Annotated in this window: 52 protein-coding genes and 2 pseudogenes (1 of these 54 running past the window's edge); 43 read left to right on the top strand and 11 right to left on the bottom strand. The window is 57.0% G+C overall.

The annotated features are described in order from the left end of the window. The 20 genes and pseudogenes from rsmG to BHD08_RS00185 form a co-directional block, all read left to right on the top strand. On the top strand, positions 1-152 hold the 3' end of the coding sequence (gene rsmG / locus BHD08_RS00280) for a 16S rRNA (guanine(527)-N(7))-methyltransferase RsmG (RefSeq protein ID WP_015278982.1). 496 nt of this gene lie to the left of the window's left edge; the window shows 152 of its 648 coding nt (coding positions 497-648); its start codon lies off the left edge, out of view; its stop codon occupies positions 150-152. Positions 153-171: 19 nt separating this feature from the next. Further along, entirely contained in the window at positions 172-960 is a 789-nt protein-coding gene (locus BHD08_RS00275) for a ParA family protein (RefSeq protein WP_015278981.1), read from the top strand. 9 nt (positions 961-969) lie between these two features. Further along, positions 970-1,842 carry a ParB/RepB/Spo0J family partition protein gene (locus BHD08_RS00270; RefSeq protein WP_015278980.1) on the top strand — a complete coding sequence of 291 codons (873 nt, stop codon included), beginning with the start codon at positions 970-972 and terminating at the stop codon, positions 1,840-1,842. A 133-nt stretch (positions 1,843-1,975) separates the two neighbouring features. Beyond that, entirely contained in the window at positions 1,976-2,374 is a 399-nt protein-coding gene (locus BHD08_RS00265) for a F0F1 ATP synthase subunit I (RefSeq protein ID WP_080602191.1), read from the top strand. Between the two features lie 14 nt (positions 2,375-2,388). Then, positions 2,389-3,243 carry a F0F1 ATP synthase subunit A gene (gene atpB / locus BHD08_RS00260; RefSeq protein ID WP_015278978.1) on the top strand — a complete coding sequence of 285 codons (855 nt, stop codon included), beginning with the start codon at positions 2,389-2,391 and terminating at the stop codon, positions 3,241-3,243. Between the two features lie 57 nt (positions 3,244-3,300). Further along, positions 3,301-3,528, top strand: a complete 228-nt coding sequence (gene atpE / locus BHD08_RS00255; protein WP_003290909.1) for a F0F1 ATP synthase subunit C — start codon at positions 3,301-3,303, stop codon at positions 3,526-3,528. A 92-nt stretch (positions 3,529-3,620) separates the two neighbouring features. Next, positions 3,621-4,091: a F0F1 ATP synthase subunit B gene (locus BHD08_RS00250; RefSeq protein WP_015278977.1), complete on the top strand. Its 471-nt coding sequence runs from the start codon at positions 3,621-3,623 to the stop codon at positions 4,089-4,091. A 12-nt stretch (positions 4,092-4,103) separates the two neighbouring features. After that, positions 4,104-4,640 (top strand): F0F1 ATP synthase subunit delta, encoded by a 537-nt coding sequence (locus BHD08_RS00245; protein ID WP_015278976.1) that lies wholly within the window; start codon positions 4,104-4,106, stop codon positions 4,638-4,640. A 15-nt stretch (positions 4,641-4,655) separates the two neighbouring features. Continuing rightward, a complete protein-coding gene (gene atpA, locus BHD08_RS00240; RefSeq protein WP_125020414.1) occupies positions 4,656-6,200 on the top strand; it encodes a F0F1 ATP synthase subunit alpha in 1,545 nt (514 codons plus the stop codon). 50 nt (positions 6,201-6,250) lie between these two features. Next, on the top strand, positions 6,251-7,117 hold the full coding sequence (gene atpG / locus BHD08_RS00235) for a F0F1 ATP synthase subunit gamma (RefSeq protein ID WP_015278974.1): 867 nt from the start codon (positions 6,251-6,253) through the stop codon (positions 7,115-7,117). A gap of 30 nt (positions 7,118-7,147) precedes the next feature. Then, entirely contained in the window at positions 7,148-8,524 is a 1,377-nt protein-coding gene (atpD, locus tag BHD08_RS00230) for a F0F1 ATP synthase subunit beta (RefSeq protein ID WP_015278973.1), read from the top strand. Positions 8,525-8,598: 74 nt separating this feature from the next. Beyond that, positions 8,599-9,027: a F0F1 ATP synthase subunit epsilon gene (locus tag BHD08_RS00225; protein WP_003303687.1), complete on the top strand. Its 429-nt coding sequence runs from the start codon at positions 8,599-8,601 to the stop codon at positions 9,025-9,027. Between the two features lie 147 nt (positions 9,028-9,174). Then, complete coding sequence (gene glmU, locus BHD08_RS00220; protein ID WP_125020413.1) at positions 9,175-10,533, top strand: bifunctional UDP-N-acetylglucosamine diphosphorylase/glucosamine-1-phosphate N-acetyltransferase GlmU; 1,359 nt, start codon at positions 9,175-9,177, stop codon at positions 10,531-10,533. 86 nt (positions 10,534-10,619) lie between these two features. Beyond that, positions 10,620-10,725, top strand: a pseudogene (locus BHD08_RS23350) (lysine transporter LysE); the annotation flags it as partial. A gap of 99 nt (positions 10,726-10,824) precedes the next feature. Beyond that, positions 10,825-11,607 (top strand): DeoR/GlpR family DNA-binding transcription regulator, encoded by a 783-nt coding sequence (locus BHD08_RS00210; protein WP_125020412.1) that lies wholly within the window; start codon positions 10,825-10,827, stop codon positions 11,605-11,607. Positions 11,608-11,609: 2 nt separating this feature from the next. Next, the gene (gene glmS / locus BHD08_RS00205; protein WP_125020411.1) at positions 11,610-13,460 is read left to right on the top strand and encodes a glutamine--fructose-6-phosphate transaminase (isomerizing); all 1,851 of its coding nucleotides are present in this window, start codon (positions 11,610-11,612) and stop codon (positions 13,458-13,460) included. Between the two features lie 287 nt (positions 13,461-13,747). Further along, on the top strand, positions 13,748-14,605 hold the full coding sequence (locus tag BHD08_RS00200; RefSeq protein WP_125020410.1) for a TnsA endonuclease N-terminal domain-containing protein: 858 nt from the start codon (positions 13,748-13,750) through the stop codon (positions 14,603-14,605). Then, positions 14,605-16,785, top strand: coding sequence for a Mu transposase C-terminal domain-containing protein (locus BHD08_RS00195; protein ID WP_125020409.1), 2,181 nt, complete (start codon positions 14,605-14,607; stop codon positions 16,783-16,785). The genes BHD08_RS00200 and BHD08_RS00195 overlap by 1 nt, the downstream gene beginning before the upstream one ends. Further along, on the top strand, positions 16,782-18,242 hold the full coding sequence (locus BHD08_RS00190; protein WP_125020408.1) for an ATP-binding protein: 1,461 nt from the start codon (positions 16,782-16,784) through the stop codon (positions 18,240-18,242). Before BHD08_RS00195 ends, BHD08_RS00190 begins: the two co-directional genes overlap by 4 nt. Positions 18,243-18,256: 14 nt before the next feature. Next, complete coding sequence (locus BHD08_RS00185) at positions 18,257-20,083, top strand: TnsD family Tn7-like transposition protein (protein ID WP_125020407.1); 1,827 nt, start codon at positions 18,257-18,259, stop codon at positions 20,081-20,083. A gap of 10 nt (positions 20,084-20,093) precedes the next feature. On the opposite strand, the gene BHD08_RS00180 is transcribed toward BHD08_RS00185, so the two are convergent. After that, positions 20,094-21,752, bottom strand: a complete 1,659-nt coding sequence (locus BHD08_RS00180) for a TniQ family protein (RefSeq protein ID WP_160128623.1) — start codon at positions 21,750-21,752, stop codon at positions 20,094-20,096. 425 nt (positions 21,753-22,177) lie between these two features. On the opposite strand from BHD08_RS00180, the gene istA reads away from it, so the two are divergent. The 6 genes from istA to BHD08_RS00150 all read left to right on the top strand — a co-directional run bounded on the left by istA (position 22,178) and on the right by BHD08_RS00150 (position 27,612). Beyond that, the gene (gene istA, locus BHD08_RS00175; protein ID WP_125020941.1) at positions 22,178-23,677 is read left to right on the top strand and encodes an IS21-like element ISPst3 family transposase; all 1,500 of its coding nucleotides are present in this window, start codon (positions 22,178-22,180) and stop codon (positions 23,675-23,677) included. Beyond that, the gene (istB, locus tag BHD08_RS00170; RefSeq protein ID WP_011911830.1) at positions 23,670-24,473 is read left to right on the top strand and encodes an IS21-like element ISPst3 family helper ATPase IstB; all 804 of its coding nucleotides are present in this window, start codon (positions 23,670-23,672) and stop codon (positions 24,471-24,473) included. The genes istA and istB overlap by 8 nt, the downstream gene beginning before the upstream one ends. A gap of 211 nt (positions 24,474-24,684) precedes the next feature. Beyond that, positions 24,685-25,509 carry an inositol monophosphatase family protein gene (locus tag BHD08_RS00165; protein WP_125020406.1) on the top strand — a complete coding sequence of 275 codons (825 nt, stop codon included), beginning with the start codon at positions 24,685-24,687 and terminating at the stop codon, positions 25,507-25,509. A 64-nt stretch (positions 25,510-25,573) separates the two neighbouring features. Then, positions 25,574-25,870, top strand: coding sequence for an MbcA/ParS/Xre antitoxin family protein (locus BHD08_RS00160; RefSeq protein ID WP_003298447.1), 297 nt, complete (start codon positions 25,574-25,576; stop codon positions 25,868-25,870). A gap of 31 nt (positions 25,871-25,901) precedes the next feature. Then, positions 25,902-26,882, top strand: coding sequence for an IS5 family transposase (locus tag BHD08_RS00155; protein ID WP_125020404.1), 981 nt, complete (start codon positions 25,902-25,904; stop codon positions 26,880-26,882). A 430-nt stretch (positions 26,883-27,312) separates the two neighbouring features. After that, positions 27,313-27,612, top strand: a complete 300-nt coding sequence (locus BHD08_RS00150) for a hypothetical protein (protein ID WP_085987739.1) — start codon at positions 27,313-27,315, stop codon at positions 27,610-27,612. 220 nt (positions 27,613-27,832) lie between these two features. Here the strand turns inward: BHD08_RS00150 and BHD08_RS00145 are convergent, their stop codons facing one another. The 3 genes from BHD08_RS00145 to BHD08_RS00135 form a co-directional block, all read right to left on the bottom strand. Continuing rightward, positions 27,833-28,162, bottom strand: a complete 330-nt coding sequence (locus BHD08_RS00145; protein ID WP_125020403.1) for a four-helix bundle copper-binding protein — start codon at positions 28,160-28,162, stop codon at positions 27,833-27,835. Between the two features lie 163 nt (positions 28,163-28,325). Further along, positions 28,326-29,711, bottom strand: a complete 1,386-nt coding sequence (locus tag BHD08_RS00140) for a heavy metal sensor histidine kinase (protein ID WP_038659348.1) — start codon at positions 29,709-29,711, stop codon at positions 28,326-28,328. After that, entirely contained in the window at positions 29,708-30,385 is a 678-nt protein-coding gene (locus BHD08_RS00135) for a heavy metal response regulator transcription factor (protein ID WP_125020402.1), read from the bottom strand. The genes BHD08_RS00140 and BHD08_RS00135 overlap by 4 nt, the downstream gene beginning before the upstream one ends. Before the next feature lie 584 nt (positions 30,386-30,969). Between BHD08_RS00135 and BHD08_RS00130 the strand changes: the two genes are divergently transcribed. From BHD08_RS00130 to BHD08_RS00090, 9 genes are all read left to right on the top strand, one after another. Continuing rightward, a complete protein-coding gene (locus BHD08_RS00130) occupies positions 30,970-31,140 on the top strand; it encodes a DUF2933 domain-containing protein (RefSeq protein WP_080505060.1) in 171 nt (56 codons plus the stop codon). Positions 31,141-31,145: 5 nt separating this feature from the next. Further along, positions 31,146-33,500, top strand: coding sequence for a heavy metal translocating P-type ATPase (locus BHD08_RS00125; RefSeq protein WP_011914430.1), 2,355 nt, complete (start codon positions 31,146-31,148; stop codon positions 33,498-33,500). A gap of 73 nt (positions 33,501-33,573) precedes the next feature. Next, the gene (locus tag BHD08_RS00120) at positions 33,574-33,846 is read left to right on the top strand and encodes a heavy-metal-associated domain-containing protein (RefSeq protein WP_003292143.1); all 273 of its coding nucleotides are present in this window, start codon (positions 33,574-33,576) and stop codon (positions 33,844-33,846) included. A gap of 26 nt (positions 33,847-33,872) precedes the next feature. Next, complete coding sequence (locus BHD08_RS00115; RefSeq protein WP_177412613.1) at positions 33,873-34,313, top strand: DUF411 domain-containing protein; 441 nt, start codon at positions 33,873-33,875, stop codon at positions 34,311-34,313. 182 nt (positions 34,314-34,495) lie between these two features. Further along, a complete protein-coding gene (locus tag BHD08_RS00110; protein ID WP_003292141.1) occupies positions 34,496-36,259 on the top strand; it encodes a protein-disulfide reductase DsbD in 1,764 nt (587 codons plus the stop codon). Positions 36,260-36,903: 644 nt separating this feature from the next. Continuing rightward, complete coding sequence (locus tag BHD08_RS00105; RefSeq protein ID WP_014597614.1) at positions 36,904-38,685, top strand: copper resistance system multicopper oxidase; 1,782 nt, start codon at positions 36,904-36,906, stop codon at positions 38,683-38,685. Positions 38,686-38,697: 12 nt separating this feature from the next. Next, positions 38,698-39,009, top strand: coding sequence for a hypothetical protein (locus BHD08_RS00100; protein WP_003298487.1), 312 nt, complete (start codon positions 38,698-38,700; stop codon positions 39,007-39,009). Then, positions 38,999-40,159, top strand: coding sequence for a copper resistance protein B (locus BHD08_RS00095; protein WP_125020401.1), 1,161 nt, complete (start codon positions 38,999-39,001; stop codon positions 40,157-40,159). The genes BHD08_RS00100 and BHD08_RS00095 overlap by 11 nt, the downstream gene beginning before the upstream one ends. 8 nt (positions 40,160-40,167) lie before the next feature. Then, positions 40,168-40,980 carry a cytochrome c gene (locus BHD08_RS00090; RefSeq protein WP_125020400.1) on the top strand — a complete coding sequence of 271 codons (813 nt, stop codon included), beginning with the start codon at positions 40,168-40,170 and terminating at the stop codon, positions 40,978-40,980. A 202-nt stretch (positions 40,981-41,182) separates the two neighbouring features. Here the strand turns inward: BHD08_RS00090 and BHD08_RS00085 are convergent, their stop codons facing one another. After that, positions 41,183-41,638 (bottom strand): DUF305 domain-containing protein, encoded by a 456-nt coding sequence (locus BHD08_RS00085; protein WP_003292136.1) that lies wholly within the window; start codon positions 41,636-41,638, stop codon positions 41,183-41,185. A gap of 604 nt (positions 41,639-42,242) precedes the next feature. Between BHD08_RS00085 and BHD08_RS00080 the strand changes: the two genes are divergently transcribed. The 3 genes from BHD08_RS00080 to BHD08_RS00070 all read left to right on the top strand — a co-directional run bounded on the left by BHD08_RS00080 (position 42,243) and on the right by BHD08_RS00070 (position 44,407). Then, positions 42,243-42,536: a hypothetical protein gene (locus BHD08_RS00080; RefSeq protein ID WP_011914423.1), complete on the top strand. Its 294-nt coding sequence runs from the start codon at positions 42,243-42,245 to the stop codon at positions 42,534-42,536. A gap of 195 nt (positions 42,537-42,731) precedes the next feature. Further along, a complete protein-coding gene (locus tag BHD08_RS00075) occupies positions 42,732-43,067 on the top strand; it encodes a hypothetical protein (RefSeq protein WP_011914422.1) in 336 nt (111 codons plus the stop codon). 1,010 nt (positions 43,068-44,077) lie between these two features. Then, positions 44,078-44,407, top strand: coding sequence for a DUF2790 domain-containing protein (locus tag BHD08_RS00070; RefSeq protein ID WP_003292133.1), 330 nt, complete (start codon positions 44,078-44,080; stop codon positions 44,405-44,407). A gap of 233 nt (positions 44,408-44,640) precedes the next feature. On the opposite strand, the gene BHD08_RS23365 is transcribed toward BHD08_RS00070, so the two are convergent. From BHD08_RS23365 to BHD08_RS00045, 5 genes are read right to left on the bottom strand one after another with little or no spacing between them, the layout of a single operon-like run. Then, a complete protein-coding gene (locus BHD08_RS23365) occupies positions 44,641-44,976 on the bottom strand; it encodes a DUF1622 domain-containing protein (protein WP_125020399.1) in 336 nt (111 codons plus the stop codon). Positions 44,977-44,987: 11 nt separating this feature from the next. After that, the gene (locus BHD08_RS00060) at positions 44,988-45,791 is read right to left on the bottom strand and encodes a cytochrome c3 family protein (protein ID WP_125020398.1); all 804 of its coding nucleotides are present in this window, start codon (positions 45,789-45,791) and stop codon (positions 44,988-44,990) included. Then, positions 45,788-46,477, bottom strand: coding sequence for a hypothetical protein (locus BHD08_RS00055; protein ID WP_003292130.1), 690 nt, complete (start codon positions 46,475-46,477; stop codon positions 45,788-45,790). The genes BHD08_RS00060 and BHD08_RS00055 overlap by 4 nt, the downstream gene beginning before the upstream one ends. Then, a complete protein-coding gene (locus BHD08_RS00050; protein ID WP_125020397.1) occupies positions 46,478-48,670 on the bottom strand; it encodes a 2Fe-2S iron-sulfur cluster-binding protein in 2,193 nt (730 codons plus the stop codon). 14 nt (positions 48,671-48,684) lie between these two features. Next, on the bottom strand, positions 48,685-49,125 hold the full coding sequence (locus tag BHD08_RS00045; protein ID WP_177412612.1) for a hypothetical protein: 441 nt from the start codon (positions 49,123-49,125) through the stop codon (positions 48,685-48,687). 636 nt (positions 49,126-49,761) lie between these two features. Here BHD08_RS00045 and BHD08_RS00040 point away from each other — a divergent pair. The 5 genes from BHD08_RS00040 (at position 49,762) to BHD08_RS23150 (ending at position 57,063) form a co-directional block, all read left to right on the top strand. Then, on the top strand, positions 49,762-51,048 hold the full coding sequence (locus BHD08_RS00040) for a TolC family protein (RefSeq protein ID WP_003296208.1): 1,287 nt from the start codon (positions 49,762-49,764) through the stop codon (positions 51,046-51,048). Next, positions 51,045-52,682, top strand: coding sequence for an efflux RND transporter periplasmic adaptor subunit (locus tag BHD08_RS00035; RefSeq protein WP_003298499.1), 1,638 nt, complete (start codon positions 51,045-51,047; stop codon positions 52,680-52,682). The genes BHD08_RS00040 and BHD08_RS00035 overlap by 4 nt, the downstream gene beginning before the upstream one ends. Positions 52,683-52,684: 2 nt before the next feature. Next, a complete protein-coding gene (locus BHD08_RS00030) occupies positions 52,685-55,807 on the top strand; it encodes an efflux RND transporter permease subunit (RefSeq protein ID WP_011914418.1) in 3,123 nt (1,040 codons plus the stop codon). Positions 55,808-55,830: 23 nt separating this feature from the next. Continuing rightward, positions 55,831-56,148, top strand: coding sequence for a hypothetical protein (locus BHD08_RS00025; protein WP_020307713.1), 318 nt, complete (start codon positions 55,831-55,833; stop codon positions 56,146-56,148). A 723-nt stretch (positions 56,149-56,871) separates the two neighbouring features. Further along, on the top strand, positions 56,872-57,063 hold the full coding sequence (locus BHD08_RS23150) for a hypothetical protein (protein WP_020307714.1): 192 nt from the start codon (positions 56,872-56,874) through the stop codon (positions 57,061-57,063). A 14-nt stretch (positions 57,064-57,077) separates the two neighbouring features. Here BHD08_RS23150 and BHD08_RS23145 read toward each other — a convergent pair. Continuing rightward, positions 57,078-57,260 (bottom strand): annotated as a pseudogene (locus BHD08_RS23145) (IS5/IS1182 family transposase); the annotation flags it as partial. Positions 57,261-57,671 lie beyond the last annotated feature (411 nt).

Below are 57,671 nucleotides of genomic sequence, written 5' to 3'. Positions count from 1 at the left end.
CCGAAACCCGCTGGCTGGCCATGAAGGGCGTGCAGCCGGACGACGAGCTGCAGCGCCTGCCCGACGACTTCCGTCTCGATGCCTGTCACGTACTCAAGGTTCCCGGTTGCCAAGGCCAGCGCCATCTGCTGATACTGCGCCGCACTTCATGACCCCGGACAGACACTGACCATGGCTAAAGTTTTCGCCATCGCCAACCAGAAGGGCGGTGTCGCCAAGACCACCACCTGCATCAACCTGGCGGCATCGCTGGTTGCCACACGCCGGCGGGTGCTGCTGATCGACCTCGATCCTCAGGGCAACGCCACCACCGGTAGCGGTGTGGATAAACTCGGCCTGGAGTACTCGATCTACGACGTGCTGATCGGTGAATGCAGCCTGGTGGACGCCATGCAGTTCTCCGAGCACGGCGGCTACCAGCTGTTGCCGGCCAACCGCGATCTGACCGCGGCCGAAGTGGCGTTGCTGAATCTGCCGGCCAAGGAGAAACGCCTGCGCGAGGCGCTGGCGCCGGTCCGCGAGAACTACGATTACATTCTCATCGACTGTCCGCCGTCGCTGTCGATGCTGACCATCAATGCATTATCTGCCGCCGATGGCGTGATCATTCCCATGCAGTGCGAATACTACGCACTCGAAGGGCTGACCGATCTGGTCAACTCGATCCAGCGCATCGGCCAGGCACTGAATCCGAGTCTGAAGATCGAAGGCCTGTTGCGCACCATGTACGACCCGCGCAGCAGCCTGACCAACGACGTATCCGAACAGCTCAAGGCGCATTTCGGCGACAAGCTCTATGACACCGTAATTCCGCGCAACGTCCGGCTTGCCGAGGCCCCCAGCCACGGTATGCCGGCGCTGGTCTACGACAAGCAATCCAAGGGCGCTCTGGCCTATCTGGCCCTGGCCGGCGAACTGTCGCGACGCCAGCGCCAGTCTGCCCGCGGTGCCCTCGCATAAGGACTATTCATGGCGACCAAGAAAAGAGGTCTAGGACGGGGACTCGACGCCCTGCTCGGCGGCGCCAGTGTCTCGGCGATGCAGGAAGAGGCCGCCAAGGTCGATACCCGTGAACTCCAGCATCTGCCGTTGGACCTGGTTCAGCGCGGCAAGTACCAGCCACGCCGCGACATGGATCCGCAGGCGCTCGAAGAGCTGGCGCAGTCGATCAAGAACCACGGCGTGATGCAGCCCATCGTCGTGCGCCCGATCAGTGGCGGCCGTTTCGAGATCATCGCCGGTGAGCGTCGCTGGCGGGCCAGCCAGCAGGCCGGACTGGAAAGCGTACCGGCGCTGGTTCGCGAAGTGCCGGACGAAGCCGCCATCGCCATGGCACTGATCGAGAACATCCAGCGCGAAGATCTCAATCCGATCGAAGAGGCTGTCGCGCTGCAGCGCCTGCAGCAGGAATTCCAGCTGACTCAACAGCAGGTGGCCGACGCGGTCGGCAAGTCCCGCGTCTCGGTCAGCAATCTGCTGCGCCTGATTGCGCTGCCGGAAGAGATCAAGACCCTGCTGTCCCATGGTGATCTGGAAATGGGCCATGCACGCGCCTTGCTCGGCTTGCCGGCCGAACAACAGGTCGAAGGCGCGCGGCATGTTGTCGCACGTGGCCTGACCGTACGCCAGACCGAAGCGATGGTGCGCCAGTGGCTGAGCAGCAAGGAAGCGCCCAAAGTCGAAGTGAAGGTTGATCCCGACATCAGCCGTCTGGAACAGCGCCTGGCGGAACGCCTGGGCTCGCCGGTGCAGATCAAGCATGGCCAGAAGGGCAAGGGGCAGCTGGTTATCCGCTACAGTTCGCTCGACGAATTGCAGGGCGTATTGGCACACATCCGCTGATACAAATTGTTTGTAGTGCCGGTCGGAAAATACTACCGGAGTGTTGAACCCCGGCTGGCCTGCTCCTATACTCGCCGCGCTTTTTTGACTGCGGACAATTATTTACGCGGCCTGCTGCAATGATGGAAATCAGGTGAACATACGCAACAGAACACCCTTCCATCGTCTACCGGCTTTTCGCGTATTGCTGATGCAGGCGATGGTCGTAGTAGTGACCGCTGTCTCATGTGGCCTGGTTTTTGGTATTGTCGCCGGCTACTCCGCGCTGTGCGGTGGTCTGATTGCGCTGTCGGCGAACGTGTATTTCGCGTACAAGGCCTTTCGTTACTTTGGCGCACGTTCGACCCGGGCGATCATCCAGTCCTTCTGGTCTGGCGAGATGGGTAAACAGATTCTGGCAGCAGCGCTGTTTGCGTTGGTGTTCGTGGGAGTGAAACCGCTGGAACCGATCGCCTTGTTTGCCGGCTATCTGCTGGTGCTGGGAGTCGGAGCAAGCGCGCTCCTGCTGATGAAAAACAATCCGAAGCATTGAGCATTGAGGCGTTTATGGCGAGTACCCCCGCTGAATATATCCAGCACCACCTGCAAAACCTGACCTACGGCAAATTGCCGGCAGGTTACGAGCGTGCTGATGGCTCCGTTCTCGATCAGGCCACCTGGACCATCGCTCAGACTGGTCTCGAAGCGCGCGACATGGGCTTCATGGCATTCCACCTGGATACCCTCGGCTGGTCTCTGCTGATGGGCGCCATCTTCATTCTGCTGTTCCGCAGCGCCGCCAAGTCTGCCACTGCCGGGGTACCGGGCAAGCTGCAGAACTTCGTCGAGATGTGCGTAGAGTTCGTCGAAGGCGTGGTCAAGGACACCTTCCACGGCCGTAACACGTTGATCGCCCCGCTGGCTCTGACCATCTTCGTCTGGGTGTTCCTGATGAACAGCCTGAAGTGGATTCCGGTCGACTACATCCCGGGTCTGGCCAGTCTGCTCGGCCTGCCGGCGTTCAAGATCGTTCCGACTGCCGACCCGAACGGTACCTTTGGCCTGTCGCTCGGCGTGTTCATCCTGATCCTGTTCTACAGCGTCAAGGTCAAGGGCTTCGGTGGCTTCAGCAAGGAGCTGGCGTTCACCCCGTTCAATCACTGGTCGCTGGTGCCGTTCAACCTGTTCCTCGAGATTCTCGGCCTGCTGACCAAGCCGCTCAGCCTCGCACTGCGTCTGTTCGGCAACATGTACGCCGGTGAGGTGGTGTTCATCCTCATCGCTCTGCTGCCGTTCTACGTGCAGTGGACCCTGAATGTGCCTTGGGCGATCTTCCATATTCTGGTGATTCCGCTTCAGGCCTTCATCTTCATGGTACTGACGGTGGTGTACCTGAGCTCTGCCCATGAAGAACATCACTGAAACGCGCTAACGCTTTAACCGAAAAACCTTAACCCCCCTTAGCTTCAGGAGCTTTACATGGAACTCGTCTACATCGCCGCCTCCATCATGATCGGTCTGGGTGCCCTGGGCACCGGTATTGGCTTCGCCCTGCTGGGCGGCAAGCTGCTGGAATCCACTGCTCGTCAGCCTGAGCTGGCTCCTCAGCTGCAAACCAAGACCTTCCTGATGGCCGGCCTGCTCGACGCCGTACCGATGATCGGCGTTGGTATCGCGATGTACCTCATCTTCGTTGTCGCCGGCTAATCACTTTCCGGTTTGAGATGGGGTTCGCCGGGCGAGCCCCGTCGCCGTGGAATGACTCCCGCGTTGAACGAGATAGCACGAGGTAAATCGCTGTGAACATTAACTTGACGCTGTTCGGTCAAACGCTCGCCTTCGCTATCTTCGTCTGGTTCTGCATGAAGCTCGTGTGGCCGCCAATTACGGCAGCCATGGCAGCGCGCCAGAAGAAGATCGCTGAAGGACTGGATGCGGCAGGCCGTGCGCAGCAAGACCTGAAACTGGCTCAGGACAAGGTGTCCAACACCCTCCGCGAGACCAAGGAGCAGGCAGCCCAGATCATCGAGCAGGCGAACAAGCACGCTAACGCGATCATCGAGGAAGCCAAGCAGCAGGCACGTACCGAAGGCGAGCGACTGGTCGCCGGCGCCCGCGCCGAGATCGAACAGGAAGTGAACCGTGCCAGGGACCAACTGCGCAGTCAGGTAGCGGCTCTTGCCGTCGCCGGTGCAGAGAAGATCCTGGAGTCCCAGGTGGACGCCAAGGTGCACAACGAGCTGGTCGAAAAACTGGCCTCCCAACTCTAAGCGAGGCAAGCGATGATCAATACCCAGACGCTTGCTCGGCCTTACGCGAAAGCCGCTTTCGAGTTCGCCAGCGCCGCAGGACAGACCGATTCCTGGTCGAAAATGCTGAACCTGGCCGCCATCGCTGTTGAAGTCCCAGAAGTCGCAGCGTTGCTGAACGACCCCCGCCTGACCAGCGAAAGCAAGGTCCAGGGGCTGGTGCGTCTACTCGGTGACGATGCCGACGAAGCTTTCCGCAACTACGTCCAGACCCTTGGCGAAAATGATCGCCTGTCGGTTCTGCCGACCGTATGGGAGCTGTACGAGGACATCAAGGCGCAAGCCGAGAAAACGCTCGAGGCAGAAGTTGAAACCGCCTTCGAGCTCAGCAACGAGCAACTCCAAACTTTGGCTGCCGCCCTGTCGAAGCGGCTAGATCGCACCGTCAACCTCCAGCAGGCCGTGAATCCTGCTCTGATCGGCGGCGTGTTGATTCGCGCCGGTGATGTGGTTGTCGACGGTTCGGTCCGCGGCAAACTGAGCCAGTTGGCCGAATCGTTGAAATCCTGATTTGAGGGTCATGGCATGCAGCAACTGAATCCTTCCGAGATTAGTGAAATCATCAAGCAGCGCATCGAGAAATCGAATGTCGCTGCTCAAGCCCGTAATGAGGGCACCGTCGTCAGCGTTTCTGACGGTATCGTACGTATCTACGGTCTCGCCGACGTCATGTACGGCGAAATGATCGAGTTCCCTGGCGGCGTCTTTGGTATGGCACTGAACCTGGAGCAGGACTCCGTAGGTGCCGTGGTTCTGGGTAACTACCTGGGCCTGACCGAAGGCATGAGCGCCAAGTGCACCGGCCGCATCCTCGAAGTTCCGGTTGGTCCGGAACTGCTGGGTCGCGTAGTCGACGCACTGGGTAACCCGATCGACGGCAAAGGCCCGATCAATGCCCAGGCAACTGACGCGGTCGAGAAGGTCGCGCCTGGCGTGATCTGGCGTAAGTCAGTCGACCAGCCGGTGCAGACCGGTTACAAGTCGGTCGACGCCATGATCCCGGTAGGCCGTGGCCAGCGCGAGCTGATCATCGGTGACCGTCAGATCGGCAAGACCGCCCTGGCCATCGACGCCATCATCAACCAGAAGAACAGCGGCATCCGCTGCGTCTACGTAGCCATCGGTCAGAAGCAGTCGACCATCGCCAACGTGGTTCGCAAGCTGGAAGAGCACGGCGCCCTGCACAACACCATCGTTGTCGCTGCGTCCGCTTCCGAATCCGCTGCGCTGCAGTACCTTGCGCCGTACTCCGGTTGCACCATGGGCGAGTACTTCCGCGACCGCGGTGAAGACGCGCTGATCGTCTATGACGATCTGTCCAAGCAGGCTGTGGCTTACCGCCAGATCTCCCTGCTGCTGCGTCGTCCGCCGGGACGTGAAGCCTACCCGGGCGACGTGTTCTATCTCCACAGCCGTCTGCTGGAGCGCGCTTCGCGTGTTTCCGAAGAGTACGTCGAGAAGTTCACCAACGGTGCCGTGACTGGCAAGACTGGCTCGCTGACCGCTCTGCCGATCATCGAAACCCAGGCCGGCGACGTTTCCGCGTTCGTTCCGACCAACGTGATTTCCATCACCGACGGTCAGATCTTCCTGGAATCGGCCATGTTCAACGCAGGCATCCGTCCGGCCGTCAACGCCGGTATCTCGGTATCCCGCGTGGGTGGTGCTGCGCAGACCAAGATCGTCAAGAAGCTGTCCGGTGGTATCCGTACCGCTCTGGCTCAGTACCGTGAACTGGCTGCGTTCGCGCAGTTCGCTTCCGACCTCGACGAAGCTACCCGCAAGCAGCTCGAGCACGGTCAGCGTGTTACCGAGCTGATGAAGCAGAAGCAGTACGCGCCGATGTCCATAGCCGACATGTCCCTGTCCCTGTACGCCGCCGAGCGTGGCTTCCTGACGGACGTGGACGTGGCCAAGGTTGGCGCCTTCGAGCAGGCCCTGATCGCCTTCTTCAACCGCGAGTTCGCCGATCTGATGGCGAAGATCAACGTGAAGGGTGACTTCAATGACGAAATCGACGCTGGCCTCAAGGCTGGTATCGAGAAGTTCAAGGCCACTCAAAGCTGGTAAGCCGCAGCGGGAGCCGAGAGGCTCCCGCCTGCTAACCCGATAGGTGTCAAATGGCAGGCGCAAAAGAGATTCGCAGCAAGATTGCGAGCATCAAAAGCACGCAGAAGATCACCAGCGCCATGGAAAAGGTGGCCGTCAGCAAGATGCGCAAGGCACAGATGCGCATGGCTGCCAGCCGCCCTTATGCGGAGCGGATCCGGCAGGTTATCGGCCATCTGGCCTTTGCCAACCCGGAATACCGTCACCCGTTCATGGTGGAGCGTCCGGTCAAGCGTGTCGGCTATATCGTCGTGTCTACTGATCGTGGTCTGTGCGGTGGCCTGAACATCAACCTGTTCAAGGTCCTGATCAAGAACATGAAGGAGTGGCACGATCAGAAGGTCGAAGTCGACCTCTGCGTGATCGGCAACAAGGGCGCGAGCTTTTTCCGCAGCTTCGGCGGCAACGTCGTCGCAGCGATCGGCAACCTCGGCGAAGAGCCGTCGATCAATGATCTGATCGGCAGCGTCAAGGTCATGCTGGACGGCTTCCATAACGGCCGTATCGATCGCTTGTACCTGGTATCCAACAAGTTCATCAACACCATGACCCAAAAGCCGACGCTCGATCAGCTGCTGCCCCTGGCTGCAGACGAGAGTGCCGAGCCGGTGAAGAAAGGTCAGTGGGACTACCTCTACGAGCCGGACGCCCAGCAGCTGCTGGATGCTCTGCTGGTTCGTTTCATCGAGTCCCAGGTCTATCAGGCCGTGGTTGAGAACGGCGCAGCCGAACAGGCCGCGCGGATGATTGCCATGAAGAACGCAACCGACAACGCCGGTGAGCTGATCAGCGACCTGCAACTGGTCTACAACAAGGCCCGTCAGGCTGCGATCACTCAGGAAATTTCGGAAATCGTCGGCGGCGCTGCCGCGGTTTAAGAACGGTTCAAATATTCAGAGGAACCAAACATGAGTAGCGGACGTATCGTTCAAATCATCGGCGCCGTTATCGACGTGGAATTTCCGCGCGATCTGGTACCGAACGTCTATGACGCGCTGAAAGTTCAAGGCGCCGAGACCACCCTGGAAGTCCAGCAGCAGCTGGGCGACGGCATTGTCCGTACCATCGCCATGGGTTCGACCGAAGGCCTCAAGCGTGGCCTGGACGTCGTCAACACCGGCACCGGTATCTCCGTGCCGGTCGGCAAGCAGACCCTGGGTCGCATCATGGACGTCCTAGGTAACCCCATCGACGAAGCCGGCCCGATCGGCGAAGAAGAGCGCTGGACCATCCACCGCGCTGCTCCGTCCTACGCAGAGCAGGCTGGCGGCAACGAGCTGCTGGAAACCGGCATCAAGGTTATCGACCTGGTTTGCCCGTTCGCCAAGGGCGGTAAGGTCGGTCTGTTCGGTGGTGCCGGTGTCGGCAAGACCGTAAACATGATGGAGCTGATCCGTAACATCGCGATGGAGCACAGCGGTTACTCCGTGTTCGCCGGTGTGGGTGAGCGTACTCGTGAAGGTAACGACTTCTATCACGAGATGAAGGACTCCAACGTTCTGGACAAGGTTGCCCTGGTTTACGGTCAGATGAACGAGCCGCCAGGAAACCGTCTGCGCGTGGCACTGACCGGCCTTACCATGGCCGAGAAGTTCCGTGACGAAGGCCGTGACGTACTGTTGTTCGTCGACAACATCTACCGTTACACCCTCGCCGGTACCGAAGTATCCGCACTGCTGGGCCGTATGCCTTCCGCGGTGGGTTACCAGCCGACTCTGGCCGAAGAGATGGGCGTTCTGCAGGAGCGCATCACCTCCACCAAGAACGGCTCGATCACCTCGGTACAGGCCGTATACGTACCTGCGGACGACCTGACCGACCCGAGCCCGGCGACCACCTTCGCCCACCTCGACGCCACCGTCGTACTGTCGCGTGACATCGCCTCCCTGGGTATCTACCCGGCGGTCGATCCGCTCGACTCGACTTCGCGTCAGCTGGATCCGCTGGTCATCGGCCAGGAGCACTACGACACCGCTCGCGGCGTTCAGTACGTGCTGCAGCGCTACAAGGAGCTGAAGGACATCATCGCGATCCTCGGTATGGACGAACTTTCCGAGACCGACAAGCAGCTGGTATCCCGTGCTCGTAAGATCCAGCGCTTCCTGTCCCAGCCGTTCTTCGTGGCCGAAGTCTTCACTGGCTCGCCAGGCAAGTACGTTCCGCTGAAGGAAACCATCCGTGGTTTCTCCGGCATCCTCAGTGGCGAGTACGACCACCTGCCGGAGCAGGCGTTCTACATGGTCGGCAGCATCGACGAAGCCATCGAGAAAGCCAAGAAACTGTAACTGGCGCGCCCGTTCGCGGGCGCCAACCAGCCTGACCGGCAGCTGTTGGTCAGGCTGATTACCGAGGCATGAACATGGCTATGACAGTGCATTGCGACATCGTCAGTGCGGAAGAAGAGCTGTTCTCGGGGCTGGTGGAAATGGTCGTCGCCCACGGCAACCTGGGTGACATCGGCGTTCTGCCGGGTCACGCGCCGCTGCTGACCGATCTCAAGCCGGGTCCGGTTCGAGTGATCAAGCAGGGTGGTGACGAGGAGATCTTCTACATCTCCGGCGGCTTCATCGAAGTGCAGCCGAACATGGTGAAGGTTCTCGCCGATACCGCTACGCGCGCCAAGGACATCGACGAAGCCGCCGCTCAGGCTGCCGTCAAAGCTGCCGAGAAGGCCCTGCACGAGAAGGGCGCGGAGTTCGATTACGGCTCCGCCGCCGCTCGCCTGGCCGAGGCCGCAGCCCAGCTGCGAACCATCGAGGCAATGCGCAAGAAGTACGGTCGGCACTGATCGACTCGCGACTTCATCGCGCACGAGTAAAAGGGTAGCCTTGGCTACCCTTTTTCTTTTTCTGCCATTTGACGGCACCGACGCCAGTTGCACCCGGGAAAGACGCACGGGTGAGCTGCCGGGCCGATACCGTTCAGGAATCGCTGCATGTCTCTCGATATCGTCATTCTCGCCGCTGGCCAGGGCACCCGTATGCGCTCGGCCCTGCCCAAGGTGCTGCACCCGGTTGCCGGAAAATCCATGCTCGGGCACGTCATCGATACGGCCCGCGCGCTGCAGCCGCAGAGCATTCAGGTGGTCATCGGCCACGGTGCCGAGCAGGTGCGCCAGCGGCTGTCCGGTGATGACCTTGACTACGTGGTTCAAGCCGAGCAGCTGGGTACCGGGCATGCAGTGGCCCAGGCGTTGCCGAATCTCTCGGCCGAGCGTGTGCTGATCCTCTATGGTGATGTGCCGCTGATCGAAGCCGAAACGCTACAGCGCCTGCTGCAGAAGGTCGGGCCGGAGCAGCTGGCGCTGCTGACGGTTACGCTGGATGACCCGACCGGCTATGGCCGGATCGTGCGTGACGCGCGCGGCGAAGTGCAGGCCATCGTCGAGCATAAGGATGCCAGCGACGAGCAGAAGGCGATCCGCGAAGGCAATACGGGGATTCTCGCGGTTCCGGGCAGTCGTATTGGCGAATGGCTTGGCCGCCTGTCCAACAGTAACGCCCAGGGCGAGTATTACCTGACGGATGTGATCGCCATGGCCGTCGCCGATGGCCTGCGCGTGGCCACCGAGCAGCCGCTGGATGCAATGGAAGTGCAGGGCGCCAACGACCGCATCCAGCTGGCCGAACTGGAGCGCCACTACCAGCAGCGCGCAGCCCGGCGCCTGATGGCGCAAGGCGTCACGCTGCGCGATCCGGCGCGCTTCGACGTGCGTGGGGAGCTCAGTGTCGGTCGTGATGTGCTGATCGATGTGAACGTGGTGCTGGAAGGCACAGTGGTCATCGAAGACGATGTGCAGATCGGGCCGAACTGCGTGATCAAGGACAGCACCCTGCGCCGCGGCGCGATCATCAAGGCCAACTCCCATCTGGAGGGTGCGGTAGTCGGCGAGGGCGCGGATTGCGGGCCATTCGCGCGTCTGCGTCCGGGCGCGGTACTGGGCAAGAAGGCCCATGTCGGTAACTTCGTCGAGCTGAAGAACGCGACGCTGGGTGACGGTGCCAAGGCCGGTCACCTCAGCTATCTCGGTGATGCCGAGATCGGCGCGCGGACCAACATCGGCGCCGGCACCATCACCTGCAACTACGATGGTGCCAACAAGTTCAAGACAGTAATGGGCGAGGACGTCTTTATCGGCTCCAACAGCTCGCTGGTGGCGCCGCTGCATCTGGGCGACGGCGCCACGACTGGTGCTGGCTCGACCATCACCGAAGACGTGCCGGCACACACTCTCGGGCTCGGTCGTGGGCGTCAGCGCAATATCGACGGCTGGCAACGGCCGACCAAGAAGTGAAGCAAGCCCGGCTCGGCCACGCTGATAGCCGGGCTCGCCGCGGCATAGCGGGGTTTCGAAGCCCGGCCAGGGTTCGGCAAAGCGTCCATCGTCTCGCCGAGCGCATGTGGGCCAATCCACATTGCGCGCGGGCTGGAGAAGCTTGCCGGGCTGTTTCTGCTCGGCTGCGGCGTCAAGCTGACACTCAACTGAATGGGCTTGCCGCTCTTCGCTTCGGCGAATACCGCGCTTGCAGCTGACGAATGCTTATGTTTTGATTCGCGCCATTAACTTTCGAATCGAAACATATCAATGTCGAAGCGCAACACACCGCAACGTCGCCACGCCGTTCTCGCTCTGCTCAATGAGCGTGGCGAAGTCAGCGTCGACGAGCTGTCCCGGCGCTTCGAGACCTCGGAAGTCACCATTCGCAAGGACCTCGCGGCGCTGGAGAAGAACGGCTTGCTGCTGCGTCGTTACGGCGGTGCGGTGCCGCTGCCTCAGGAACTGATCGGCGACAACGTACAGCCCGTCTCGCCTTACAAGCAGGCGATTGCCGGCGCCGCGGTAGGCTGCATCCGTGAGCATGCGCGCATCATCATTGACAGCGGCACCACGACCGCGGCGATGATTCCGCAGCTGGGTCACAAGCACGGGCTGGTGGTCATGACCAACTCGCTGAACGTGGTCAATGCGTTGCGCGAGCTGGAGCACGAGCCGGTGCTGCTGATGACTGGCGGCACCTGGGATCCGCATTCGGAGTCTTTTCAAGGGCAGGTCGCCGAGCAGGTACTGCGTTCGTATGATTTCGACCAGCTGTTCATCGGCGCCGATGGCATCGACCTGGAGCGCGGCACTACGACGTTCAACGAGCTATTGGGGTTGTCGCGCGTGATGGCCGATGTCGCGCGTGAAGTCATCGTGCTCGCCGAGGCCGACAAGATCGGCCGGCGCATTCCCAATCTTGAGCTGCCGTGGAGCAGCGTGCACACCCTGATTACCGATGAGCGTCTCAGCGACGAGGCGCGCACCAGCATCCTGGCCCGTGGCGTGAAACTGATCTGCGTGGCCGTTGAACCCAATCTGGAGACCTGATTATGTGTGGCATCGTTGGCGCCGTCGCCGAACGCAACATCACCGCGATTCTTCTCGAAGGCCTCAAGCGCCTCGAATACCGTGGCTACGATAGCGCCGGTGTCGCCGTGCTGGATGACAGCGGCACGCTGGAGCGTCTGCGCCGCAACGGCAAGGTCGCTGAGCTGGAGCAGGCTCAGCAGCAGACGCCGCTGGTTGGCCGCCTGGGCATTGCCCACACTCGCTGGGCGACGCACGGCGCGCCCTGTGAGCGCAATGCCCATCCGCATTTCTCCGGCGACGATCTGGCTGTGGTGCACAACGGCATCATCGAGAATCACGAGGCGTTGCGCGCCCAGCTCAAGGACATGGGCTACGTGTTCGTTTCCGACACCGATACCGAAGTCATCGTGCACCTGCTGCACCACAAGCTGGAATCGCTGGGCGATCTCACTGCAGCGCTCAAAGCAGCGGTCAAGGAGCTGCATGGCGCCTATGGCTTGGCGGTAATCAGTGCCAAGCAGCCGGATCGTCTGCTCGCCGCGCGCAGCGGCAGCCCGCTGGTGATCGGCCTCGGGCTGGGCGAAAACTTTCTCGCTTCCGACCAGCTGGCCCTGCGTCAGGTCACCGACCGCTTCATGTATCTGGAAGAAGGCGATATCGCTGAGATCCGCCGCGATTCCGTGCAGATCTGGGATGTCGATGGCCAGCCGGTGCAACGCGAGGCGGTGCAGTATCACGAAGGCGCCGAGGCGGCCGACAAGGGCGCGTATCGCCACTTCATGCTCAAGGAAATTCATGAGCAGCCCAAGGTGGTGCAGCGCACCCTGGAAGGCCGCCTCGGCGACCGTCAGGTGCTGGTGGAGGCGTTCGGCCCGCAGGCCGGCGAGCTGTTCGCCAAGGTGCGCAACGTGCAGATCGTTGCCTGCGGCACCAGCTATCACGCCGGCATGGTGGCGCGGTACTGGCTGGAAGAGCTGGCCGGCATCCCCTGCCAGGTCGAAGTGGCCAGTGAGTTCCGCTACCGCAAGGTGGTGGTGCAGCCGGACACCCTGTTCGTCACCATTTCCCAGTCCGGCGAGACGGCCGATACGCTCGCAGCGCTGCGTAACGCCAAACAGCGTTCCACGGAAGAGGGCGGCTATCTCGCCAGCCTGGCGATCTGCAATGTCGGCATCAGCTCGCTGGTGCGCGAGTCGGACCTGACCCTGCTGACCCAGGCCGGTCCGGAAATCGGCGTTGCCTCGACCAAAGCCTTCACCACCCAGCTGGTCGGTCTGATGCTGCTGACCCTGTCGCTGGGGCATGTTCGCGGCACGCTGAGCGCGGCCAGCGAAGCCGAGCTGGTCGAGGAACTGCGCCGACTGCCGACGCGTCTGGGCGAGGCGCTGGCGATGGACACTACGGTGGAGAAGATTTCCGAGCACTTCGCCGAGAAGCACCACACGCTGTTCCTCGGCCGCGGCGCGCAGTATCCGGTGGCGATGGAAGGCGCGCTCAAGCTCAAGGAAATCTCCTACATCCATGCCGAAGCCTACCCGGCCGGGGAGCTCAAGCACGGCCCGCTGGCGCTGGTGGACGCCGACATGCCGGTGGTCACCGTGGCGCCAAACAACGAGCTGCTGGAGAAGCTCAAGTCGAACCTGCAGGAAGTTCGCGCTCGTGGCGGCGAACTGATCGTCTTTGCCGATCGCGAGGCCGGGTTCGACAACGCTGAAGGCATCTTCGTGGTGAACATGCCGCACATCCATGACGCCCTGGCGCCAATCCTCTACACCCTGCCGCTGCAGTTGCTGTCGTACTACGTCGCCGTGCTGCGCGGCACCGACGTCGACCAGCCGCGCAACCTGGCCAAGTCCGTAACCGTCGAGTGACGGCCGTTGTTGGTCAGCTGAGCTGGTTTTTGCCAAAAAATATTGTCAAAAGACAAAATATTTTGACAGCAGACAAAATTATATGACAAAAGGTAAGCCTCTGATTTACAACACTTTATCAGAGGCTGCTCGCCCGCCTATCTGGAATCACGTATACGCTGACCAAACGAAGCTAATCTGTCTTCGCGTTTTAAAACTTATCCACAGCCAGTGAAGTGTCCTAGGACTTTTGAGCGAATTTTCAAACTTTGGATGATGGGTGTGGCTGAAGGCACCGGGAGGCTTGTTTGCGAGGTCGTAGCTTTAGAACCCAGTCCGACATTGATCGGCATATCGAAAAAGGTTTTGGGCAAGGGAGTCTAGAGCACTACGTACCATGGCTACGGGTGCAGGATGTTCCATCTCACGGGCGGTCTCGCAAGATACATGGAACCAAGGTCAATCGTCTTCATCACCTTCTTTCTGATTTGGAATATGGCTACCTACTTCTGCTTGAGTTTTCTGACCGGGTAATAGATATCAGAGAGCAATATCCCCTTTTGCCTCAATCGTCAGCGCAATCGATTGCTAACGCGTTGAATATCTCTTACCCGGTTTATCCGGGAACAAAAGTTCCTTTGGTGATGACCACCGATTTCGTAATCACGCTGCGTCAGCCTGACGGAAGCAGCAGGTTAGTTGCGCGTACAATCAAATACTCTGATTCATTTGACTCGGGCCGAGGACTTAAGCGCACTTTAGAAAAGTTGAAGATAGAACGAGAATTTTGGAAAAGTCGCGACATTGACTGGACCGTCGTTACGGAAAAAAACATACCTGCAATCCTGAGCAGTAACTTAGATTGGTTTCGAAAAGGGGCTGCGCTAAAAAGGGAGCTACAGCAACGTACATTGATCGTTAGTTTCCTCGATGAGGTTAATAGCATGCGAGAGTTTCAATGGCCTCTTGAGCGTATGCTCAGGAGTATTGCTAATTCGCTATTTATCCCTTATAGCGACGCCAAAAACATATTTATGCACCTAGTCTGGAATAAGTATATAACTCTTAATCTAGTAGCCGAGCGGCTAACGATGAAGAGTGTTTTGATAATCGCAAATGTCTTGTACCCCGCCGAAGATTATAGATATGAGAGCAGGGCTAGCTGATGTCATATCTAAATATCAACGACGTAATTGAACCAGTTACCGAAACCACAGAGTTGCAACGATTGGCCAGGGTGCTTTGGCTGGATGCTATAAGCGATCAGGTCGTACTTTTTGACATGACAGAGACACCCAAAAGACCTTGGGTGATGCGTTTGTCAGAGCTAAGAAGTATTTTGGATAATGGTGATATAAAGACGGCAACTATCGTACCTAGCCCCTTTATGTTGCGGATTGAAGAAGATCTTTCTGAAAAAGAGAAATATTTTCGTGATAAAAACTGGCGGCGTATCCAGAATTTGATTGAGACGGAAATTCCGGGAGAGATATTTCAGCCTGGAGCTATGGGGCGCTTAATAGCTGACCAAGCGCTAAAGTTAGAAATACACAAAAAAACTATATATCGACTACTGTACCGATACTGGATGAACGGCCAGGTACGTAACGCGTTACTACCTGATCGTTTTAACTCTGGAGGTCCAGGTAAGAACAAACAGTATAGGGATGGAAAAAAACCCGGCCGCAAAGTTTATTTTCAAGGGGTGGAAGCTGATACTCAGTCAAAGGTACTGACGGAGGCCGACAAGAACTGCATAAAGGTAGGCTTTTCTTTATTTGCAACCGGAAAAGTAGGCACTATCACTGATGCTTACATAAAAATGCTCAGGCGTTTTTATACATCAAAAACGCAGCCAGGATATTGTATAGAGCCACCACTGCTCCCCGCAAATGAACTACCAACGGCTAGGCAGTTCGCATATTGGGGGCACAAAGCGTATGACGATATTACTGTTCTTAGAGGAAGAAGCGGTGAGCGAAATTGGCAAAAGGATCATCGCCCGTTAATTGGTACTGTTCGAGATGGCCTTCGTGGTCCTTGCCATTTGTTTGAAATAGACGCTACTGTGGCAGATATATATCTGGTCAGTCGATACAATCGAGACTGGATTATTGGCCGTCCTGTCATTTATGTGATAATTGATACTTTCTCAGGGATGATCACTGGTGTTTATGTAGGCCTTGAAGGGCCGAGTTGGAACGGTGCCCGTCAGGCACTGTTTAATGCGTTTACTCAGAAGAAGGAATTTTGCGCGGATAATGGTGTTGATATTACTCCGGACGAATGGCCTTGCCACCACTTACCTCATGAAATCTTTGCTGACAGAGGCGAGATGTTGGGGCAGGCTGCAGAAGGCCTGGCCTCAGGGCTCAGGATAAACCTTGGTATAGCTCCTCCTTATCGACCGGACTGGAAGGCTATCGTAGAGAGCAGTTTCAAAGTTCTGAACGTTACTACCCAAATACATTGGATCCCCGGTGCAGTGCGTAAGAGGAATAAAGAACGGGGAGAGCGTGATTATAGGCTGGATGCTACGCTCAATTTGGCAGAGTTCACGAAGATTATTATTCAGGGAATACTCCATTATAATAAGCACAATCGGCAGCCCGACCGCCTTACCAAAGAAATGATAGCCGATCAGGTGGAACCTACCCCAATAGGTATATGGAGTTGGGCGCTCCGGAATGATCGAATCGATGAAAATACCCAGGCTGACGAACTTATCTACCTACATCTTTTACCCCGAGATAGGGGTTCTATACAAAAGGGAGGGATTAAGTTCAAGGGTATGTTTTACATTTGTGACTTGGCCGTTGAGCAGAACTGGTTTGCTAGAGCAAGACATAGAGGGGTTAGCAGCATTCTTTGTTGGTATGACCCTAACAGCACTGAGCATATTTGGATCCAAAATAATCAAGGTAAATTTCTACGCTGTGATCTAAGGAAATCTGAAATTCGCTATCACGGGTACCGGTTTGATGAAGTTATAGACATGCTCGCCATCATCAAACAAGAATCCCCAGACAGCAAGTACACCAAGCTAGTCGGTAAAGTCTCGCTAGATGGAGAAATATCTGGTGTCGTTAAAGCTGCGAAAAAAGATAAATCCTTAACAACTCAAGTTTCGTCCAAGTCTGAAAAGATGGGTAACATTCGTAGTAATAGAGCTAACGAACGCTTGCAAGAACGTAAGGATTCGTTCGTACCGGATGACTTGCGATCTTCTGTCCCGCCGCAATCCGACGCGATTTCTAGCGTTGGTGTTGCGGAAAATTACGCGGGTGCCCGCAGCGCCGAGGTCATTGACCTGCTGAGTCGGCTTCGTCCAGGAGCTAAAAAATGACCGTACTTACGCATGCGGTCGCGCGGTATGAGGAATCGCCTGTTTTGGAGTTCCAAGGGAACCCGTTGATAGAGGCGTTACCGCCAATCCTCTGTGAGAGCGATGCGGCCTCGTTGATCATGAATTTTCCGCCTGTGAACGAGCATGAGCGCGAACTCGATAGCGCGGTCCGCCTTCACTGCATCGATCGCTTACGTACGGTCGTTCAGCCTTTGCCGGTACATCTTGAACTGGAATCAACTCTTTCTTCTTTGATTCGTAGTGGATATGTAGGGCGTAATCCGCTTTCGCCGACGACCGTAAGACACCTTCACTCGCTTTCAACGAGCAGAAGGACATCTGATGGGTTTCGGTCCACTGCAACGACCTTCAGCTTGGTTGGGTTGAGTGGGATCGGAAAATCGACGGCACTTGAATCAATCCTTCGTCTTTATCCGCAGACAGTTCTCCGTGAACGCTACGGAAAGCGTCAGTTTGTACAAACTCAAATCACTTGGTTAAAGCTGGATTGCCCGTTCGATGGATCGCTAAGCGGTTTGTGCCGGGCGTTCTTCCGAGCAGTGGATCAGGCTATTGGACAAGACCGATATGCAAACAGCTACCGCTCTCGGAGTGGCTTACCCGACACGATTCAACGTATGGAACAGGTCGCGAGTACCTATTTTATAGGCGCATTGCTAATCGACGAAATTCAGCATCTTCGATCGGCTCGAGCCGGTGGAAAAGACAACATGCTCAATTTCTTTGTCAACCTGATCAATTCGATTGGCATCCCCGTTGTGTTCATTGGGACTAACTCAATGATCAGCCTGTTTTCGGACGTGCTTCGAAATGCTCGACGTGGATGTGGTCTTGGCGTTATAGAGTTTGAAAGGTTCGAGAAGGACGATCCTTTCTGGAAGATGTTGGTTGAGTCCTTGTGGGCCTATCAATGGTGCCGTGAAGTTAGTCCGCTGACGGATGAGTTACTCGACGTACTCTATGATTTGACTCAGGGTGTCACCGATTTCCTGGTTAAGCTAGTTATCCTAGGCCAGCGTTTTGCTATTCAGCACGGCGAGGAGCGCCTCGTTCCAAGCACATTCAGACGCGTGGCCGATACCAAGATGAAAATCCTGAAACCGGCATTGTCGGCCTTACGTAGTCGGGACCCTAGGCAGTTAGGACGGTTTGAAGACCTATTGCCAATTGATGCCCAACTTGAGGGCATGATGCTGCTGAGTTCAGACGACTTGTCGAAACGTTATTCGCTACTGAGTAGCATTAGTCCAGCATCAACGCCGAAAGCGCAGGGCGTACCGAAGGCGCCTGCCCCAAAACTTGCCACGGCGTCCTCCCAAGAATCCGCAGAACTGTCTGAGATAGCCAATAGTGAAAACCCCCTTGAGCAATTGCGGAAAGAGGGCTGGCTATGCGAGCAGACGTTTGAGTTCTGTGACGCCTACAGCGATAGGTAGGATTGAGGTGGGAGATGGATACTGGGCCAGGTTTTTTCTTATCTCCCTTCCCAGACGAAACACTTCACAGCCTGTTGAGTCGTTACTGCCGGCTGACCGGGTTTGCTTCAGTCCGCCAAGCATTCAGCAACGTTGAGCACAGCTATACCTTTACCCGGAACACAAGCTTCCCTTGCCATTTAAAAGAATCGGAAAGGCTTTTGAAGCCGGTTACTGGGTTGGACACAAACGCTCTTATTTCACGACATACTCTGCTGCCGTACTTCCAACCATTTATGTCGCCAGAGCAGCTAGTGATGACGCGCCGCCAAATGGAAAGCAGGAACGGTCAAGGGTTGAAAATGCGGCTTGGACTCATTGCAAGCTCTCTAGAGCGATACGTTCGGGTTAGATTCTGCCCGGTGTGTCTTGCTGAGGATGATCAGAAACATGGTCAAGCCTACTGGCATCGCGTACATCAGCTTCCAGGGGTTTGGATATGCCCCCATCACGTACAGCCCCTCTCGATCATCGAACCGGTTTGGATCCGGGACAAAGCTACACGGTGCTTCCTGCCGACTGACGATAATTTAGATGCTCACGCCCTAGCACTGGAAGTCAGTGCCATTCAGAGAGACAGGCTATACCGTCTCGCGGCTCTTTCTTGGTCTGCGCTCGATCGAGATTGTGACCCGCTGCAACATCACGTGCTCCAGCAAAACTTGCTACGAGGGGCACAGGCTCATGCGCTCGTGAGTTCCACTGGCAGGCTTCGGCTGACGCCGTTGGCTGACATGTTGTCGATCTACTTCAAAGGGTTGCCCAGCGCCGGGGAATTTTCACGACTGTGCCCAGTGCGCGCAAAACAAGCTCCTTCTTGGGTCCTCAAGTTACTGCGAAAGCCAAGAGGCGCCCATCATCCGCTACATTATTTGCTTCTTGCGGATGCGCTTGAACTGAACTTCGATGATTTAGCTGTCCAGCGTTCTGTCCAGATGCCTATGTCGAAAAGTATAGCGACGAAAGTGACCGCCAAAACTGGTGGCTTAGCGCACACGCTCAAAGAAATGTACTCAGAAGGGCATTCACTTCGCCAGATTGGAGCTGTGACAGGAGTCAGCGTCTCTACGCTTCACGTCTATGCCGTTCAGCTTGGAATACATGTTCGTGCTCGCCCATCCATTCTACTGCCAGCCCTCAGGCAGCAAATCCGTGATCAGCTAGTTTCAGGTAAGGCCTTTTCTGAAGTAGCTACCGATTGCAGTGTTTCATTGGCGTCGGTGTATAGAGTTCTAAGGATGGAAACCGATCTTAAAGACATGTTGTCAGGGTTGCGAGTGGAGCGAGACCGAGAAAACCGCCGTCTTCGTTTTATTATGGAACGTGAGAGGAACACGGCAGCTCACGCGTGCACCGATTACGCTTGGCTTTACCGTAACGATAGAGTTTGGTTGAAAGGAAAGGTCCAGTGCATTAGAAAGATTGCTCGTAAGCGCACCGCTGTTATTGACTGGCCAAGTCTGGATAGAGAGTTGTCTCTTCGAATTCGAGAGTGCGTGAGTAGCCTCAGAGCCCGTCCAGGTAAGCCACTACGGATCTCTGTTGCGCTGATAGGGCGTGAGCTGAATTCATCAACACTGTTTGAGAAGAAATTGCTGCTGTTACCCATCTGTAGCTTAGAGCTTAAGGCAACCTGTGAAACGCTCGATCAATTTCATCACCGAAGAATAGAATGGGCTGCTAAAGAACTACGTGCACGTAATGCAATTTTCGGGGCTGCGACTTTATTGAGGTTCGCAGCGATTCGTCCGCCAGAGGGTAATGCAGCTTCGTATCTTATGAAATTGATCAACGAAGCTTAGCCACATGGAGCTAGTCTAATTTAGCCATACGAGCTTTTTGGTAAGCTCGGCCGGCATAGCCTGCATCGACTGTTATAGGGCCAGACCATTGGCGCGTGATCGAAAGTCTGTTCATCTCATCTACTAGGCTGAATTTTTGATTCACCATTACTTCGATGTTCCAGCCAAAGTGGCTGAGAATTGAATTGCAGCTTATTCTATTGATTTTTATCAAGTCACTCAAATTAACAATAGATGGTTTAAGGTCAAGCCTTTTGAGTTCGTGTATTCCCCATATCATCCGCCGGACATGGAAGTGCCAAAGGGATTCATAGTGCTCTTTGATTTTTTTTGACACTTCAGGATAAAGTTTTTCTCTATCTTGCCCACCTGGCAACTTTTTAGGTAGAAGAGAAAGGATATTGCCGATATTTACTCTCTTAGGTTTAGACGAGAGCGCGTAAAGACCCTCAATTCCGTCCTCGATGGTCTTTGCATATTTTATATCGACTAAACTAGTATCGGGCTGCGTCGTTCCAGATAAATAGGAGAGTAACCAACTACGGTCGTGTTTAAATAGCCATGATGTTGCCTTCAATGAGTTCTTCCAGCAGTCTTCTAATGTTGAATCCGGCCAACGGTTTACAATCTGCTGTATCTTAGTCCTGTAAACTGAGCATTTACTTTCCGTTGATTTGAGCTGCTTTGAATCTGTCCTGCGGGCTCTTACGAAAGGCACGCTCTGTTGATTTTGCAGGGTGCTCTTAAAGAAGTTAAAATCCCTAAATAGGAAAAAGCTTAGTATCAAATGCCGTGTTACAGGCATATCTAATTGATCATCTATTGTAGAAAGGCGAATCCACGTTTTTGTCTTCTTGGCAGCGTATGCAGCGTCCGCTTGACAGAGGAATTCGTCTCCGAAGGTCTCGACTATACCGTTGAATAATGATGCCTGTGAAACTAGACTGCCAGCTCTTAGCCCTAGCACGGAGGCTTGTGTTCTGTACGCATGCGCAAGGGATTCTTGCGAGATACTTGGAACGTCTCCGTGCAACAGCTCTTTGCAAAAAATTGCAAATTCGTTCTCAAGTAGGGGAGCGGGTTTATCGCACGTGTTTGCACTAACTGACCAGCCACACTCACAGGGTAACCACGGCATTGTTAGAATTCGATTTTTCGTATAGAACGGCTTTGAACAAAATTGACATGAACTTATCAGAGTTTCACGGTGCTTCCAGCAACTGGAAACTCCTGGTATCTGGTGAGCTCTATGCCAATAGCTGGAGCCAAACTCATATTCGTCGCTCTCGCAGCATGCAATGCAAAGTTTAGCTGTGCCGTGTACGCCGACCACGCGCTGAGGAATTCGTGACAGCGCTGTTGTCGAAGTATCTTGGCTAAGTTTTTTGTGAGAGTTCACGGTTCCAAGAAATGATGTAAACAATGGCAGAAGCGTATTGGTATGTAGTAACCGTTTAAGGTTGTCTTCAGCTTCCCCTGGGAGCCGTTCAGCTAGCTGAGATATCTTCTTCGGAACAACAACGTCCAAAGGAAATGGGGCAGCGCCGAAAGCATCTCGGAAAGTCAGAGGTTGTGTTTTGTTGCCTGATAGAAAATGGTAGCGAGAAACTCTTGAGTGTAGTGTTTCATCGGGAAGTGAAGGTGGAAAAAATGGAATCTTGTGCTGCACTGTTACAACTCCCGCTTCCCATATAAGTTCAAGCTAAACGTAACATGGTTTCCATACACAAGTCTCCCGTCGGTTGCCCAGCGTGATCAGAGAACAGCCTAAAAAGTTCAGCATGGATAATTTAATGTGTTGGTCAGGGACGGCCAATGTGCATACGTTACGACAAGCCATACTGTTACTATAATTACGTTCATCGAGTCGACCTAGCTTTTAAATAAAGGCGTTACTCACGACTCGGTGATAGTTACTAGACTCTTAGCCGGACCGAGCGAGGCATGGTCAAACGTAAATCGCCGTTTGGGCCTCTATCTGTTGCCGCTGACCGAAAACTGACCCAGTAGAGGCTGTTCTGCCGACTGAAAACTGACCCAGGTGTTCAACTGCTCCTGCTCAATTTTTGAGCAGGAGAACACAGGGTGATCAGTATGGAAATGATGGGCAAAATCCGCCGGATGTATTTCCGCGACAAGCTGTCGCTGCATGAGATAGCCAAGCGCACCGGGTTGGCGCGCAACACGATTCGCAAGTGGGTCAGAGCACCTGAGGCCAAGCCGCCGGTCTACCAACGCCGCGCGATCTTCAACAAACTCAGCCCTTTTCACGCCACGCTGGAGCAGGCGCTAAAAGCCGATTCGCTGCGGCCCAAGCAACAGCAGCGCAGTGCCAAGGCGCTGTTGGCGCAAATCAAAGCCGAAGGTTATGACGGTGGCTACAGCCAGCTCACCGCGTTTATCCGTGCCTGGCGAGGGGGACAGGGCAAGGCGTCGCAGGCCTTTGTGCCGCTGACCTTTGCTCTTGGCGAGGCGTTTCAGTTTGACTGGAGCGAGGAAGGCTTGCTGGTCGGCGGCATTTACCGGCGTATGCAGGTGGCACATCTGAAGCTGTGTGCCAGCCGTGCGTTCTGGCTTGTGGCGTATCCGAGCCAGGGCCATGAGATGTTATTTGACGCCCATACACGCTCGTTCGGCTCCTTGGGCGGCGTGCCGCGCCGGGGCATCTACGACAACATGAAGACCGCCGTCGACAAGGTCAATAAGGGCAAAGGCCGGGCGGTGAATGCGCGCTTTGCGGTGATGTGCGCGCATTACCTGTTCGATCCGGACTTCTGCAACGTCGCCGCTGGTTGGGAAAAGGGCATCGTTGAAAAGAACGTGCAAGACAGCCGCAGGCGTATCTGGCTAGACGCCCAGGACTGCCAGTTTCACTCCGTCGAGGAACTCAATGCCTGGCTGGGCCAGCGCTGCCGCGCGCTTTGGAACGAGCTGACGCACCCTCAATACAGCGGGCTGAGTGTGGCCGAAGTGCTGGAGTTGGAGCGCGCTGAACTGATGCCTGTGCCAGCGCCATTCGACGGTTACGTCGAGCGGCCTGCGCGGGTCTCCAGCACCTGCCTGGTCAGCGTCGGGCGCAACCGCTACTCGGTGCCGTGTGAGTACGCGGGTAAGTGGGTCAGCAGCCGTTTGTATCCGACGCGAATCGAGGTGGTGGCTGACGACGCGCTGATCGCCAGCCATGTCCGCTTGCTGGATCGCGACCAGGTCAGCTATGACTGGCAGCACTACCTCCCGCTGATCGAACGCAAGCCCGGTGCGCTGCGCAACGGCGCGCCCTTTGCTGATCTGCCGGCGCCGCTGCGTCAGCTTAAGCACGGTCTGGGGCGTCATGCCGGCGGTGACCGGATCATGGCGCAAGTTCTGGCTGCCGTACCAGTCGCCGGGCTCGATGCGGTGCTGGTGGCTGTTGAGCTGGTACTGGAAAGCGGCAGCCTGAGCGCCGAACACATCCTCAATGTCGTGGCGCGCCTGGCCGCGACCGAACCACCACCCAGCGTCGAAACCCACTTGTCGCTCAAGGAAGCCCCCGTCGCTAACACGGCGCGCTACGACCGCCTGCGTGGCCAGGCCGAGGAGGTCGGTCATGCGTGATTTGATGGCGGAACTCAAGGAGCTGCGCCTGCACGGCATGGCCACGGCCTGGGCGGAGTTAACTGCACAGGGTGAGTCGAACACAGCCTCGTCCAAGTGGCTGCTCGAACACCTGCTGGAACAAGAGCACACAGATCGCGCCATGCGCTCGGTGAGCCACCAGATGAACATGGCCAAGCTGCCGATGCACCGCGATCTGGCCAGCTTCGATTTCAACGCCTCTAGCGCCGACGCACGCCTGATCAGCGAGCTGGCCAGCCTGGCCTTTACCGACACCGCGCAGAACGTGGTGCTGATCGGTGGGCCAGGCACCGGTAAAACCCACCTAGCCACCGCGCTGGCCGTGTCCGGCATCACCCGGCACGGTAAGCGCGTGCGCTTCTACTCCACGGTCGATCTGGTCAATCTGCTGGAGCGCGAAAAACACGACGGCAAAGCCGGGCGGATCGCCCAGGCACTGCTGCGCATGGATCTGGTCATCCTCGACGAACTGGGTTATCTGCCGTTCAGCCAGGCTGGCGGTGCGTTGCTGTTTCACCTGCTGTCCAAGCTGTACGAACACACCAGCGTGGTGATCACCACCAACCTGAGCTTCGCCGAATGGTCGAGCGTGTTCGGCGACGCCAAGATGACCACCGCCCTGCTGGATCGGCTGACCCACCACTGCCACATCGTCGAAACCGGTAACGAGTCCTATCGCCTGCAACACAGTAGCTTGGCGGCCCAGGCCAAGATCAAATCACGGGAGCGAAAGCGTAAGGGCGGCCAGGAACCGGAGGACGATGAGCCGTTCTGATTTCATGGCGACGACGGCCTGCTACATGGCTGCGTGTGGCAGGTCTTAAACAACTGAACTGGGCTAGCGAAGGAGTGGGGGCAACAGCAGCTGCGCTGGTAGACTTATCCACAGTTGCTGGTAACAAAATCAGCAATCCGCCCTGGGTCAAATTTCAATCGGCAGGGTGGGTCAATTTTCCATCAGCGCCAACATACTGGGAAAAGAGCTGATGACAGGACTGCGGCTGAGCGATCTTCTTGAACCCGTCATGCAGCTTGCTTACGAAGCAGGCCGACTTATTGAGTCAGAGCTTAATAGACCAGACGGCCCAAGGGGCAGTGGCTTTAAGGCAGACGTCGATGTTGAAATCGAGGTACTTCTGCGACAGCGACTGAAGCACATCCTTAATTGCGATTTTGTCGGAGAAGAAACGGGCTGCGAGCTATCAGGCCACCCATTTAGTTGGGTTGTTGACCCCAATGATGGAACAGGCGACTTCCTCAATCGTCGGCCGGGCTCTGCCATTTCTATCGGATTGCTGCATAACGCAACGCCAGTGCTGGGCGTGGTTTACGCCCCCGTCACGCCTAGTGGTCCTGACTGCATAGCATGGGCTGAGGGTGCACCGGCTTTACTGCGTAATGGTCGTCCCGTGAATAATGACCTGCAATCTGCGATCTTGGCACCGGGGACAGCGGTAATGGTCAGTTATGGGGGCACCCAAAAAGCCAAGCAGAATGCTTTGCTTTGCCACCCGGCTATTTTCCACCCGATGCCAAGCATTGCTTACCGCCTTGCGCGTGTTGCCGCAGGCGATGGTGTTGCTGCCGTATCGCTCTACAGCGTTTCGCCCCATGACCTGGTTGCGGGTCATGCTTTGTTGCGGGCGGTCAATGGCGATATCTGGAATGAGAAAGGTGAGTCGGTGCGATACGCATCACCACAAGCATTCACTCGAAGTTTGAATTTCTGCTTCGGTGGCGCGCAGGCAGCGTGCTCAGAACTGCTTGGCCGGCCATGGCATTCGCTGAAAGGCAGTGGTTATGTGCTGTAGGTCGTGTATGCGAGGGTGGGTTATTCGTGGTGAGTTTTTCCTTCTGCCCAAGGAGATAGCATCTGTGGATAAGCCGGCCGAGGATCAAAGCGTCACAGCACTCAAAGGACTGATCAAAAAGCCCGAAAACCCGATATCTGTCGACTCGATGAATCCCCTTGTCGCGACGAAGCAAGACCGTCTTTCCCAAGTAGCAGTCATAGCCGAAGAAATTTTCGAAGACAAAGCCGTTGCAATCTCATGGATGACCACAGTTAACGATGCCTTGGGTGGGAAAATGCCGATATTCCTTTGCGATACCGAGATCGGCGCTCGCCAGGTGCTTAGGGAAATCCTGAAGAAGACTTCCCGTTTCTGGTGAAATACGCCGATCCCGTTGCCGGAGTTTCCCGATGAAGCAGATGACCTTTGCCGACGCCGAGTACGCCGGTAAGCGCAAGCAGACCCGTAAGGAGTTGTTCCTGATCGAGATGGATCAGGTGGTGCCGTGGACGGGTTTGGTTGCCCTGATCGAGCCGCACTACCCCAAGGGTGAAGGCGGCCGTCCGGCGTATCCGCTGATGGCGATGCTACGCGTACACCTGATGCAGAACTGGTTCGGCTACAGCGATCCGGCGATGGAGGAAGCGTTGTACGAGACCACGATCCTGCGCCAGTTTGCCGGGCTGAGCCTGGAACGCATTCCCGACGAAACCACCATCCTCAACTTCCGTCGCTTGCTGGAGAAACACGAATTGGCGGCTGGGATTCTGGCGGTGATCAATGCTTATCTGGGCGACCGCGGTTTGTCGTTGCGCCAAGGCACTATCGTCGATGCCACGCTGATCCATGCGCCGAGTTCGACCAAGAATCAGGACGGTAAGCGCGACCCGGAAATGCACCAGACGAAGAAAGGAAACCAGTATTACTTCGGCATGAAGGCCCACATCGGCGCCGATGCCGAGTCCGGCCTGGTGCACAGCGTGGTAGGGACGGCAGCCAACGTTGCAGACGTTACCCAGGTCGACAAGCTGCTGCACGGTGAGGAAAACATGGTGGGTGCCGACGCGGGTTACCCCGGCGTCGAGAAGCGCCCGGAACATGAAGGCCGGGAGGTGATCTGGCAGATCGCGGCCCGCCGCAGTACGTACAAGAAGCTGAGTAAGCGCAGCGCGCTGTACAAAGCCAAGCGCAAGATCGAGAAGGCCAAGGCCCAGGTGCGCGCCAAGGTCGAGCACCCGTTCCGGGTGATCAAGCGCCAGTTCGGTTATGTGAAGACACGCTTCCGTGGCCTGGCGAAGAACACGGCGCAGCTGGTGACATTGTTTGCCCTGTCGAACCTGTGGATGGCGCGCCGGCATTTGCTGACGAATGCAGGAGAGGTGCGCCTGTAATGTGGGAAATGGCCGCTGAGAGGTGTTCGCGGCGGCTAAAAACTCAGAAATGAGCGGATGACTTGATCGATTTTGGTCGAATCGCCGCTTCTAAAATTGGCAAGGGCAGAAGTCGGCCGGAAACACAGGGCTACTTCAGACCATCCCTAGAATAAATTGGCTCACGGCATAAATGCTAGTGTTGTCTTGAGATTCTGTTGCGCTTGGGGGAACTACGCCTTGTTCGAGTATCCGCTTCTTGCTGCCGGAATTTGAAGACCACGAGCAGCAGCCATCGAACAAAAATTTCTGCTGTTTTTCAGTGCAAGTGATGAGGTTAAGAGCACATCACACGTAAGCTCCGCTTAGCATTAATGTAATATAAGACTCAGCTTTGTGTAAGGTTGACACCTTTAAACTATCCAACATCAATGACCAAGAGGTGTTAACGATGAAAAAATTTGCGGCAGTTCTTGCTGTTGGCATAGCCGTAAGTTCCTCCTTCGCAATGGCTGAGGTTGATAGAAACTCAACGATGCAGCATGACTATGCTGCAGTCGAGGGTAGACAGGCTTTAAAGGTTCTTCTTGAAAGCGGTGATGTACTAAGTGTGACGCCAATGGGCGAAGATAGTATTCTAGGCTGGCCAAGCTATCGTGCGCAGCCATACGAAATCAAAATTCGTACTCCTGATGGAGTTGTCCACTCAGTGGAGTTCCGTAGCGCGCCAGTTGGCATCAATAACGGTTAATTATTTATAAGGGAATTAATACGATATAAGCCAATTGTATGATCGTTACGATTGGCTTATGACTGATTTTTCAAATGGCATTCTTTTTTTTTGCACAAGAGTAACAATAGAAGCCAAGGCGTCATTTCAGTGGGTAGAGCGTAGGTGTCCTGCCACTGAATAAAAGCGCTTTCCTACCAAGTCCATAAGATACCATCTTGGCAGGAAAGCGGCTTGCTGGTTATACAGCCATACGTTCACATTCCTCAGCGCACTTCATACAGGCTTTCGCGCATTCTTGGCAGTGATCCATCTGATGCTTGGCACACTCTTCACCGCAGGCCCGGCAAATTTTTGCACACAATGCACAAAACTCTTTAGCCAACTCGCTCTGGCGACTCATGAGTCTGGCTGCCAGAGCACACATGTCAGCACAATCCCTGTCGAGCTCAATGCAACGAGCCATCGCTTGTACGTTTTCTTCGCGTAAACAGGCAGATGCGCATGCTTCGCACACTAGTGCGCAGTTTGAACAAGCTTGAATGCAGCTATTGAACATTGTATTAGTCATGACTTCCTCCAAAGTTCGTATTTAAGCGTTCAGCCTTGAGCCGGCCCGAGGCATTCCTCAGGTAGCACATAAATCCGACACGTGTAGAGTTCGTCCGTTTCAATAGTTGAAATTACAATCTTGTAAGGTTGCTCATGAGCGCTATGCGGCTGATTTTGAAATGTTATTTATTTAGACGGGGAAGCTCTATGTGAAAGCCCGTCACGCCGTCTACTGAGGTACACCAGATTCTGCCTTTATGGGCCTCAACGATGGATCTGGTGATTGCCAGGCCAAGGCCAGCGTTGCTTGGGCTACCCTCGCGTCGGGCAGGATCGACCCGGTAGAAGCGATAGAAAAGCTTGTCCAGGTGCTCGGGCTTGATCGTCCCTCCGGGATTCTCGACGCTGAGGGTGACCGTCCTTTCCGTCTCGTGAATGGTTACAGAAATAGTTTCCCCAACCGGGGTGTAACGCAGCGCGTTGGATAACAAATTGGAGACCGCTCTATCGAGCATCAATTTATCTCCAAGCACATTGCCTGCGCCTGAGACTGAGAGACGGATATCGCGTTCGTCGGCTAGTAAGTGATAGTACTCAAGCAGCTTAACAACGACATCAGCGAGTTCGGTAGGCGCTTGTTCGGGGATAATCAAGCCATTGTCGGATTTGGCCAAAAAGAGCATGTCGTCAATCATGCGTGACATACGCTTCAATTCCTCTAGATTGGAGTACAGATTCTCCTCATAAGCATCAATATCCCGCTTTTTGGTCAGCACTACCTCAGTGTGGGTCATGAGATTGCTGACAGGGGTTCGCAATTCATGAGCAATGTCCGCAGAGAAATTCGAGAGCCGGGCGAAGGCATCTTCTAGGCGACCCAACATCGCGTTGAAGGATAGAACCAGTTGCTGCAGCTCTAACGGTACTGGCTCAAGGGGTATTCGTTCCTGTAACGACCTAGCTGACATCGATGCGGCGAGATGGGTAACTTGCCTCAGCGGCCTGAGGCCACTTCGAACAACCACCCAGCCAAGCGCAGCACTAATCAGGGCGCTGATGATCAATCCAACGCCGAACCAACGCTGCAAAGTCTGAAAGAAATGCGCGTGGTTAGTGACATCGAGAATCAGCAGTGCTGTAAGCGGTTCGGGCTGGTCTGCTACCGAGATTCGGGCAGTCATCCCTCTATACAGGTGTCCGGCATATTTCCATTCCCACATGCTCTGCTGTTCTGCGTGCCTGAAGCTTTCCGGGACGTCGACTGCCTTGGGATCAGAAAAGAGCACTCTGCCATCTCCGCTCAAGATGGTCGCCGCTAAATCATGATGAGCACCGAGCAGGGCTCGCAACTGCGGTAGCTCCTCTGCAAGGTTCGCGCTGCTGCGTGCGTTATTGAGAATGTGTTTGGTCGATTCGAGCTTCTCAACCAGGGCCTGCCGATCTAACACTTCGAAGTGATGCTGGCTGAGCAAATTGAAGCTCAGCCCCGCTATGGTGAGAACTACAACCACCACAGACATGAACATGAGACTCATGCGGGCGGTCAGCGAAAGGTGGCGCAGGCTCACTCTGGTGCATCCATCATATAGCCCATGCCACGCACGGTATGGATCAGTTTGTGATCGAAGTCGTCGTCGACTTTTGCGCGCAGGCGGCGTACCGCGACCTCGATAACGTTGGTGTCGCTGTCGAAGTTCATATCCCATACCTGAGAGGCAATCAGGGACTTCGGAAGCACCTCGCCGCGCCGGCGCATCAACAACTCCAACAATGAAAATTCCTTCGCCGTCAGATCAATCCGCTTCCCAGCACGAACGGCGCGGCGCTTTAGCAGGTCCACTTCGAGATCTGAAATTTTCACGGTGGTTTGGGTGGGGGAGCCGCTGCCCCTGCGAAGCAACGTCCGGACCCTTGCCAGAAGTTCGGAGAACGCGAACGGCTTAATCAGGTAGTCGTCCGCGCCCAGCTCCAGGCCTTTGACGCGGTCTTCCACGCCATCACGTGCGGTCAAGAACAGTACGGGTATTTCGTGCCCTGCTGATCTGACCATGCGTAGCACCTCCCATCCATCTAACCCTGGCATCATCACGTCAAGGATTAAAAGGTCATAAACCTCACTCAGCGCATATTGGAGCGCATCTGTGCCAGTCGTGACCCGGTCGACGGTAAATCCAGCTTCGGTAAGTCCTTGTTGCAGGTAAGAACCAGTTTTGGGTTCGTCTTCAGCGACCAGTAATTTCATGCAGGCAGATTCCGAAAGTTTGTTTCGACTCAGTGTGCAGGTTAACGAGGCCGCCATCTAGAAGCTTACAAAAATGTAACGTATAAATCAGCTCGCTGACAGGCGGAGGTGATAGTGTTTCACATAAGTCGGAATCTATGTTCGAGCAAAATATGAGCAGTGACTCTAAGAATGCTAGCAGCTGGTTTTTCCAGGCCTTCCACATTGCTCCCTTGGCCTAATGGCGCCTCAACGGCGCCTTTTTTTTTGATGATCTGATCAGGCGGGCGAGCCTTACAGATAGTAATTTAAGTGTGCGCACCTCTGAACTTGAAGTGAATTAATTCATTCCTCTGCACGGAGTTTCTTTCAATGCTTAGATTGGGCGCGACATCCATCAGTCGGCTATCAAGCAAGGAGGGTCGGCAAGGTGAGGATCCGTTAATCTCCTTAGTTGGCATGCTATATCTATCGGGACGAGCGGCTCATGCTGACGCAACGTACTAAAAATACCAGCACTGGAGGTCACTGCCGTGTATCACCGCCATCTTCATCGGAATAATGAAATATCTTTTTGGAAGACTAGACCCGGCGTAGCGCTCTTAATGCTGGCAATAATCGGTTTTTTCTACTTGGCACGCGAGCATTACGGTCATCTCTTGCAGGGACTGCCATACATAATCTTGCTGCTTTGCCCGTTGCTCCATTTGTTTGGTCACAACCATGGTGGCCATTCCAATCCCACCCGTGTCTCCAAGGACAAAGATAGGAAGTAAATGGCATGCACAATTCTTCCAGCAACCACGACCGGCATCAGGCTAACCATTCGCACGATCAAAACGGTAAACAGTACGACCCGGTGTGTGGAATGGCGGTCAAGCCAGATAGTCCTCATCACGAGACCTTCGAAGGAAAGACTTATCGCTTTTGCAGCGCAAGGTGTCAGGAGAAATTCCAGGCTGCCCCTCAGCGGTTCGCAAGCGGCCGGCCGCATGAGCAGCATCAAGATGTAGCTCAAGCGCCGTCCGGACCTAGCACCGAATACATCTGTCCGATGCATCCGGAGATTCGCCAGGCAGGACCAGGAAGCTGCCCAATCTGCGGTATGGCATTGGAGCCTGTCATTCCGGAACTAGACGAAGAAGAGAACCCGGAGCTTAAGGACTTCTCTCGGCGCTTCTGGTGGACCCTGCCGTTGACGGTGATCGTCACCGTGCTGGCCATGGGTGGGCATTCCCTGAACCTGTTCCACGGCACCACGCAGAACTGGGTCGAGCTCGTACTGACCACTCCGGTAGTGCTTTGGGCTGGCTGGCCATTCTTCGAGCGCTGCGTACGCTCGTTCGTGCTGCGCAGTCCGAACATGTGGACGCTGATCGGCCTCGGCACCGCCGCCGCCTACCTGTACAGCGTCGTTGCCACTCTGGCGCCAGGCGTGTTTCCTGCCGACTTTGTACAAGACGGGCGCATCGGCGTGTACTTCGAGGCGGCGGCGGTGATCATCTCACTGACTCTGCTCGGCCAGCTCCTCGAGCTGAAGGCACGCTCGCAGACCTCGGCGGCGATCAAGTCACTACTCGGCCTGGCGCCGAAGACCGCGCGACGCATCAATCCCGACGGTACAGAGGACGACATTCCGCTCACCCATGTTCATGCGGGCGATAGGCTACGCGTACGCCCTGGAGAGAAGGTGCCAGTCGACGGTCTGGTGCTGGAAGGCGAAAGCGCGGTGGACGAGTCAATGCTGACAGGCGAGCCGGTGCCGATCATGAAGCACGTCGGTGACAGTCTCATCGGTGCCACCCTTAACGCCCACGGCAGTCTGGTGATGCAGGCGCAGAAGGTCGGCAGCTCGACCATGCTTGCGCAGATCGTGCAGATGGTTGCCCAGGCGCAGCGCTCCAAAGCACCGATGCAGCGACTGGCTGATGTTATTGCTGGTTACTTTGTGATGGTGGTGATCGCTATCGCCATACTAACCTTCCTTGTCTGGGGGCTTTGGGGTCCGGAGCCGAGCTGGGTCTTCGGTTTGATCAACGCGGTGGCGGTGCTGATCATTGCCTGCCCGTGCGCCCTGGGCCTGGCCACGCCAATGTCGGTAATGGTCGCGACCGGCAAGGCGGCCGGCAGCGGCGTACTGTTCCGCGATGCGGGCGCCATCGAAAATTTGCGCAAGATTGACACGCTGATCGTCGACAAGACGGGCACCCTGACTGAAGGTCGCCCGGCCTTTCACAGTGTAGAGGCGGCGCCTGGTTTCACTCCGGATGAGGTGCTGCGCCTGGCAGCGAGCCTCGATCAGGGCAGCGAACATCCCCTGGCCCACGCCATCGTCGACCATGCCCGCGCGCACGGCCTGGCACTGAGCACGGCCGAGACATTCGAATCAGCCTCCGGCATCGGCGTACGTGGCCAGGTTGATGACCACCACCTGCAACTGGGCAACACCGCGCTGATGAATGATGCCGGCGTGGATGCCAGCTCCCTCAGTGCGCGGGCCGAACAGTTGCGCGGCGAAGGCGTGAGCATCATGTTCCTGGCGGTGGACGGCGTCCTGGCTGGTCTGCTGGCAGTGGCTGATCCGATCAAACCGACGTCGAAACTGGCGGTAGAGCGCCTGCAGGCAGACGGCGTGCGGGTGATCATGGCCACCGGTGATGGCCTGACTACTGCTCGCGCAGTGGCCCGCGAGCTAGGCATCGAAGAGGTGCACGGCGAGGTCAAACCACAGGACAAGGAACGCTTGGCCGCCGCCCTGCAACAAGAAGGGCACCGCGTGGCCATGGCCGGCGACGGCATCAACGACGCCCCAGCCCTGGCGCGCGCCGATATCGGCATTGCCATGGGCACCGGCACCGACGTGGCGATGAACAGCGCTCAAGTCACGCTGGTCAAGGGCGACCTGCTGGGCATCTTGCGCGCAAGGAGCCTGTCAGTGGCCACCGTGCGCAATATGCACCAGAACCTGACCTTTGCTTTTCTCTATAACGCTCTGGGCATCCCGCTGGCCGCAGGCCTGCTCTACCCGCTGACCGGCCTGCTGCTGTCGCCGATTATCGCCGCGCTGGCGATGAGCCTGAGTTCGGCCTCAGTGGTGTTTAACGCGTTGAGGCTGCGCAAGGTATCGATCGATTGAAACGCTTGACCTTGCCGCTCTGGCAAGGTTGAACATCTGCTCAACCATTACGGTGACTTCCCAGGAGATTCTCATGAGCACCATTGAACTGAACGTCGAAGGCATGAGCTGCGGCTCGTGCGTCAAGCATGTCACCGAGGCGCTCAACACTGTCGAGGGCGTCACCAAGGTGGATGTCGATTTGCAAGCCGCCAGGGTGCGGGTTAGCGGCCAGAGCGACAGCCAAGTGCTGATTGCTTCCCTGACTGATGCGGGATATCCCGCGCAGCTGGCCAGTCCGGCAGCCGGGACGAACAACATGAAAAAGACGGGTTGCGGTGGCAGCGGTGGCTGCGGCTGCAACTGAAAACGAGAGGCAAACAAGGTTCTTATATGTCTAGAAAACTGCGTATATCAGCCCTTGCGGCGCTGCTGGTAAGTGGGGCGATCCATGCCGCTGAACCCTTGATCATCGATGTACACCGAGACGCCAACTGTGGTTGCTGCAAGGACTGGATCTCCTATCTGGAGGACAACGGCTTTGCGGTCCGCAACCATGTTGAACGCAACATGCGTTCGGTGAAGCAAGACCTAGGAGTGGAGCCGCGTCTGGCGTCCTGTCACACCGGTGTGATCAACGGCAAGTTCGTTGAAGGCCACGTGCCGGTGGCGCAGATACTCGAATTGCGCAAGCGTTCCGACCTGCTAGGTATTGCCGTGCCCGGCATGCCGGCTGGATCGCCCGGTATGGAGCACGGTGATGCCAAACATGCCTACGAGGTAATCGGGCTTACCCGTTCAGGGCAGGATGAGGTCCTCGCCAAGTACCCGTAAATTCAGGCTCCGTGCCGCTGACCGGCTTTCCCAGGCGGGTGGCAGCAAAGAGAACGCGGGGGTGATCACTGGATGATCGCAGCGATCACCCCGTCCGGCTCGCTTGCTCAGGACAGTTTCCTGACTTGCGAGGCGGAATTATGTCCGGAGCCTTTCGTTAACTCTTGTTCCGCGAGATACCCATGTTCCGCCTTTTGCTGTGCCTGCTTTTACTGATCCCACTGCCGGTCAGTGCTGGGATTTTTGATCTGCCTCGCTCACAGCCGGCCCTGTTCAACGCCCCCCTGAATAACAGCCAGGACTTCCTGCCGGTGGATCTGGCCTTTGGCCTTGATCTGATAGAAGCCGACACCGACAGTATTCGCCTGCGGTTCATAAATGCCGATGGCTATTACCTCTACAAACATCGTTTCGCCTTCAACAGCGACCATCCGCAAGTAACAATCGGCACCCCGCAATGGCCTGCAGCCGAACCGAAAACCGATGAGTATTTCGGCGATGTCGAGGTGTTCTACGGCATTACGGACTTAGAACTACCGATTGATAACCCTCAGAACAGGCCGTTCACCCTGCAGGTGAGCTACCAGGGCTGCGCCGATCTGGGACTGTGCTACCCACCTGAAATGCGCACTTTTCAGATCGGTAACTCGCCCCCGGTATCGCCTGCGCAACCGGAAACGACCTTGGACTGGGGAAGTCTGGCACTGTTCTTTCTGGCCGGTTTGGGGCTGACTTTCACTCCCTGCGTGCTGCCGATGCTGCCCATCCTTTCCGGCGTAGTGCTGCGTGGACAACTCGGTGGGCTACGAGGTTTTCGCCTGTCGCTTGCCTACGTACTTCCCATGGCTGCCTGCTTCGCACTGCTCGGAGCGCTGATGGGCATGTTCGGAGCTGGCCTCAACCTGCAGGCGCGCCTGCAGTCACCGTGGCTACTGGTGCCCTTTGCGCTGTTCTTTTCGGTATTTGCCCTGGCCATGTTCGGGGTGTTCGAGTTGCGTATGCCGCGCTTTATTACCGAACGAATGGATCGCCTGGCCAGCCGAACCCGCGGGGGTTCAATGATAGGGGCCGCAACGCTAGGCGTGCTGTCAAGCCTGCTTGTATCACCCTGCGTGACAGCACCACTGGTCGGTGCGCTGCTGTACATCAGCGCCACCGGCGATGCCCTGGGCGGCGGGCTGAAGCTGTTTTCGCTGGGTCTGGGCATGGGGGCGCCGTTGGTGTTGTTCGCCACTGGTGGCGCCGCCTTGTTGCCCAAGTCCGGGACCTGGATGGTCGGCGTACGCAAGGTTTTCGGTCTGATGTTGCTGGGTGTCTCTGTATGGCTGCTGGAGCGTGTGTTACCAGCTCCCGTGACGCTGGCCTTGTGGGGCCTGTTGGCGGTTGGCACTGCGTTGTGGCTGGGCGCCCTGGAATTTATTCCTAAGCCCGGCAAGCAGAAGCTTGCCCAGTTGCTTGGTGTGGCCTTGCTGGTTTACGGCATCAGCAGTTGGGTGGGCGCTTTGCAAGGTCAAACCGACCCGCTGCGCCCACTGGGTCGCCTGGACGCCCAAGGCTTGCCTCAAATCGGCGCAACCGTCGGCTGGCAGACCCTGGACACCCCAGCAGCCCTGGATGCGGCACTGTTGTCAGCGAAAACTGCCGGCCAACCTTTGCTGCTGGACTGGTACGCCGACTGGTGCATCAGTTGCAAAGTAATCGAACGAGAAGTACTCGAAGTGTCCTCTGTGCGCGAACAGCTGGCTGATTACCGGCTGGTGCGCTTCGATATGACGCGTAGCGATGCCGAGCAACGCGCGCTGCTTGATCGCTACCAGCTGTTTGGCCCGCCGGCACTGCAATTGTTTGCCCCCAGTGGTGATGAGTGGCAGGACCTTCGCACGGTTGGTGAAACCGACGCCGAGAGTTTTCTGGAACGACTGCGTCAAGCCGACGACCGAATGTAAAGCATGCAACCTGGTCGCTCCCGGAAGTCGACGTCAGCTGGCAGATCGCAGCCCGCCGCAGCATGTACTTGCGGCGGCTGAAAGCTAAGACGTGGGCAGATGACTTGATCGTTTTTACCGATGCTCACTTTCAAAATCCGTGACGGCTGAAGTCAGCCATTTGTTGAACAGCCACACCGGAACTTAACAGTCAGAAAAACTAGAACCTGACAGAACTGTAATGTTTCGCTAAGGCCTGTGACAGGATGCCGCGGTTAAGTTGGCGTCGTGCCTGAAGAACAAAGCACTCCGTTCAAACGGAAACCGAATTAACGGGTATTTCGAGGGGGATCGAACAATGCCCCTGTTTTCATGCGTTGCCGAGTACTCCGACTTGGCAGGGGCGAATGTGTCAGTTGGCATATGGGGCACCTGAGTGGCGGTTTGAGAATCTGTCGCCTCCAAGCAGCATAAGCCGAGGCGCCTGTTGCAAATTGCGACGCCAAATAAGCTGAGCTTACCAACTGCTGAAGAGGCGCTGCTCGCTGGAACGAGTTCACACAACAGTGGGAAAGGTTGAAGGTGGAATCTCGATAGTGGGGCAGTCAACGAACCCGAGACCGGATTGCTCACCACCGGCTCATCTGATTAATGGACATAACGGGATGCAAAGCAAAACCACAAGGCGCACTTTCATCAAGGGGCTAGCCGCCACCAGTATTCTCGGCGGCTTAGGCATGTGGCGTATGCCGGTCTGGGCCGTGACCAGTCCCGGTCAGGCCAACGTGCTGGCCGGTACCGATTTTGATCTGTTCATCGGTGAAACCCCGGTAAATATTACTGGCGCGGCTCGTACCGCGATGACCATCAATGGCTCACTTCCGGGGCCGACCCTGCGGTGGCGGGAAGGCGATACCGTGACTCTGCGCGTTCGTAATCGTCTGCAGGAAGATACCTCGATTCACTGGCACGGCATCATCCTGCCGGCGAACATGGATGGCGTACCTGGCCTGAGTTTCCACGGCATCGCCCCCGATGGCATGTATGAGTACAAATTCAAGGTTAACCAGAACGGCACCTATTGGTACCACAGTCACTCGGGACTGCAGGAGCAGGCTGGCGTCTATGGTGCTCTGGTGATCGATGCCAAAGAGCCGGAGCCGTTCAGCTACGACCGTGACTACGTCGTGCTACTAAGTGACTGGACTGACGAAGATCCGGAACGGGTTCTGGCCAAGCTCAAAAAGCAATCGGATTACTACAACTTCCACAAACGTACTGTCGGCGACTTCGTCGATGACGTGAGCGAGATGGGGTGGTCCGCAGCGATCGCTGATCGGAAGATGTGGGCCGAGATGAAAATGAGCCCGACTGATCTTGCCGATGTCAGTGGCTATACCTACACCTACTTGATGAATGGCCAGGCGCCGGATAACAACTGGACTGGTATTTTCAAGCCGGGTGAGAAAATCCGTCTGCGCTTCATCAATGCATCGGCCATGACCTATTTCGATGTCCGCATCCCCGGTCTAAAGATGACGGTGGTGGCGGCCGATGGGCAGTACGTCAAACCTGTTAGCGTCGATGAGTTCCGTATTACTGCGGCCGAAACCTTCGATGTAATAGTCGAGCCCGATAGCGAGCAGGCCTACACCATCTTCGCGCAGTCCATGGACCGCACTGGCTATTCACGCGGCACCCTGGCCGTTCGCGAAGGGCTGAGCGCGCCTGTTCCTGAAGTTGATCCTCGCCCGTTGATCTCCATGAGCGATATGGGAATGGATCACGGCAGCATGGAGGGAATGGATCATGGCTCCATGCAGGGCGGCATGGCAGGCATGGATCATAGCAAGATGGCAGGTATGGACCACGACAGCATGGCTGGCATGGATCATTCAGCGATGGCAGGCATGGGTGGAGCGATGCAGCCCCATCCGGCCTCCGAAACCAATAACCCTCTGGTCGACATGCAGACCATGACGCCAACTCCCAAGCTGAATGACCCGGGAATCGGGCTTCGCAACAACGGTCGCCGTGTGCTGACTTACTCAGATCTGCACAGCACCTTCCTCGATCCGGATGGGCGCGAGCCGAGCCGTACCATCGAGTTGCACCTCACAGGTCACATGGAGAAATTCTCTTGGTCATTCGATGGCATTGAGTTCTCTGATGCGGAACCGTTGCGATTGAAGTATGGCGAGCGTGTTCGTATCACCTTAGTCAACGACACCATGATGACCCACCCCATCCACCTTCATGGCATGTGGAGCGATCTGGAGGATGAGAACGGCAACTTCCTAGTTCGCAAACACACCATTGATGTACCACCAGGCTCGAAGCGCAGCTATCGCGTAACCGCAGATGCGCTAGGGCGCTGGGCCTATCACTGCCACCTGCTGCTCCACATGGAAATGGGCATGTTCCGTGAAGTTCGTGTGGATGAGTAAAGGAGATATCTAATGAGCAATTCCCCGAAACGAAACCACCTGTTCTGCAGTGCCGCAATGTTGAGCCTTTTGGCTGCCCTGTATATCCCAGTGTCGCTGGCCGAAGAAAATCACAGCGATCACGGACGGCACGCCGTTGACTCTTCCAAAGCTGCAAGTGAGAAGCAGCCTCCTCAGGTGCGAGGCCAGGGCCCCGCCAATCAGCAAATGGATCACGGCTCGATGAATCACGGCTCGATGGACCATGACGGCATGGACCACCAAAAAATGACCGGTGAGCATGGCAGCGACCATGCCGAGGCAGATTCGAACCATGACCATTAAGCTTTCACGTCCATCGTTCATTGCGCTGGCGGTGTCAATGAGCGCACTGAGTAGCGGCTTTACCTTTGCCGCAGAAGAGATGGATCACTCGACTATGGACCACGGCTCCATGCCGATGGACCATAGCAAGATGAACCACGGGGCTGCTCAGGTGCAGATGGGGGGCATGGATCATAGCCAGATGCCCGAGGGCCAGAATTCGCAGGATGGGACTCCTGCTATGGACCACAGCAAGATGAATCATGAGGCCATGCAAGGCCAGATGGGCAGTATGGATCACTCCCAGATGAACCATGGCCAAAATCAGAGTAAAGCTGCGGCTATGGACCATAGCAAGATGGGCCACGGCGCCATGCAAGAGCAAATGAAAGGGATGGATCACAGCAACATGGATCACTCCCAAATGAACCATAGCTCCGCTGATACCCCGAGAACCACCAGTCGTACACCGATCCCCGTCCTCACGGATGCTGATCGCCAAGCGGCCTTCGCGCCTCTGCCTGGACACACAGTGCACGATAGCGGCATCAACAGCTTCTTTCTGCTCGATCAGCTTGAATATCAGGACGCTGATGAGGGCAGCACCCTGGCCTGGGATGCCTCAGGCTGGGTGGGAGGCGATATCAATCGGGTCTGGTTTCGTTCCGAGGGAGAGCGTACTAACGGCGTAACCGAGGATGCCGAGCTGCAGCTGTTGTATGGGCGCTCGGTCGGCCCCTGGTGGGACGTCGTTGCTGGCGTTCGCCAAGACTTCAAACCCGAGTCTCCACAGACCTGGGCTGCCTTTGGTGTGCAAGGCATGGCGCTTTACGCTTTTGAAGCCGAGGCCACAGCCTTCGTCGGCGAAAACGGCCAGACTGCGGCGCGTCTTGAGGGCGACTATGACATCTTGCTTACCAATCGGCTGATCCTCCAGCCAACTGCGGAAGCCAATTTCTACGGTAAGAATGATTCTGAAAGAGGAGTGGGCTCGGGCCTGGCGAATACCGAACTGGGTTTGCGCCTGCGCTACGAAATCGTTCGCGAGTTTGCGCCCTACATCGGGATTTCTTGGAGTCGCTCATACGGTAATACCGCAGACATGCTGCGCGACGAAGGAGAAGATGTTGAAGAGGCGCGCTTTGTCGCCGGCATTCGAATGTGGTTTTAGAGCCTGATATGAAAAAAACAATTACAACCCTGGTGGTAGCAGGCGCTGTCGGTAGTGCAGCAATATTAGCCGGAGCCTATTCCGGCTTGATCAACGTTGGTGCTGACGATCCTCATTACCCAGCCGTGCATGCGTTCCTTTCAATGGCGCGTGATCGCTCTATCGAAGCGCGGTCCAAGGACATTGAGATTCCCAATCTAGATGACGAGGCTCTCATTCGTGGCGGGGCCGGGAACTACAACGCCATGTGCGTTGGGTGCCATCTGGCGCCCGGTGTCGAACAAACAGAGCTGAGTCAGGCGCTGTATCCAGCCCCGCCTAACCTGGCCAAGATCGGCATTGACGCAGGCCCTGCATCCGCCTTCTGGGTCATTAAGCATGGAATCAAAGCAACAGGCATGCCGGCCTGGGGTAAGAGTATGGGCGACGAATATATCTGGGGCATGGTTGCCTTCATCAGCCAGTTGCCCAAGATCGACGCTACGCAATACCAAGCGCTCGTCGCTGCGAGTGGCGGTCACCAGCATGGTGGCGGTGAGAGCCAGACGCACAATCATGAAAGCTTGGATGGCAGCAATTCTGACCATCATGGCAATGCTGCCGCTGGAGGAGAGTCTGGACATCGCGGTATAGCGGCTGCAGACCACCACGGCGGCTCAGCTCCAGAGGCCGATCACCATTCTTCGAGCAGTAACGGCGATGATCACCATGGTGGAAGTAACTCCAGCACGAAAGGCAGTAGCGCCAGCGACCATCATGCCGAGCCGGCGTCCAACGCTCACACTCATGCGGATGGCAAAGAGCACGTACATGACAGCTAAAAGCAACGGGGCACGTTTGGTGGTCAAGCAGTAGTTGAGCTTTTACCGCGACGAGCGTCTTGCTACACCGCCGTCATCGCGGGTTAGTTCGTGTGCTGGCCGCTCAGGTCAGCGAACTCAATAAGCGCAATGACCTCGTCGGGATCGCGTGACGCTTGAAGGAAAAACGGGCCGGGGCGAGAAAGTTGCTCGATACGTTTTTTCAGTTAGCCCTCTCTAGATCATTGATCAGGAACTTCATCTCAGAGATCTCTCGGCGCTGAGCCTCAATGATTTGATCTGCCAGCTTGCGAACGCGCGGGTCTGAAATCTGAGCGCGCTCACTTGTCATGATGGCTATGGAATGGTGAGGAATCATGGCCTTCATATAGTCCGTATCGTCGACAGTTGCCTGGCTACGAACAAGCCACAGGGCAATAGCAAAGGAAGCTGCTCCGCCGGCGAATATCGCTATGTTCATGGGCTTTTTCTTGTACATATTGAGCATGAAGGCGAGCATGACTATCGCCATGACAGCTCCCATTACTAACGCCATCCAAGCACGGGTCTCACTCCATAGAACATGCTCAAAAGCGTAAGTATTCAAATACATAACGCCGTACATGATGACGGTTGATGTGGCCACCATCGCAGCGAAACGCCAATAAGACATTTTCATATCAACTCCTCTTGGTGATGTGCTGCCACAGTATTGCATTGACTAAAGTCTGCGTATTTTTCGATCATGCCGGGCAGTTGCGTTACTAATACTGTGAGAGCTCAGATTTGATAATCAGCCCTCGGTGTTACCTAAGAACGGACAAGCCGGGAGGCTGTGAGGTTTCGATTTTTTTAAAAAGCTTACAAAAATGTAATCTGCACCAAGTTTACTCGCTCTCGGGTTTGCGCAGCGCTGCTCCAAGTCGAAGTGACCATGCGCCAGTCTGGCTGCGTGACGCGCTTCCGTGAATTGGTGAGGAACACGGCGCGCCTGGTGACGCTGTACGACCTGTCGAACTGTGGATGTCTCCTCGATATTCGCTGTCGAATGTAGAAGAGGTAAGCCTTTAAGGGGTAAGGGGCGACATCGAGATCCTTGCGGTAACCAGTAATTGCGATTTGTGGAAGATCAGGTCGTTCAGACCTGTTTCCAGTTTCCAAAGCGCAGGAGCTGAACGTTTGTTGGCTGTCACTGAGGTTACGCCAATGTAATTTTAGGGACAGCATCCCGTAAGTATTCACCCGCCACACTCAAATCAGGCCCCAACACTGAGGAAAGCACAATGAAAAGCATGCAAAAGCTCGTTATCGCCCTTGTTCTAACCGCTACATCTCCTTTTCTCATCGCTGCAAATAAAGGCGATCAACCCATGAGACACGACCATACTGTTGGCGATGGTCATGAAGTGATGGTCAATCTGCTAAAAACCGGGCAAGTGCTAAGCGTGACCCCAATGGGTAATTCACCAGTGTCCGGAAGTGATGTAAGAACGTATGAGATTAAAATTAAAACCCCTGACGGAGTCGTCCATTCGGTCGAATTTCTCGGTGCCCCAGTAGGCGTTAAAAACGGCTGATACCACTTTAACGGACACCTCCGCGATATTAATACGATTATGGTTGTTGCAGGTATCAGCACTTGCCCTGCAACAATCATCGATGCTTAGGCTTCCCTTTGCTAAGGGAACCCTAGACGTGCAGTTTATACTTGGGATGTTTGAGACAGAAAGCGAGCAATAGTTTTTTAAACGCAAATCGGGGAAGAGGGATAAATGATGAACCAAATTAGTAAAGCACTGGTGACGATTTCGCTAATTTCGGCAGCTTTCGCAGCCGTCGCCGGCACGGAACAAGAAAGTGCTATGCGGCACGATCACACTGTTGGGGATGGTCACCAAGTAATGCTGGATCTGCTGAAGCGCGGCGAGGTGGTGAGTGTGGCCCCTATGAATAAAGAGCGTTCGGATAATAAAGCTATAAATAACACACTTAAGGGAAATGTTAGGCCATATGAAATAAAAATTCGTACTCCAGACGGGCGACTTCACGCGGTAGAGTTCCGCGGAATGCCAGCCAAAATAAACAACCGCTCACATGGTAATAAATGACAAGAAAGTTATTTCTGAGTAGCTGCCACAGGGGTAAGCCGGATCATAACGTCTCCTTACACGGGAGGAGGATCCTGACAGCGTGTCATGCAACAATGGGCTGAGTCGGCCTTCTCGGCTCAGCTCAAAGCAACATGAGCGAGTGATTTAATTTTTCCACAGCACATACAATTTTTACATTCAGTTGGCGTCTACTTCACCAGTTGAGCGAATGTCTGTGGGGGACCCAGTGGTGCTGCTACGAAATCACTACAGTCGCTGTGGAAAACCACCAGTCCGCTCTGATATGCCGCCGATCGCGATCGCGTTCTCTGCCGCGAATATGAGGCCCTGACCAAAAGTGTGACGATACGCAGCGTTTTGAAGCTCCATTGCCATTCTGAATGCCGCCCCTTATGGCCGCGCCGCTATCGCCTCCTACATAGGCTATTACCAAGTTGAGTCTGTCATTGTCGAGCAGTATGTGGTCTTCCTCGTGATGTCTTCCAAAAGGCACCGATAATTGCCGCGGGTAGCTTGCAAACGCGGACGTCACGCAAAGCGATGCATGTGATCGACGAGACCCATCTTTTGGTCTGAGATCGCAGCGGTCAGTATCCCAGCTTTGAGCCGGGAAAGTCTGATGCGGCGCATATCGAGAATACGCCCCTGGTCGATGCCGATGCTGTTCTCTGCTCCGGCAGTGCCAGTTCTATGCCCCTTCATCAAGAGCCGAGGGGCGCCTGTCACCCGTCGGCCCGTCCTAGCCAGAAGCGCTGCGTGGATGGGCCTCTCAAATTTAAAACTTGAGCGCCTGCGACCCCCAGCTCAACGGCTGAATGATTTTCATATGGTGTGGCCGCTAGGTAACTGAGCCAATTAATCGGGATGGCTATGCTTGCTCGAATGCTACCGGCCCCACTTAATCCTTGGGTAATTTGATTCATAACACCAGTGTAATTACCGTGTCATATGAGTAACAGCTTGCCGCTCTTATAATTTCATCACACACGTTAAGTTAGGAGCTGGTTATGAAAGCTTTCAAGATTACGGCAGCAGTGTTTTTTATGAGCGTGAGCTCATTATCCTTGGCAGAGGGTAGCTCAGATCGCGAGTATGGCGAAATGATACGCGCGAACGAAAATACTATGCGGGAGTACGCTACTTCTGTCGGAAAGAAGCCTCCCGAAGTTGTCCATTATCGTTATGGGATGAAGTTGGACATCGCCAAGGTAATTCGTACCACGCGAACCGATATGACCTGCAACGATGTGATGCCGGCCCAAATTACCTATGAGGACTCTAAGGGTGATTTGGCGATTGTTGAGTATCGGGTCGCCGGAACGAACTGTCGGAGATAAGACACCACCTATCGACCCATCGAAGCCTGCATAAACGTAAGAGTCCGAGGCGGTAGTCGCAGCCCGAGACATGCTCCTGGTGCGGCGGTGGTCATAAGCATTTCAGCAATACAATCGTTACTAGCCTTGCCGTTTTTATGGCGAATCGGTGCGGGTACTGGCATGGGGCCGTCTGGGGAAACTGCCCAGCTGAGCGATGTGCTTAGTAGTACATACATAGCCGCGAGGGGTGCCTACGACTCGCGGCTTTTATTTTCCATATGGAGCGTGTAGCTGAGAAATGTTCGGACAAGTACTATCAAACCAAGTACTGCAACGTTTCGTAGCGAGGGCTCAATTACAACCGTTCGTATGACATCGGCAGCAACGAGGAATTCTAGTCCTAGCACAATCGCGCCGCCAATATCTTGCCGTAATGACCGGGAGCGATCCGTCAATGCGGCCCCTTTGTAATTGAAAAAAAAGCGATAGAGCGCTATGAAACTTCCGAAAGTTATAGCGAGCACCCCTGCAATCTCGAACCCGATCACCGCGATCTCAATCGCTACATGAGGTGCCTCAAGGTTCATAGAAACACCCGTCAATGGTGGTCATAGATGCCTATTCCCCGAATATCGTTCCATGAGGTGGTCTGGTGGCAGAGATAGCACTGCTCAGGTTCCGCATTCCTGACACCCGCTATCGGCTTGGACATCATTCTGAAGTGCTCCTTGTAGTGGCTGAGCGGCGCGAGGTGGCACTGGCCGCACTCGGTGGAACTCGGCGGTGGATGCCGGTACTCGGCAATCGACCATGTGGTCGTGCCGTGGCATGTCGCGCAGTCGTTTCCGAAGACCTGGACGTGCGGGTCGGTGGTCTTGTGGCAGCTCGCACAGTCCAGCAGCGTCTCCTTGTAAGTCATGCCGTTGGCAAGCGAGAGGTTGCCCGGCAGCGCCTCGGGCCGGTGTGCCTTGAGGTGCGCGAGCAGCACCGCCCCCTCATGACCCTCCGGGGCCCGATCGAGCCATCGCACGATGATGTCGGTCAAAGCCGCATGGTCCATACCACGCAGGCTGCGGCCGGCGTCGTGTTCCTTGTGGCAGGCCACGCAGTTGTTCGAGCCGGCGATGTCGGCATGGAATGCCGTCGGTTGTCGCTGGACCAGGACGGTCTCGTTTGCATGGCAGGCCACGCAAGTCGCGTCCTCCACGCCCTTCACCGGCGTGTGGCACGCCGCACAGTCCTCTTTGAGAAACGCATGTGCGCTGGACAGGGGGCCCGGAGAGGCCATGTTCTGCCACGTCGCGGCGCGCTGCATTTGCGGAAGGTATGTCCACAGTGCGACTGCCGACACCGGCGCCAGGACCGCGAGCAGCGCGGCGAGGATCTTTCCCTTTCGACTCATCTGAACCACCGCAACCCGAAGTAGATGCCAGCCCAGATATGCAACGCCAGCAGAAGATAGAAGATGATCGAGAACGCGATGTGTGCCGACAGCCAGGCGTTGAACAGCCTGCGCACCCGCTCCTGGAACTGGATCGAGTACTGCAGATCGGCGGCGGCGGATGCCAGTGGCAGCAGTTCGGCGCTGGCCTTGGGCGTACCGGCAACGCCCGCTGTTGGTCCTTGCGCGTAGGCCCAGTACTGCCCATCCAGAAGGCGCCACAGCCCGTCGATCTGCGCCTTCTTCTCGCGGATGTTCTCCGCGACGTAGCGCAGGTAATGCTGGCCGATGAACCCAGTGAGCACGCTCAGCAGCATCGATGCCGTCAGCGCGACGCCGAGCGCACTCTGGAACTTGTGCCCGCTATGGAGGATGGCCAACAGCGCGCCTACCAAGCCGAAATAGACGTGCGCCTGCAGCAATGCGCCGAAGCCATGCTTCCTGGTGAATGCGCGGCGCAGCGTAGCGCTGCGCTTGATTACGGTGTAGGTGAGCGGGACGAGCATGAACGCCGCGCCTACGACGCCGAACACGCCACCCAGGAGGCTTCCGGCGAAGAAGGAAGAGCGGTGCACCAGGAAACCCAGCCACAGGACCACCAGCATCGAGAAGATGATCGTCGCGATGATGCGATCCTGGTTGCGCATCTACGCATCCACCGAGATATCGGCCGACGCTTTCGCCTGGCAGGCCAGGATCACGCCCGAGGAACGATCGAGTGGCGTCAGACCGTCGTCCACGTCCATGGTGACCTCGCCCGACAGCAGCTTGATCTTGCAGAGGCCGCAGTAACCCTGCCGGCAGGCATATTCGATCGGAACGCCGACCTCTTCGGCGGCCTCGAGAACGGTCTGGCCGGCCGCCAGCGGCGCCTTTTTTCCGGACCGCTCGAAGCTGCAGGTGACGGCCGTCGCCGTGTCGCCCGCCGACACCTCCAGGCCGGGAGGCACTGTCCTGGAGGGGCTCAGGAACAGCTCGGAATGAACCGACGCCAGGTCGATGCCCAGCTTGCCCAGTTCGTTGCGGACCGCGTCCATCATCACCGACGGACCGCACAAGTGGATGCGGCGCGAACGGATCTGCGGAATCTGCCCCAGCAGTTCGGCGGTGATGAACCCACGCGGGCCGGTCCATGCCGCCGATGACTCGTCGCTCAGCACGATGGACACATGCAGGTTCGGATGCCGGCGGGCGAGTTGGTTCAGCTCGTCGCGGAAGATCACGCTTTCCAGGTCCTTGCAGGCGTAGACCAGGTCGATCCGGCCGTTCCAGCTCTGGTCGGTCAGGTAGCGGATGGAACTCATCAGCGGCGTGATGCCGACGCCGCCGCCCAGGAACACGACACTGTCGGACTCGACGCCGCGGAAGGTGAAGCGGCCGTAGGGGCCGGACGCATCGAGGAGATCGCCTTCCTTCACCTGCTCGTGCAGGTAACCCGAGACGATGCCGCCGCTTTCGTGCTTGACCGTCAGGTCGCACCAGCCGTGGCAGCATGGCGATGAAGCGATCGAATACGAGCGCTTGACCTGGTTCCCGCCTGAATGCACCGAAAGCGTGAGGAACTGGCCGGGCTCGAACTCGAACGGCAGCGCACCCACGCCCTCCACTGGCGCCAGCCGAAACGTCTTGACCTTGGGCGTCTCCTGGAAGACGCGTGCGACCCGCAGCTTGCCCACCCAGCCGCCCATGGTGGACACGGGTGCGCGTGCCTGCGGCTCGCCCTCGGCCGGCACGCCCGGAAACACGGACGCCGCGGGGGCCGGCGCCACACCGGAACGAGGCGCAGCGGCGGGGGCCGGAGGCACCGGTGCCCCGGTGCGCAACGTGGCGAGGACCGCATTCGTGCGTCGGGTTCGCGCCACGTACATCCAGGCGGCCAGCAGCGCAAAGGCCAGCAGCAACGCCATCGTGAAGTAGTGGAAGCCCGACAGGCCGAAGACGCCGTGCGCCGGGGCCGTGGTCAGGGGATCGGTCAGGTTCATCTCGCGCCGGAACCACGCCAGCGCGATCCCCCGCGGCGCCTGTCCTTCGGCCAGTGCGCGGTAGGCCGACAAGCCGCTGTCGAATTCGCCCCAGGCCACGCGCATGCGGTCGGATGCTTCCTGCAGGCCGCCGTAGTCGTTGCGCTGGACCGCGTGCGACGCCTCCGACGACAGGGACGCCAATAGCTGGATCCCTTCGTGCATCCGGTGGTGGGCGAGCTGCTCAACGCTCGCGCGCCGCTCCGGCGGTAGATCCGGCAGCGCCATCAGCTGCGGATACAGCAGCTTGTTGAGGCGCCGATCCCGACCGCACTCGTCTCCGCGGCAGCCGCGCATCATGTCGTCCATCATGCCGCCCATGGAACCGGCCATCATGCCGCCCATGGAACCGGCCATCGATGCACCACTCGAAGCCGGCATGCTGGCAGTCGCGTCCGGGTGATGCGCGGCGTGATCGTCATCGCCCGCCGATGCGTCAGCCGGCGGTGTGGCGCTCATCGGCATGCCGTTCATCGAGCTGCTGCTTTGCGCCGGCATGCCATCGGCTGGCGCCGGCTGCGGTACCGCCATGCTTCCGGCCTTGTCCGGATGATGCGCGGCGTGATCGTCATCGCCCATCGGCGCGCCAGCCGGCGGCGTGGTGCCCATCGGCATACCAGCCATCGAGCCGCTGTCCCGGGCCGATGACGTGCCGGCAGCGTCCGGCTGCGCAGCCGTCGTGCCGCCGGTCTTGTCTGGCGGATGGGCTGCGTGTGGATCAGCAGCCGACTGAGCGCCGGCCGCTCCATGAGCCAGCAGCATCGCCAGCGTGGCCAGGGCGGCGACTCGCTTCCACCCCACGAAGCCTTCCGTCAGCACCGCGGCGGCCTCCACTACATATGGCCCATCTTCTTCTTGGCCATGCCCCCGCCCATGCTCGAATCCATCTTCTGCATGGTGGCGTCGACCTTCTGCATCTGCATCTCGCAGTGCTCCATGTCCTCCTTCATCTGCTGCATGTGCTGCATCGTGGCGGGCATGTCCATGTCCTTATGCGCGGAGGCATCGCCAGCCTTCATCGCCATGGCCTGCTGATGCATCTGCATGCTGCCTTCCTGCATCTGTCGGCCCATGGCCTCCATGGCTTGCCCCCGTTCGCGCATCATGGCTGCCATCTCCTCCATGTGCGTGGCCATGGCATCGGGCGTTGCGGGCGCATTCTGAGAAGCAGGGGACTTCGGATCGGTAGGGTGCGCCGCTGGAGCGTGAGGTGCCGCCGGGGTGCTGGCGGGCTGCTGCCCCATGGCGCCTGGCATGGCATCCTTCTTGTGCATGTCATCATCAGCGAGCGTCGTCCCAGCGAGGAGTATTCCCACGAAGCAAATTGGAGCGAGGGGTGTGCGTCGGTGCGGTCTCATGACAACCTCCTAATGGTTGTTTTTCTGACTTTGGCTGTGGGCGTAGGAAAAACTACCTTACAGATCAGGCTATTACTAATAGCCTACGGAGAAGAAGCTGTCGTAAACCTTACTTGTGCATTACATTTTCACGTTTGTTGGTGAAATAGTTGTATTGATTTTGAAGAGGAGGTAGCAGGTTATTTGTGGTTTGCGGCGGCGGAGATAGCAGGTGTTTTGCGAGTAGTACGCTGAAAATATGTTAGTTTAGGTAACTGGCATAAATGTAAAGTTTAGGTTATATAAACGACAGGTCTGATCTGCAATAAAGCCAAACAATATTTACGAACTATTCGAGGCTCGCTCATAAACGGGTCCAAGCTTTCCCTTGTGCCGAAATTTGCGTGCTTCGGAGTTAAACATGATGAATGACTTGATCAAATATCGCGCCTGGTCGGCACACCCGTTTCCGCTCTCCGCTCATGACTGGCGTGGTGCGCAAGCCGAAGTCCTCGAATATTCTAGTTGTCGTTGCTGCAATCAACGGGACCGGCACTGCAGTAAGGAGATTCTATGAACTGGATCGTTCAGCCGCTGCCCGTCCGCAGTTGGGGGCTGCTAGCACCCGTCATCCTAGGCCTTGCTCTGAGCAGCGGCGCGCAGGCTTCGCCAGGGTCAGCCGAGCTTGGCGCCACGTTGCCTCCGCTGCTAGACCTGCTTGAACGGCAGAGCCCAGAGCTCCGGGCTGTCGGGCATGAGAGGCAGGCCGCCTGGGAGCGTCCCGATGTAGCCGGTGCGCTCCCGGACCCGATGCTCACTTTTGAGGAAATGGGCATCGCCCGCGACGACCCGAGCCTATCGCCCAGCGGCGTTGGCAGCACACGTTACGCGTTCCGTCAGACTTTTCCTATTGGCGGCAAGCGGGGGCTTGCTCGCGAGATCGCAGAGGCGGGCGCCGAGCAGGCAGCGGCCCGCGAGCGCCTGAGCCGAGTCGAGCTCAGGAGTCTCGTCAAGCTTGCCTTCAACGAATACCAGTATGCCCACGCAGCCATCCAGGTCACCGAGGAGCTGCGGGCGCTGGTGGATGAGCTTGAGAGTATTGCCCAAGCTCGCTACAGAGTGGGGCTTGCGCCGCAACAGGACGTGATCAAGGCTCAGACCGAGCACACCAGTCTGCAGAGCGAGCTGCTGACGCTGGAACGCGACCGACGCGGCACGGCGGCGCGGTTGAACGGCATCTTGGCGCGCCCTGCGAACTCGCCGCTGGCGGAGCCCGCCGGTTGGCCTGCTCTGCCTGCATCAGTGCCGACCTTGGCTGAGCTGCAGGCTCGTATCTTCGGTGGCAATCCTCAACTGGCTGAGCTCAATGCACGAATTCAAGAGGCCCAGCGTGCTGAGGCGCTTGCCAGCCGAAACTGGATTCCGGATATCACCGTCGGCACTGCCGTCGTCCAGATGGGTAACCGGGCCGAAGAGTTCGAGTTGATGCTGGAGATGAATATCCCGCTGTGGGGCAAACGCCGCAGCGCAGAGCAGCGCGAGGCCGTTTCCTTGCGCTACGCCGCCGAGGCTCGTCGCGAGGCGGTCAACAGCCGTCTCGCGGGCAGCGTAGGTGAAGCGTGGTCGGCGTTGGAGACAGCCTTTCGACAGCACGAACTGATTGACAGAACGCTCCTGCCGCAGGCGGAGCTCACCTATCAATCGGCGCTCGCCAGCTATCAGACCGGCAACGTCGATTTCGCGACCTTGCTTGATGCCCAGCGACAGATTCGCCAGCTGAGGCTGTCGCTGCTCTCGCTGGCGCTGGAGCAACGAGTCCAAGTGGTGGAATTGGAACGTCTTGTCGGAGCAGAACTATGAATCGCAGCATGATTTTCGGCGCAGGTGCGCTCGCCCTTGCGACGGCAATCGCCGGCTTCGGTGGTGGCTACATGGTGGCGCAAAGGACAGGCTCCTCGGAGGTAGCTGGAAGCACCGCCCCACAAGAGCGCAAGGTTCTGTACTACCGCAACCCCATGGGGCTGCCCGACACGTCGCCAGTGCCCAAGAAGGATCCGATGGGGATGGACTACATCCCGGTCTACGCCGACAAGGGGCCTGCTGCCGCGCAGGGCGAGCGCAAGATCCTGTACTACCGCAATCCCATGGGACTGCCGGACACCTCCCCGGTGCCGAAGAAGGACTCCATGGGTATGGAGTACATCCCCGTTTATGAGGGTGATGAATCGGGAAACACCGTTGTAATCAGCCCTGAGAAGGTGCAGTTGCTGGGTGTACTGTCTTCGCCAGTTGAGCGCCGCGTGCTCACCCGTACAGTGCGTGCAGTCGGTACGGTGCAGGTCGACGAGCGCGGCCAATACACCTTGGCGCCCAAGTTTGAGGGTTGGATCGAAAAGCTCTACGTCAACACGACCGGTGAGCCGGTTCGCAAAGGCCAGCCACTTATGGAGGTCTACAGCCCCGAGCTGGTGTCGGCGCAGCAGGAGTTCCTGATCGCCAATGCCGGGCAGCAAAGTCTTGCCGGCGGCAGCGCGGCCGCGCAAAAGGGGCTCGCCTCCCTCTCCTATTCTGCCCTTGAGCGGCTACGCAATTGGGATATCGGGGAAGCACAGCTTGAACGGTTGCGTCGTACTGGCAAGGTAACTCGCACTTTGACGATCGCCGCGCCCGTGGATGGCGTGGTATTGGATAAGCCATCGGTTGAAGGTATGCGCTTTCAGCCAGGGGATGCCCTCTACCGAATCGCGGATCTCGATACCGTCTGGCTTATCGCTGAGGTTTTCGAGCAGGATCTGGCGTTAGTTCAGCTTGGGCAGAAGGCGCAGCTTACGGTAAGCGCCTATCCCGACCGGCGCTTTAGGGGCGAGGTAACCTTCGTTTATCCCGATCTGTCGCCGGAGACTCGCACCGCCAGGGTTCGCATCGAGCTAACCAATCCCGACGGCCTGCTTAAGCCGGCTATGTTCGGCACCGCTCAGCTCGCAGCAGGTGAGCAGGCGCCGGTGCTCGCAGTGCCTGACTCGGCGGTAATCGACAGCGGTACTCGCCGGATTGCGCTGGTTGCCCTGGGCGAAGGTCGCTTTGAGCCGCGCGAACTGCGCACAGGCAGGCGTGCCGACGGCTACCTTGAGGTGTTGGAAGGGCTGGGGGAGGGCGAGTCAGTAGTCACGCGCGCCAACTTCCTGATAGACGCCGAGAGCAACCTAAAGGCAGCGCTAAGCGGCATGAGTGGGAAGTCGGCTTCGACTGCAGAAGCGGATCCCCATGCCCATGGAGCCGCCGTCGGGCCTGACGGTCCCGCCGCGCCAGGCAATGCCGATGCACTTCATCGTCATGCTGGACACGACGATCACAGTGATAGCGGCAGTTACGAGAGCAACGAGCTTCATAAGCCGGCGGGTGAGGTGGATGCGGGCCACGGTAGCGACGCTGAGTCTGGGAGTCACCCAGATCATGTGATGCCGGACGGCGGCCATTCCCATGGAGGGCATTAAGCATGCTTGCCAAAATCATTGAATGGTCGGTGCGCAACGTCTTCCTTGTGTTGCTCGCCACGCTGATTATCATCGGCGCCGGCATCTACGCGGTAATGAAAACCCCACTGGACGCACTGCCGGACCTATCCGACGTGCAGGTGATTGTGTACACCGAATATCCTGGGCAGGCCCCGCAGGTGGTAGAGGATCAGGTCACCTATCCGCTTACCACGGCGCTGCTATCGGTGCCCAACTCCAAGGTGGTGCGAGGCTTCTCGTTTTTCGGTGCCTCCTTCGTCTATGTCATCTTCGAGGACGGTACCGACATCTATTGGGCCCGCTCGCGGGTGCTGGAGTACCTCAACTTCGCTTCGAAGAACCTGCCAGCGGGGGTGACACCCGCGTTAGGGCCAGATGCCACAGGTGTGGGCTGGGTCTACCAATACGCCTTGACCAGCACACGTCATACCCTTGCTGAGCTACGCACCCTGCAAGACTGGTTCGTGCGCTATCAGCTCACCAAGGCCGAAGGCATATCCGAGATTGCGAGCATCGGAGGCTTTGTCCAGCAGTACCAGGTCACCGTTGACCCGCAGAAGCTTCAGGCCTATGACATCCCGTTGAGCCGGATATCTGAAGTCATCCGTACCAGCAATGCCGACGTCGGTGGCCGCATCGTAGAGATGAGCGAGACCGAGTACATGGTGCGCGGTCGTGGCTACCTGCGCGGTGCAGAGGACATCGAGAAACTGGTGCTGAAAGCTTCACGCGGAATTCCGGTTCTGCTGCGTGATGTAGCTCGCGTCGAACTCGGCCCGGACGAGCGTCGCGGCGTCGTTGAGCTCGATGGAGAGGGTGAGGTGGTCGGCGGCATCGCCGTTGCCCGCTACGGCGAGAATGCTATGTCCGTGATCGACAATCTTGAGGCCAAAATAGAGGAGATCCGTCCCGGCCTGCCGGAAGGAGTGAATATCGAGACGGTGTACGACCGCTCGGATCTTATCCAGCGCGCTGTCGACAATCTCAAGTTCACGCTTCTTGAAGAGTCGATCATCGTTGCGCTGGTGTGCGTTGTGTTTCTTCTGCACGTGCGCAGTGCGCTGGTGGCCATCCTCATGCTGCCGATTGGCATCCTAATGTCCTTCATCGCCATGCGCTGGCTAGGGCTCAACTCCAACATCATGAGTTTGGGCGGCATCGCGATCGCCATCGGTGCGATGGTGGACGCAGCTATTGTGATGATCGAGAACGCCCACAAGCACCTGGAGCGAGCGCCGCCGGAGAAGCCGCGTGTACATATTATAATCGAGGCCTGTCGGGAGGTAGGCCCTGCGCTGTTCTTCTCGCTGCTGATCATCACAGTCTCCTTCCTACCGGTGTTCACGCTGGAGTCGCAGGAGGGGAGGATGTTCTCGCCGCTGGCGCTCACCAAGACCTTCGCTATGGGCGCTGCGGCGCTGCTATCAGTGACCCTGGTGCCGGTGCTGATGCTGCTGTTCGTGCGAGGGCGGATAATCCCCGAGCACAAGAACCCGGTGAACCGCTTTCTGATATGGGTCTACCGCCCGATCATCCAAGGTGTGCTGCGTTGGAAGGTGATGACAATCGTTGTAGCGCTGGTGGTTTTGGTCGTTAGCATTTTGCCGGCGCGGCAGCTCGGTAGCGAGTTCATGCCGCGACTCAACGAGGGCACGCTGCTGTATATGCCAGCCTCGCTTCCTGGTATGTCTATTACCAAGGCCGCTGAGCTCATGCAAACGCAGGACCGGATCATCAAGAGCTTCCCAGAGGTGGCCTCGGTGTTTGGCAAGGCGGGCCGCGCGGCCACGGCCACCGACCCGGCGCCGGTGGAAATGTTCGAGACGGTGGTTAACCTCAAACCGGAGAAAGAGTGGCGGCCAGGAATGACGGTGGACAAGCTCATCGCCGAGATGAACGACGCGCTGAAATTTCCGGGCGTGGCAAATAGCTGGACTATGCCCATCCAAGGGCGCTTGGACATGCTCTCCACCGGCATTCGAACGCCCATTGGCATCAAGGTATTTGGCATGGACCTCGCCGGGATCGAGCGGCTAGCAACTCAGATTGAAGCGGTTGTGCAGGCAGTGCCCGGCACCACCAGCGCGTTTGCCGAACGTATTACAGGCGGCTTCTACCTCGACATTTCGCCCGACTATGACGCCTTGGCCCGCTACGGCTTGACGGTAGGGGAAGTGCAAACGGTGATTAGCACCGCCCTTGGCGGCGAGCTTGTGACCACCACTGTCGAAGGGCGGGAGCGATTCGGCGTCAATGTGCGCTATCCGCGAGAGCTGCGTTCCGATCCCCAACGGATCGGCACTGAAGTGCTAGTGCCGACGCCGAGCGGTGCACAGATACCACTCGGCCAGCTTACGGACATCAGCATCACTAAGGGCGCGCCGAGCATCCGCACTGAGAACGCATTGCTATCGGCCTATATCTACGTGGATATTCGTGATAGGGATATCGGTAGCTACGTGCGCGAGGCGCAGCAAGCTGTACAGGAGCAAGTGAGTTTCCCGCCTGGGTATTATGTCACCTGGAGCGGCCAGTTTGAGTACATGGAGAGAGCGGCCGAGCGGCTGAAAATCGTAGTGCCGTTGACGCTGGTGGTGATCTTCCTCCTGCTGTATCTGAACTTCCGGCGGCTTACCGAGACGCTGATCGTCATGCTCTCAGTGCCATTCTCGCTGGTAGGTGGCGTTTGGCTGATGTGGGCGTTGGGCTACAACTTCTCCGTTGCAGTAGCGGTGGGTTTCATTGCTCTGGCTGGCGTTGCCGCGGAGACAGGCGTGATCATGCTGATCTACCTTGACCACGCGCTCGATGAGCGTCGAGCAGAGCGGGAGGCTGCCGGTGAAAAGCTGACGGTGGATGACCTTTACCAGGCAGTGATAATTGGCGCGGTGGATCGAGTGCGGCCGAAGATAATGACTGTGGTTGCCATCATGGCCGGTCTGTTGCCAATCATGTGGGGCACCGGTACCGGATCGGAGGTGATGAGGCGCATCGCCGCGCCGATGGTGGGCGGCATGGTTTCTTCGACGATTCTTACGCTGGTTGTTATTCCGGCGATCTATACGCTCGTGAAACAGCGTGGCCTGGCCCGTTCGGCTTGCTAAATGATGCGGATTCGAGCATCGATTTGTTCGAATCCGCCCTGATCGTCCGGCCGGTGGGTAATCGCATCGACTCCGACACCGATTCGCATCCTCCATCAGTCATTCGCGACGCTAATGGAGCCATAGATCTTGGAGGCGAAACGGTGTCGCTGCTGACTGTGCAGGCGCGATTCCCATCGACGGTATCGTCAACAACCAAAAGGCCCCAGGCTAAAATAGAGAAGACGTTGCATCGCCTGATAGATGTGCCGTGCAGCATGGCGCACGTGAAGTACGTTGCCGAAATCGATCTGGCGCTTAACCAGAAGTACTCGGCGTGCGGCATTCGCATCGCCTCCTAATTCCACCGGTCTTCATCTGGTCGCCGTGATGGATCTTGGTTTACGCCAGCTAACAAGCCAGGTCGAGCAGCACCGCAGATTCCAAATAACTGCCGCGGGAATCCATTCTCGGACGGCAGGCCAAGCGATGCGAATGGACAGCCACGCAAATCAGGCTTCGTGTCGATCACGTCTGCTACCTGTAGCAGCTACTTCGATCCAGGCGACCTGGCGTGGCCTCGGTGATTGCCACCATCGGGTGCTTCATCGGGCTACACAGAGCAAACGAAGCGGCATTGTACGGATTAAGCTTGCCGCACTCACCGCCTCAAGATCTTGGCGGTACTGCCTGCGCCCGCCACTTTCGTGAGGCAGTCGTATCCGCGTTGGGCAGCCCTAGCTCCGCAATTGCGCGCTAAAATGAAAGACGCTCCCCGCCGTTACCTTATGCTTCATGGGTAAGGCGCGAAGCCGCGTCTCTGAGCCGTCCGGATCAATTCGAACGAGCCATCCATCCCTCGCCATTATCAGCGTACGGCCTGCCTGAACTGCACGCAGGTAAGCAGCATGCGTGGCGCTGGCTGCGAGCGCAGGAATCAATCCCTCGGGATGGCCAATTTCGTGGTCGCTGGGCTCTGTCATGGTTTAGCCTCCAAATAGGGGGAATCTACGACATGGGTGTGCGCTATGGTAAGGCGTCTCCGCCATGCTTCTGACTTTAGCTTCTGTAAGGAGGGTGGCGTCATGGACACACCTAACAGCTGGCGAGTTGTCTGCCAAGATCCGGGAGACGGCAGCGGAGACGTAATCGTTGAGCTTCCATCTGAGTTACTTGCGAAACTCGGTTGGACGCTGGGAGATGAGCTGATAGTGGAGAAAAGCGAGGAGGGATTTTCCCTAAAGCTCAAACCGCGGCCCGTGAACGCACCTCTTTAGGCGGATTGCACCGCATAGGCGGCATAGCCAATGAGGCGTTCCGGCGTTAGATCGAACTGCGCTTCGAAACACTCGACCATCGTTCTGGTCGAGTCGACTGCGGCAGTACGATGCACCGGAGTCGTTTCCACTTACATGATCACGCCATGCTCGGTGTCGCTCAGGAAGTTGGCGGAGTAGGCAAAATAAGCCGAGCCAGGGCGGCGGTGTCAGACTTTATTCCTGGCTGCGGTGGGGCTTTTCCGGCGGACGCGTTAGGCTGTGTCGAACTATATTTCCGTTGTTGCGGCATGCCATAGCGCTGAAGCTTGCGGATTTTGCGGCCCTCTATGTCAAACTATATTCTGGGCATCCAATCATGGATTTACCTCGGGGTTAGTGTGGGTTGTTGTTGCCCTCAGAGTGTCCATCGATCCAGCAACGACCTTCGAGCAAGGAATCCGATTTAATTTTCAGGCACCTTTCACATGCCAAGATCTAAGGATGGTCTGAAGTAGTCGAGTTTTTCTGACTGACTTCAGGCACTGCTGATTTTAAAGCGGGATAATGATCAAAAAACGATCAAGTCGCCGGCTCAATTCGATGCTTGAGCCGCTGCGAGCACCTCG

Origin of the sequence: Pseudomonas sp. SCT (assembly GCF_003864275.1) — a bacterium.
Classification (GTDB): Bacteria; Pseudomonadota; Gammaproteobacteria; order Pseudomonadales; family Pseudomonadaceae; genus Stutzerimonas; species Stutzerimonas stutzeri_AE.
Note: the sequence above shows the minus strand (reverse complement) of the source record. Positions and strands in the feature narration are given on the sequence as shown.

Bases quoted from the DNA above. Each gene is read 5' to 3' on its own strand.
- BHD08_RS23150 (WP_020307714.1), top strand. From the start codon at position 56,872: ATGGACACACCTAACAGCTGGCGAGTTGTCTGCCAAGATCCGGGAGAC.
- BHD08_RS00075 (WP_011914422.1), top strand. From the start codon at position 42,732: ATGATGAACCAAATTAGTAAAGCACTGGTGACGATTTCGCTAATTTCG.
- BHD08_RS00155 (WP_125020404.1), top strand. From the start codon at position 25,902: ATGAAGCAGATGACCTTTGCCGACGCCGAGTACGCCGGTAAGCGCAAG.
- atpB (WP_015278978.1), top strand. From the start codon at position 2,389: ATGGCGAGTACCCCCGCTGAATATATCCAGCACCACCTGCAAAACCTG.
- BHD08_RS00145 (WP_125020403.1), bottom strand. From the start codon at position 28,162: ATGACTAATACAATGTTCAATAGCTGCATTCAAGCTTGTTCAAACTGC.
- BHD08_RS00100 (WP_003298487.1), top strand. From the start codon at position 38,698: ATGAGCAATTCCCCGAAACGAAACCACCTGTTCTGCAGTGCCGCAATG.
- BHD08_RS00150 (WP_085987739.1), top strand. From the start codon at position 27,313: ATGAAAAAATTTGCGGCAGTTCTTGCTGTTGGCATAGCCGTAAGTTCC.
- BHD08_RS00130 (WP_080505060.1), top strand. From the start codon at position 30,970: ATGCTGGCAATAATCGGTTTTTTCTACTTGGCACGCGAGCATTACGGT.
- atpG (WP_015278974.1), top strand. From the start codon at position 6,251: ATGGCAGGCGCAAAAGAGATTCGCAGCAAGATTGCGAGCATCAAAAGC.
- BHD08_RS00040 (WP_003296208.1), top strand. From the start codon at position 49,762: ATGAACTGGATCGTTCAGCCGCTGCCCGTCCGCAGTTGGGGGCTGCTA.
- BHD08_RS00030 (WP_011914418.1), top strand. From the start codon at position 52,685: ATGCTTGCCAAAATCATTGAATGGTCGGTGCGCAACGTCTTCCTTGTG.
- BHD08_RS00275 (WP_015278981.1), top strand. From the start codon at position 172: ATGGCTAAAGTTTTCGCCATCGCCAACCAGAAGGGCGGTGTCGCCAAG.
- istB (WP_011911830.1), top strand. From the start codon at position 23,670: ATGCGTGATTTGATGGCGGAACTCAAGGAGCTGCGCCTGCACGGCATG.
- BHD08_RS23365 (WP_125020399.1), bottom strand. From the start codon at position 44,976: ATGAACCTTGAGGCACCTCATGTAGCGATTGAGATCGCGGTGATCGGG.
- BHD08_RS00115 (WP_177412613.1), top strand. From the start codon at position 33,873: ATGTCTAGAAAACTGCGTATATCAGCCCTTGCGGCGCTGCTGGTAAGT.
- BHD08_RS00070 (WP_003292133.1), top strand. From the start codon at position 44,078: ATGAAAGCTTTCAAGATTACGGCAGCAGTGTTTTTTATGAGCGTGAGC.
- BHD08_RS00060 (WP_125020398.1), bottom strand. From the start codon at position 45,791: ATGAGTCGAAAGGGAAAGATCCTCGCCGCGCTGCTCGCGGTCCTGGCG.
- BHD08_RS00185 (WP_125020407.1), top strand. From the start codon at position 18,257: ATGGATACTGGGCCAGGTTTTTTCTTATCTCCCTTCCCAGACGAAACA.
- BHD08_RS00270 (WP_015278980.1), top strand. From the start codon at position 970: ATGGCGACCAAGAAAAGAGGTCTAGGACGGGGACTCGACGCCCTGCTC.
- BHD08_RS00055 (WP_003292130.1), bottom strand. From the start codon at position 46,477: ATGCGCAACCAGGATCGCATCATCGCGACGATCATCTTCTCGATGCTG.
- BHD08_RS00080 (WP_011914423.1), top strand. From the start codon at position 42,243: ATGAAAAGCATGCAAAAGCTCGTTATCGCCCTTGTTCTAACCGCTACA.
- BHD08_RS00135 (WP_125020402.1), bottom strand. From the start codon at position 30,385: ATGAAATTACTGGTCGCTGAAGACGAACCCAAAACTGGTTCTTACCTG.
- BHD08_RS00095 (WP_125020401.1), top strand. From the start codon at position 38,999: ATGACCATTAAGCTTTCACGTCCATCGTTCATTGCGCTGGCGGTGTCA.
- BHD08_RS00125 (WP_011914430.1), top strand. From the start codon at position 31,146: ATGCACAATTCTTCCAGCAACCACGACCGGCATCAGGCTAACCATTCG.
- BHD08_RS00165 (WP_125020406.1), top strand. From the start codon at position 24,685: ATGACAGGACTGCGGCTGAGCGATCTTCTTGAACCCGTCATGCAGCTT.
- BHD08_RS00085 (WP_003292136.1), bottom strand. From the start codon at position 41,638: ATGAAAATGTCTTATTGGCGTTTCGCTGCGATGGTGGCCACATCAACC.
- BHD08_RS00190 (WP_125020408.1), top strand. From the start codon at position 16,782: ATGACCGTACTTACGCATGCGGTCGCGCGGTATGAGGAATCGCCTGTT.
- istA (WP_125020941.1), top strand. From the start codon at position 22,178: ATGGAAATGATGGGCAAAATCCGCCGGATGTATTTCCGCGACAAGCTG.
- BHD08_RS00195 (WP_125020409.1), top strand. From the start codon at position 14,605: ATGTCATATCTAAATATCAACGACGTAATTGAACCAGTTACCGAAACC.
- atpD (WP_015278973.1), top strand. From the start codon at position 7,148: ATGAGTAGCGGACGTATCGTTCAAATCATCGGCGCCGTTATCGACGTG.
- BHD08_RS00120 (WP_003292143.1), top strand. From the start codon at position 33,574: ATGAGCACCATTGAACTGAACGTCGAAGGCATGAGCTGCGGCTCGTGC.
- BHD08_RS00105 (WP_014597614.1), top strand. From the start codon at position 36,904: ATGCAAAGCAAAACCACAAGGCGCACTTTCATCAAGGGGCTAGCCGCC.
- BHD08_RS00210 (WP_125020412.1), top strand. From the start codon at position 10,825: ATGTCGAAGCGCAACACACCGCAACGTCGCCACGCCGTTCTCGCTCTG.
- BHD08_RS00035 (WP_003298499.1), top strand. From the start codon at position 51,045: ATGAATCGCAGCATGATTTTCGGCGCAGGTGCGCTCGCCCTTGCGACG.
- BHD08_RS00225 (WP_003303687.1), top strand. From the start codon at position 8,599: ATGGCTATGACAGTGCATTGCGACATCGTCAGTGCGGAAGAAGAGCTG.
- glmU (WP_125020413.1), top strand. From the start codon at position 9,175: ATGTCTCTCGATATCGTCATTCTCGCCGCTGGCCAGGGCACCCGTATG.
- BHD08_RS00110 (WP_003292141.1), top strand. From the start codon at position 34,496: ATGTTCCGCCTTTTGCTGTGCCTGCTTTTACTGATCCCACTGCCGGTC.
- BHD08_RS00045 (WP_177412612.1), bottom strand. From the start codon at position 49,125: ATGCACAAGAAGGATGCCATGCCAGGCGCCATGGGGCAGCAGCCCGCC.
- BHD08_RS00090 (WP_125020400.1), top strand. From the start codon at position 40,168: ATGAAAAAAACAATTACAACCCTGGTGGTAGCAGGCGCTGTCGGTAGT.
- glmS (WP_125020411.1), top strand. From the start codon at position 11,610: ATGTGTGGCATCGTTGGCGCCGTCGCCGAACGCAACATCACCGCGATT.
- atpE (WP_003290909.1), top strand. From the start codon at position 3,301: ATGGAACTCGTCTACATCGCCGCCTCCATCATGATCGGTCTGGGTGCC.
- BHD08_RS00245 (WP_015278976.1), top strand. From the start codon at position 4,104: ATGATCAATACCCAGACGCTTGCTCGGCCTTACGCGAAAGCCGCTTTC.
- atpA (WP_125020414.1), top strand. From the start codon at position 4,656: ATGCAGCAACTGAATCCTTCCGAGATTAGTGAAATCATCAAGCAGCGC.